General features: G+C 45.0%; 63 protein-coding genes and 1 pseudogene (1 of these 64 running past the window's edge). 48 read left to right on the plus strand and 16 right to left on the minus strand.

The annotated features are described in order from the left end of the window. On the plus strand, nucleotides 1–435 hold the 3' portion of the coding sequence (locus E8L90_RS29055; protein ID WP_137032975.1) for a DUF4153 domain-containing protein. Its footprint begins 1,047 nt before the window's first position; only the last 435 of its 1,482 coding nucleotides appear in the window; its start codon lies off the left edge, out of view; its stop codon occupies nucleotides 433–435. Nucleotides 436–462: 27 nt separating this feature from the next. Here the strand turns inward: E8L90_RS29055 and E8L90_RS29060 are convergent, their stop codons facing one another. Then, nucleotides 463–1,044: a hypothetical protein gene (locus E8L90_RS29060; RefSeq protein ID WP_244297453.1), complete on the minus strand. Its 582-nt coding sequence runs from the start codon at nucleotides 1,042–1,044 to the stop codon at nucleotides 463–465. A 55-nt stretch (nucleotides 1,045–1,099) separates the two neighbouring features. On the opposite strand from E8L90_RS29060, the gene E8L90_RS29065 reads away from it, so the two are divergent. The 5 genes from E8L90_RS29065 to E8L90_RS30505 all read left to right on the plus strand — a co-directional run bounded on the left by E8L90_RS29065 (nucleotide 1,100) and on the right by E8L90_RS30505 (nucleotide 4,266). Next, on the plus strand, nucleotides 1,100–1,894 hold the full coding sequence (locus E8L90_RS29065) for a metallophosphoesterase (RefSeq protein WP_137032979.1): 795 nt from the start codon (nucleotides 1,100–1,102) through the stop codon (nucleotides 1,892–1,894). Nucleotides 1,895–2,014: 120 nt separating this feature from the next. Further along, nucleotides 2,015–2,380, plus strand: a complete 366-nt coding sequence (locus E8L90_RS29070; RefSeq protein WP_137032981.1) for a cupredoxin domain-containing protein — start codon at nucleotides 2,015–2,017, stop codon at nucleotides 2,378–2,380. 393 nt (nucleotides 2,381–2,773) lie between these two features. After that, complete coding sequence (locus E8L90_RS29075) at nucleotides 2,774–3,133, plus strand: hypothetical protein (RefSeq protein WP_137032983.1); 360 nt, start codon at nucleotides 2,774–2,776, stop codon at nucleotides 3,131–3,133. Between the two features lie 42 nt (nucleotides 3,134–3,175). Further along, nucleotides 3,176–3,796, plus strand: a complete 621-nt coding sequence (locus E8L90_RS29080) for a hypothetical protein (protein ID WP_137032985.1) — start codon at nucleotides 3,176–3,178, stop codon at nucleotides 3,794–3,796. Between the two features lie 131 nt (nucleotides 3,797–3,927). Further along, nucleotides 3,928–4,266 (plus strand): hypothetical protein, encoded by a 339-nt coding sequence (locus tag E8L90_RS30505; RefSeq protein ID WP_208759451.1) that lies wholly within the window; start codon nucleotides 3,928–3,930, stop codon nucleotides 4,264–4,266. Here the strand turns inward: E8L90_RS30505 and E8L90_RS29090 are convergent. Continuing rightward, nucleotides 4,233–5,243, minus strand: a complete 1,011-nt coding sequence (locus E8L90_RS29090) for an NAD(P)/FAD-dependent oxidoreductase (RefSeq protein WP_137032989.1) — start codon at nucleotides 5,241–5,243, stop codon at nucleotides 4,233–4,235. The two genes, E8L90_RS30505 and E8L90_RS29090, sit on opposite strands and share 34 nt — an antisense overlap. 349 nt (nucleotides 5,244–5,592) lie before the next feature. Here E8L90_RS29090 and E8L90_RS29095 point away from each other — a divergent pair, with 349 nt between their 5' ends. The 6 genes from E8L90_RS29095 to E8L90_RS29115 all read left to right on the plus strand — a co-directional run bounded on the left by E8L90_RS29095 (nucleotide 5,593) and on the right by E8L90_RS29115 (nucleotide 9,168). Next, the gene (locus E8L90_RS29095; RefSeq protein ID WP_137032991.1) at nucleotides 5,593–6,783 is read left to right on the plus strand and encodes an NAD(P)/FAD-dependent oxidoreductase; all 1,191 of its coding nucleotides are present in this window, start codon (nucleotides 5,593–5,595) and stop codon (nucleotides 6,781–6,783) included. Nucleotides 6,784–6,788: 5 nt separating this feature from the next. Further along, nucleotides 6,789–7,040 carry a hypothetical protein gene (locus E8L90_RS29100; protein WP_017251334.1) on the plus strand — a complete coding sequence of 84 codons (252 nt, stop codon included), beginning with the start codon at nucleotides 6,789–6,791 and terminating at the stop codon, nucleotides 7,038–7,040. A 65-nt stretch (nucleotides 7,041–7,105) separates the two neighbouring features. Then, entirely contained in the window at nucleotides 7,106–7,582 is a 477-nt protein-coding gene (locus E8L90_RS29105; protein WP_137032993.1) for an NUDIX domain-containing protein, read from the plus strand. A gap of 180 nt (nucleotides 7,583–7,762) precedes the next feature. Then, nucleotides 7,763–7,906 carry a YuiA family protein gene (locus tag E8L90_RS30020; protein ID WP_201265903.1) on the plus strand — a complete coding sequence of 48 codons (144 nt, stop codon included), beginning with the start codon at nucleotides 7,763–7,765 and terminating at the stop codon, nucleotides 7,904–7,906. Nucleotides 7,907–8,112: 206 nt separating this feature from the next. Beyond that, nucleotides 8,113–8,373, plus strand: coding sequence for a YuiB family protein (locus E8L90_RS29110; protein WP_015892990.1), 261 nt, complete (start codon nucleotides 8,113–8,115; stop codon nucleotides 8,371–8,373). 159 nt (nucleotides 8,374–8,532) lie between these two features. After that, nucleotides 8,533–9,168 (plus strand): 3D domain-containing protein, encoded by a 636-nt coding sequence (locus E8L90_RS29115; protein ID WP_137032995.1) that lies wholly within the window; start codon nucleotides 8,533–8,535, stop codon nucleotides 9,166–9,168. A gap of 90 nt (nucleotides 9,169–9,258) precedes the next feature. Here E8L90_RS29115 and E8L90_RS29120 read toward each other — a convergent pair whose 3' ends face one another. Together E8L90_RS29120 and E8L90_RS29125 are read right to left on the minus strand one after the other, a co-directional pair. After that, entirely contained in the window at nucleotides 9,259–10,029 is a 771-nt protein-coding gene (locus E8L90_RS29120; RefSeq protein WP_137032997.1) for a cobalamin-binding protein, read from the minus strand. A gap of 12 nt (nucleotides 10,030–10,041) precedes the next feature. Continuing rightward, the gene (locus E8L90_RS29125; protein WP_137032999.1) at nucleotides 10,042–10,518 is read right to left on the minus strand and encodes a divergent PAP2 family protein; all 477 of its coding nucleotides are present in this window, start codon (nucleotides 10,516–10,518) and stop codon (nucleotides 10,042–10,044) included. Between the two features lie 153 nt (nucleotides 10,519–10,671). Here E8L90_RS29125 and E8L90_RS29130 point away from each other — a divergent pair, with 153 nt between their 5' ends. From E8L90_RS29130 to E8L90_RS29145, 4 genes are read left to right on the plus strand one after another with little or no spacing between them, the layout of a single operon-like run. Further along, nucleotides 10,672–11,046 carry a DUF309 domain-containing protein gene (locus E8L90_RS29130; protein ID WP_137033001.1) on the plus strand — a complete coding sequence of 125 codons (375 nt, stop codon included), beginning with the start codon at nucleotides 10,672–10,674 and terminating at the stop codon, nucleotides 11,044–11,046. Between the two features lie 49 nt (nucleotides 11,047–11,095). Then, the gene (locus E8L90_RS29135) at nucleotides 11,096–12,592 is read left to right on the plus strand and encodes a leucyl aminopeptidase (RefSeq protein ID WP_137033003.1); all 1,497 of its coding nucleotides are present in this window, start codon (nucleotides 11,096–11,098) and stop codon (nucleotides 12,590–12,592) included. 45 nt (nucleotides 12,593–12,637) lie between these two features. After that, nucleotides 12,638–13,069 (plus strand): CoA-binding protein, encoded by a 432-nt coding sequence (locus E8L90_RS29140; RefSeq protein WP_137033005.1) that lies wholly within the window; start codon nucleotides 12,638–12,640, stop codon nucleotides 13,067–13,069. A 30-nt stretch (nucleotides 13,070–13,099) separates the two neighbouring features. Further along, on the plus strand, nucleotides 13,100–13,696 hold the full coding sequence (locus E8L90_RS29145; RefSeq protein WP_137033007.1) for a sulfite oxidase-like oxidoreductase: 597 nt from the start codon (nucleotides 13,100–13,102) through the stop codon (nucleotides 13,694–13,696). Between the two features lie 96 nt (nucleotides 13,697–13,792). Here the strand turns inward: E8L90_RS29145 and E8L90_RS29150 are convergent, their stop codons facing one another. Both E8L90_RS29150 and E8L90_RS29155 read right to left on the minus strand, forming a co-directional pair. Continuing rightward, the gene (locus tag E8L90_RS29150) at nucleotides 13,793–14,194 is read right to left on the minus strand and encodes a hypothetical protein (RefSeq protein WP_137033009.1); all 402 of its coding nucleotides are present in this window, start codon (nucleotides 14,192–14,194) and stop codon (nucleotides 13,793–13,795) included. Between the two features lie 93 nt (nucleotides 14,195–14,287). Further along, nucleotides 14,288–14,527: a recombinase family protein gene (locus tag E8L90_RS29155; protein WP_137033011.1), complete on the minus strand. Its 240-nt coding sequence runs from the start codon at nucleotides 14,525–14,527 to the stop codon at nucleotides 14,288–14,290. A 579-nt stretch (nucleotides 14,528–15,106) separates the two neighbouring features. Here E8L90_RS29155 and E8L90_RS31490 point away from each other — a divergent pair. From E8L90_RS31490 to E8L90_RS29165, 3 genes are all read left to right on the plus strand, one after another. Then, a complete protein-coding gene (locus tag E8L90_RS31490; protein WP_482758299.1) occupies nucleotides 15,107–15,283 on the plus strand; it encodes a sigma factor-like helix-turn-helix DNA-binding protein in 177 nt (58 codons plus the stop codon). After that, on the plus strand, nucleotides 15,226–15,441 hold the full coding sequence (locus tag E8L90_RS30025; protein ID WP_162309021.1) for a hypothetical protein: 216 nt from the start codon (nucleotides 15,226–15,228) through the stop codon (nucleotides 15,439–15,441). The genes E8L90_RS31490 and E8L90_RS30025 overlap by 58 nt, the downstream gene beginning before the upstream one ends. Before the next feature lie 128 nt (nucleotides 15,442–15,569). After that, entirely contained in the window at nucleotides 15,570–16,208 is a 639-nt protein-coding gene (locus tag E8L90_RS29165; RefSeq protein ID WP_137033015.1) for a DUF1906 domain-containing protein, read from the plus strand. A gap of 44 nt (nucleotides 16,209–16,252) precedes the next feature. On the opposite strand, the gene E8L90_RS29170 is transcribed toward E8L90_RS29165, so the two are convergent. Both E8L90_RS29170 and E8L90_RS29180 read right to left on the minus strand, forming a co-directional pair. Beyond that, nucleotides 16,253–16,804 carry a hypothetical protein gene (locus tag E8L90_RS29170; RefSeq protein ID WP_137033017.1) on the minus strand — a complete coding sequence of 184 codons (552 nt, stop codon included), beginning with the start codon at nucleotides 16,802–16,804 and terminating at the stop codon, nucleotides 16,253–16,255. Between the two features lie 571 nt (nucleotides 16,805–17,375). Next, nucleotides 17,376–18,068, minus strand: a complete 693-nt coding sequence (locus E8L90_RS29180) for a hypothetical protein (protein WP_137033019.1) — start codon at nucleotides 18,066–18,068, stop codon at nucleotides 17,376–17,378. A gap of 283 nt (nucleotides 18,069–18,351) precedes the next feature. Between E8L90_RS29180 and E8L90_RS29185 the strand changes: the two genes are divergently transcribed. Both E8L90_RS29185 and E8L90_RS29190 read left to right on the plus strand, forming a co-directional pair. Next, nucleotides 18,352–18,672, plus strand: a complete 321-nt coding sequence (locus tag E8L90_RS29185; protein ID WP_137033020.1) for a M23 family metallopeptidase — start codon at nucleotides 18,352–18,354, stop codon at nucleotides 18,670–18,672. A 572-nt stretch (nucleotides 18,673–19,244) separates the two neighbouring features. Then, entirely contained in the window at nucleotides 19,245–20,393 is a 1,149-nt protein-coding gene (locus E8L90_RS29190; RefSeq protein ID WP_162309128.1) for an RCC1 domain-containing protein, read from the plus strand. A 1,206-nt stretch (nucleotides 20,394–21,599) separates the two neighbouring features. Here the strand turns inward: E8L90_RS29190 and E8L90_RS29195 are convergent. After that, the gene (locus E8L90_RS29195; protein ID WP_137033023.1) at nucleotides 21,600–22,337 is read right to left on the minus strand and encodes a hypothetical protein; all 738 of its coding nucleotides are present in this window, start codon (nucleotides 22,335–22,337) and stop codon (nucleotides 21,600–21,602) included. 410 nt (nucleotides 22,338–22,747) lie between these two features. Between E8L90_RS29195 and E8L90_RS29200 the strand changes: the two genes are divergently transcribed. Next, the gene (locus E8L90_RS29200) at nucleotides 22,748–23,761 is read left to right on the plus strand and encodes a hypothetical protein (protein ID WP_137033025.1); all 1,014 of its coding nucleotides are present in this window, start codon (nucleotides 22,748–22,750) and stop codon (nucleotides 23,759–23,761) included. Nucleotides 23,762–24,668: 907 nt separating this feature from the next. After that, on the plus strand, nucleotides 24,669–25,274 hold the full coding sequence (locus tag E8L90_RS29205) for a hypothetical protein (protein WP_137033026.1): 606 nt from the start codon (nucleotides 24,669–24,671) through the stop codon (nucleotides 25,272–25,274). Between the two features lie 192 nt (nucleotides 25,275–25,466). Here the strand turns inward: E8L90_RS29205 and E8L90_RS29210 are convergent, their stop codons facing one another. Continuing rightward, on the minus strand, nucleotides 25,467–26,357 hold the full coding sequence (locus E8L90_RS29210; RefSeq protein ID WP_137033028.1) for a discoidin domain-containing protein: 891 nt from the start codon (nucleotides 26,355–26,357) through the stop codon (nucleotides 25,467–25,469). A gap of 296 nt (nucleotides 26,358–26,653) precedes the next feature. On the opposite strand from E8L90_RS29210, the gene E8L90_RS29215 reads away from it, so the two are divergent. The 3 genes and pseudogenes from E8L90_RS29215 (at nucleotide 26,654) to E8L90_RS31180 (ending at nucleotide 28,390) form a co-directional block, all read left to right on the plus strand. After that, nucleotides 26,654–27,856: an FG-GAP repeat domain-containing protein gene (locus E8L90_RS29215; RefSeq protein WP_244297458.1), complete on the plus strand. Its 1,203-nt coding sequence runs from the start codon at nucleotides 26,654–26,656 to the stop codon at nucleotides 27,854–27,856. Nucleotides 27,857–27,874: 18 nt separating this feature from the next. Beyond that, nucleotides 27,875–27,964: pseudogene (locus E8L90_RS31175) on the plus strand (HYR domain-containing protein); the annotation flags it as partial. 198 nt (nucleotides 27,965–28,162) lie between these two features. After that, nucleotides 28,163–28,390, plus strand: coding sequence for an HYR domain-containing protein (locus tag E8L90_RS31180; protein WP_279633717.1), 228 nt, complete (start codon nucleotides 28,163–28,165; stop codon nucleotides 28,388–28,390). Nucleotides 28,391–28,454: 64 nt separating this feature from the next. Here the strand turns inward: E8L90_RS31180 and E8L90_RS29220 are convergent, their stop codons facing one another. Then, on the minus strand, nucleotides 28,455–30,272 hold the full coding sequence (locus E8L90_RS29220) for an APC family permease (RefSeq protein ID WP_137033030.1): 1,818 nt from the start codon (nucleotides 30,270–30,272) through the stop codon (nucleotides 28,455–28,457). Between the two features lie 188 nt (nucleotides 30,273–30,460). On the opposite strand from E8L90_RS29220, the gene E8L90_RS29225 reads away from it, so the two are divergent. Next, nucleotides 30,461–31,054 (plus strand): YdeI/OmpD-associated family protein, encoded by a 594-nt coding sequence (locus tag E8L90_RS29225; RefSeq protein WP_137033032.1) that lies wholly within the window; start codon nucleotides 30,461–30,463, stop codon nucleotides 31,052–31,054. A gap of 77 nt (nucleotides 31,055–31,131) precedes the next feature. Here the strand turns inward: E8L90_RS29225 and E8L90_RS29230 are convergent, their stop codons facing one another. Continuing rightward, nucleotides 31,132–31,953: a DUF2785 domain-containing protein gene (locus E8L90_RS29230; protein ID WP_137033034.1), complete on the minus strand. Its 822-nt coding sequence runs from the start codon at nucleotides 31,951–31,953 to the stop codon at nucleotides 31,132–31,134. A 215-nt stretch (nucleotides 31,954–32,168) separates the two neighbouring features. Here E8L90_RS29230 and E8L90_RS29235 point away from each other — a divergent pair, with 215 nt between their 5' ends. The 3 genes from E8L90_RS29235 to E8L90_RS29245 all read left to right on the plus strand — a co-directional run bounded on the left by E8L90_RS29235 (nucleotide 32,169) and on the right by E8L90_RS29245 (nucleotide 34,352). Further along, nucleotides 32,169–32,744 carry a sigma-70 family RNA polymerase sigma factor gene (locus tag E8L90_RS29235; RefSeq protein ID WP_137033036.1) on the plus strand — a complete coding sequence of 192 codons (576 nt, stop codon included), beginning with the start codon at nucleotides 32,169–32,171 and terminating at the stop codon, nucleotides 32,742–32,744. Further along, nucleotides 32,734–33,798: a hypothetical protein gene (locus tag E8L90_RS29240; RefSeq protein ID WP_137033037.1), complete on the plus strand. Its 1,065-nt coding sequence runs from the start codon at nucleotides 32,734–32,736 to the stop codon at nucleotides 33,796–33,798. The genes E8L90_RS29235 and E8L90_RS29240 overlap by 11 nt, the downstream gene beginning before the upstream one ends. Before the next feature lie 182 nt (nucleotides 33,799–33,980). Further along, nucleotides 33,981–34,352, plus strand: a complete 372-nt coding sequence (locus tag E8L90_RS29245) for a hypothetical protein (protein WP_137033039.1) — start codon at nucleotides 33,981–33,983, stop codon at nucleotides 34,350–34,352. Between the two features lie 87 nt (nucleotides 34,353–34,439). On the opposite strand, the gene hcp is transcribed toward E8L90_RS29245, so the two are convergent. After that, nucleotides 34,440–35,735 carry a hydroxylamine reductase gene (gene hcp, locus E8L90_RS29250; RefSeq protein WP_137033041.1) on the minus strand — a complete coding sequence of 432 codons (1,296 nt, stop codon included), beginning with the start codon at nucleotides 35,733–35,735 and terminating at the stop codon, nucleotides 34,440–34,442. Nucleotides 35,736–35,879: 144 nt separating this feature from the next. Between hcp and E8L90_RS29255 the strand changes: the two genes are divergently transcribed. Then, nucleotides 35,880–37,379, plus strand: a complete 1,500-nt coding sequence (locus tag E8L90_RS29255) for a nitrate/nitrite transporter (protein WP_137033043.1) — start codon at nucleotides 35,880–35,882, stop codon at nucleotides 37,377–37,379. An 82-nt stretch (nucleotides 37,380–37,461) separates the two neighbouring features. Here E8L90_RS29255 and E8L90_RS29260 read toward each other — a convergent pair whose 3' ends face one another. Then, nucleotides 37,462–38,169 carry a Crp/Fnr family transcriptional regulator gene (locus E8L90_RS29260; RefSeq protein ID WP_137033044.1) on the minus strand — a complete coding sequence of 236 codons (708 nt, stop codon included), beginning with the start codon at nucleotides 38,167–38,169 and terminating at the stop codon, nucleotides 37,462–37,464. A gap of 186 nt (nucleotides 38,170–38,355) precedes the next feature. Here E8L90_RS29260 and E8L90_RS29265 point away from each other — a divergent pair, with 186 nt between their 5' ends. The 10 genes from E8L90_RS29265 (at nucleotide 38,356) to E8L90_RS29310 (ending at nucleotide 45,780) form a co-directional block, all read left to right on the plus strand. Further along, nucleotides 38,356–39,396, plus strand: coding sequence for a hypothetical protein (locus E8L90_RS29265; RefSeq protein ID WP_137033046.1), 1,041 nt, complete (start codon nucleotides 38,356–38,358; stop codon nucleotides 39,394–39,396). Then, nucleotides 39,383–41,557 (plus strand): molybdopterin oxidoreductase family protein, encoded by a 2,175-nt coding sequence (locus E8L90_RS29270; protein ID WP_137033048.1) that lies wholly within the window; start codon nucleotides 39,383–39,385, stop codon nucleotides 41,555–41,557. The genes E8L90_RS29265 and E8L90_RS29270 overlap by 14 nt, the downstream gene beginning before the upstream one ends. Continuing rightward, nucleotides 41,550–42,119 carry a 4Fe-4S dicluster domain-containing protein gene (locus E8L90_RS29275; RefSeq protein WP_137033050.1) on the plus strand — a complete coding sequence of 190 codons (570 nt, stop codon included), beginning with the start codon at nucleotides 41,550–41,552 and terminating at the stop codon, nucleotides 42,117–42,119. The genes E8L90_RS29270 and E8L90_RS29275 overlap by 8 nt, the downstream gene beginning before the upstream one ends. Before the next feature lie 16 nt (nucleotides 42,120–42,135). Next, on the plus strand, nucleotides 42,136–42,669 hold the full coding sequence (locus tag E8L90_RS29280; protein ID WP_137033051.1) for a Rieske (2Fe-2S) protein: 534 nt from the start codon (nucleotides 42,136–42,138) through the stop codon (nucleotides 42,667–42,669). Beyond that, nucleotides 42,653–42,856, plus strand: a complete 204-nt coding sequence (locus tag E8L90_RS29285) for a hypothetical protein (RefSeq protein WP_137033053.1) — start codon at nucleotides 42,653–42,655, stop codon at nucleotides 42,854–42,856. Before E8L90_RS29280 ends, E8L90_RS29285 begins: the two co-directional genes overlap by 17 nt. 28 nt (nucleotides 42,857–42,884) lie before the next feature. Next, nucleotides 42,885–43,202: a hypothetical protein gene (locus E8L90_RS29290; protein WP_137033055.1), complete on the plus strand. Its 318-nt coding sequence runs from the start codon at nucleotides 42,885–42,887 to the stop codon at nucleotides 43,200–43,202. A gap of 27 nt (nucleotides 43,203–43,229) precedes the next feature. Beyond that, nucleotides 43,230–43,772 carry a hemerythrin domain-containing protein gene (locus E8L90_RS29295; protein WP_137033057.1) on the plus strand — a complete coding sequence of 181 codons (543 nt, stop codon included), beginning with the start codon at nucleotides 43,230–43,232 and terminating at the stop codon, nucleotides 43,770–43,772. Between the two features lie 164 nt (nucleotides 43,773–43,936). After that, complete coding sequence (locus tag E8L90_RS29300; RefSeq protein ID WP_064201426.1) at nucleotides 43,937–44,221, plus strand: DUF4183 domain-containing protein; 285 nt, start codon at nucleotides 43,937–43,939, stop codon at nucleotides 44,219–44,221. A gap of 106 nt (nucleotides 44,222–44,327) precedes the next feature. Continuing rightward, nucleotides 44,328–44,729 carry a DUF4183 domain-containing protein gene (locus E8L90_RS31185; protein WP_137033059.1) on the plus strand — a complete coding sequence of 134 codons (402 nt, stop codon included), beginning with the start codon at nucleotides 44,328–44,330 and terminating at the stop codon, nucleotides 44,727–44,729. Between the two features lie 151 nt (nucleotides 44,730–44,880). After that, complete coding sequence (locus E8L90_RS29310; protein ID WP_137033061.1) at nucleotides 44,881–45,780, plus strand: SDR family oxidoreductase; 900 nt, start codon at nucleotides 44,881–44,883, stop codon at nucleotides 45,778–45,780. A 7-nt stretch (nucleotides 45,781–45,787) separates the two neighbouring features. On the opposite strand, the gene E8L90_RS29315 is transcribed toward E8L90_RS29310, so the two are convergent. Both E8L90_RS29315 and E8L90_RS29320 read right to left on the minus strand, forming a co-directional pair. Further along, a complete protein-coding gene (locus E8L90_RS29315) occupies nucleotides 45,788–46,387 on the minus strand; it encodes an undecaprenyl-diphosphatase (protein WP_137033063.1) in 600 nt (199 codons plus the stop codon). A 142-nt stretch (nucleotides 46,388–46,529) separates the two neighbouring features. After that, entirely contained in the window at nucleotides 46,530–47,195 is a 666-nt protein-coding gene (locus tag E8L90_RS29320; protein WP_137033065.1) for a hypothetical protein, read from the minus strand. A gap of 568 nt (nucleotides 47,196–47,763) precedes the next feature. Here E8L90_RS29320 and E8L90_RS29325 point away from each other — a divergent pair. The 7 genes from E8L90_RS29325 (at nucleotide 47,764) to E8L90_RS29355 (ending at nucleotide 55,610) form a co-directional block, all read left to right on the plus strand. Continuing rightward, entirely contained in the window at nucleotides 47,764–49,095 is a 1,332-nt protein-coding gene (locus E8L90_RS29325) for an ABC transporter substrate-binding protein (protein ID WP_137033067.1), read from the plus strand. Between the two features lie 29 nt (nucleotides 49,096–49,124). After that, entirely contained in the window at nucleotides 49,125–50,072 is a 948-nt protein-coding gene (locus E8L90_RS29330) for a carbohydrate ABC transporter permease (RefSeq protein ID WP_137033069.1), read from the plus strand. Nucleotides 50,073–50,089: 17 nt separating this feature from the next. Continuing rightward, on the plus strand, nucleotides 50,090–50,917 hold the full coding sequence (locus tag E8L90_RS29335; RefSeq protein ID WP_137033070.1) for a carbohydrate ABC transporter permease: 828 nt from the start codon (nucleotides 50,090–50,092) through the stop codon (nucleotides 50,915–50,917). Nucleotides 50,918–50,940: 23 nt separating this feature from the next. After that, nucleotides 50,941–51,903, plus strand: a complete 963-nt coding sequence (locus tag E8L90_RS29340) for a GNAT family N-acetyltransferase (protein WP_137033072.1) — start codon at nucleotides 50,941–50,943, stop codon at nucleotides 51,901–51,903. Between the two features lie 30 nt (nucleotides 51,904–51,933). Continuing rightward, nucleotides 51,934–53,547, plus strand: coding sequence for a glycoside hydrolase family 3 protein (locus E8L90_RS29345; protein ID WP_137033074.1), 1,614 nt, complete (start codon nucleotides 51,934–51,936; stop codon nucleotides 53,545–53,547). A 38-nt stretch (nucleotides 53,548–53,585) separates the two neighbouring features. Then, nucleotides 53,586–54,500, plus strand: coding sequence for an N-acetylmuramic acid 6-phosphate etherase (murQ, locus tag E8L90_RS29350; protein ID WP_137033076.1), 915 nt, complete (start codon nucleotides 53,586–53,588; stop codon nucleotides 54,498–54,500). Between the two features lie 174 nt (nucleotides 54,501–54,674). Then, the gene (locus E8L90_RS29355; RefSeq protein WP_137033078.1) at nucleotides 54,675–55,610 is read left to right on the plus strand and encodes a cation diffusion facilitator family transporter; all 936 of its coding nucleotides are present in this window, start codon (nucleotides 54,675–54,677) and stop codon (nucleotides 55,608–55,610) included. Nucleotides 55,611–55,713: the final 103 nt, after the last annotated feature.

Genomic DNA, 55,713 nt, shown 5'->3' on the forward strand with positions numbered 1-55,713 from the left:
TATTTTCGCCTCTCACTATATGAGGATGCTTACGGGTATACGCATACGCGGCTGTTAGCTCACGTTTTCATGATATTTCTGTTTGTGCTGTTTATCATTGCTCTCTTGAAAATTTGGCGCGACGGTTTCTCCTTGATCAAATATTACGCGATTGTGACACTCGTGAGTTACGTCATTCTGAATTACATCAATATGGATGTCATTATTGCCAAAAACAATGTACAGCGCTATCACGCGACTGGACACATTGACATCGCGTATTTGAGCGAGCTGTCTTATGATGCCATACCAGTGGTTATGGAGCATATTAAGGATAAAAAGGTAGAAGAGAGGTATATGGAAATGCTGCAGGAGCAAAGAGAGATTTTGTATGAGGACAGTAGCTGGCAGTCCTTTAATCTCTCGGAGTATCGGGCAAAAGCTTATCTTCCATGAAAATAGAGAGGACGGAGACGAGGTGATCTATCGTCTCCGTTTTGTTTGGTACCAAAAGAAATAGAACAAGATTCCCACAGAGATCATGACCACGATCCCTGTAAATAGATAATCGTTCCATACTAGATTGGCGGAACGGATAGGTATGGCACCAGCACCTAACGCTTGCAGGTCCTCTCCGGCATCTGACTTGATGGCTGTACGTGTACAGATGTTGGTTTCTAGCTCATTTAGCTCCCAATAAGAGGCATAGACAAGATATTCTTGACCCGGTTGAAAAGGAATGCCGCATGCACCACCAAGACCGCTGGTGACGATCTGAACTTGTGTCTGATCTACTCCTTTCCACGTGGATTGCACCTCGAAAATAACATCAAAGCCTCCCCGCTCTGGTCTATCCCAAAAGGGAAGCCAACGAAGCCAGTCTGTTCGCTCATGTACCTGGAGCACCTTGCCTGTAAATACAGCAGCAGACTGATCCTTTGCTGTTAAAGGGTCAGGAGGTCTGACACAACTACAGGCCGACGCAGGAAAAGGCTGGATGAAAAAGGTGAAAAGAAGCACGAGCGAGAAAAGGGTAAGAATACCTTGAACGTTTCTAAAAATCATCACTGATCCACTCCTCTAAACCATAAGACGAAGAAAAGAGAGGAATGTTCCGAAAATGATGACAACGATTGTTTTGTGTATCCTGTTGGGAATTATCTTTCTCGCCTACCATACGACTTATGTCCAAATATCGACAGTGAAGCTGGCGATTCCTTCTATCCCCCCACTTACATTGGTTCATCTTTCCGATCCTCATGGACGAACACGGTTTTGGAATGGAGAGCTGCACAAACTGGTGAATGCCCATGATCCAGATATTGTGATAGTGACGGGGGATTTGACACAGCACAGCGGGCAGTTGGCGCGTGTGTTAAATGAGCTAGCAAAAGTAAAGAGCAAGGATGGAATCTTCTTTGTTCCTGGCAATTACGAGAGAGAAGGGGGGAGATTTCACAAAAAGGTCTACTCCGATGCTGTTTACCGTTCCCAAAAAGAGGCATGGCAGCAGGTGATGACGGTGCTGGAAAACGAGGGGGCGGTGAAAGAAAAAGACGGCAGTCGCATTTGGATATACGGCTTCGATAATTCGATTTACGGCAATGAACAGCGTCCGGGACAAGAGATCCAGCAGGCGAATCTGACGATATTTTTGGCCCACTCTCCCAATATTATCTCGTTGATTCACAACGAGGGTTTGAAAGCTGACCTTCTTTTGACCGGACACACCCACGGGGGACAAATTCGCTTGTTCAATCGGACTCTTGGTGCCTACAAGCATTTTCATGTCGGGCAAAAAGTGGATCAATTCGTTGGCGTATTTGGCATCAGTCGCGGACTAGGTACTTCCAGGCTGCCAATCCGGCTGAATTGTTTTCCAGAGATAACGGTATATGCGATCAATCCATCATGAACGCTCATGTTCAACAATCATTCGCCAATTCGTCACTGTTCGTTCACAAGATTCCAGATTTTGGATTGATTCCATCGAGTAAGATGGAAGTGTAGAAAAAGAAGAAAGAAGGGGTCAAAAGTGAACAAAAAGTGGAGTCTATTGATTTCTTCAGTTGCATTGTCTGCAATGTTGATGACAGCATGCGGTGGAGACAAGGAAGCTGCGGCTCCTGCAGCAACTACTGGCACACAAGTGAATATAGAAGCTAGTAACTGGAAATTCAATCAAGAAACTTATGAAGTAAAAGCTGGCGAAGAGTTCACGCTCAACTTCAAGTCGACAGAAGGCTTTCACGGTATTGGGATCCAAGGGCTGGATGTAGACCTGCAAAAAGATGGCAGCAAAACGATGAAAATCGATGCAGCTGGTGAGTACACCGTCTTTTGCAACGTGATCTGTGGACCGGATCATGGCAAAATGGTAGCAAAACTAGTCGTGAAATAATTCGATTCTCTTATTGGCATAAAACAACAAACAAGCACTTTGGCCTGTCTAGCGGGTCAAGGTGTTTTTTCATTTCACAGGTGGGGACATACTACATGGGTAGCCACTCATCGAGTAAGGGAGGGAACCACATGTCCAAGCACAACAACAAAGACAAACGCCCAACGGAAGCATCCGCCGGCTCACGCAGCACTCCCCCGAAAACAGGAGAGAACACTGGACATAATTTGCGAAAAGAAGATCGGTCGTAGCATACAGGTAAGAAGCTACCAGGCAAAAGTCCTCCCATGAAGGGAGGGCTTTCTTGCTCGTTATATACATGTTTTCGCGATTTTTGCACATGGTAAGGAGGAAAAGTTTTCAAGTCGGTGATGCGATCCAAAAAGGAGATGAGTGACACTGGATAAGAAACACTACTATGTGACCTTGCAAGCAGGAACGACCGTGGCAGAAATCCGCGACGAAAAAGGCTCCGCCACGTACGATTTTGAGATCGAAGCGACCGATGTTCAAGTGGGCATGATGCGAGACTTGTTCAATAACTGTGTCCACGGTGATTTCATGATGTGGATGCATGGGCATACGCTATGGTCTGACATGCCGGATCGGGACAACGACGAATACGATGACAACCTGCGGGCCATCTACCAACTTATTTATCAGTATGGCACCGAAAAAACGAAAAGAGATCTGGAGCAAATGGGCCTCGTAAAGCTCTTGGGGCTGGATAGAGAAGAGTTGCGTCCTTTTTAACGGATCAATCATAGACGTTTTCTACCAGAAGGAGTGAATCTTATGAAGATGTGGAAGCAAGGAATGATGACAACAGCGTTGGTAATGGGGCTCGTTATGCCAGGTATTGCGTTGGCGCAAGATGGATCTGCAACAGTTGCTCAGATGAGCAAGCCGACTCACAGCCATGATGAGCATGGGGAGAAGCACATGAAGGTGCGACAAAGCTCAAACAGAGGCGTTCATCAAAAAATGTACATGCTCTTGCTAGCGGAAAAATATGCACCAGATAGTGTGGGGAAATGGCAGGCAGCGTTTAAAGAAAGCGATCGGTTAATGAGCGAGTTCGAAGCGCTGAGTGACGACCCGAAGTGGCAGGCGAAGCGTGAAGAACGAAAGCAACTGATCAACAAGCTGAATGAACAAGTCAAAAAGGGCGAAATAACCAACGAACAGATGGAAAAGCAGTTCAAGGAATGGAAAGACAAAAACATGGGGCCAAAAGAAGAGCGTGACGCCCGAAGATCTCGGATTGAGCAAATGAAAAAAACACACGAAGCCTTTGACTCTGCGATTGAATCTGGTGATACAGCCAGGATTAAGGAGTCACTCCAACAAATGCTGGAACAAATGCAAGCAAATAATTCTCGCATGGCGGAAAAGCTGGCCATGAAGAAAAAATAGCGTTTCGAACGAAAAAGGACGTGACCGACTTACTGGTACGCGTCCTTTTCCATATCGGTTACAAGCATAACGGGAGTCCATTCATCCAGAAAGACCATCTCTTCGGTTTGGCAGGAGGAACACCAGCCTGTATGGACGCATTGGTGGCGGGTACGATCTATGTAACCATTGTCCATTTTGGCATCGTCGATCTCCCGGTACGGGCTGTAGCTCCCATAAAAGTCATACAGACGGCCTGCATCCTGCAGAGCTTGACCGCACGTTGCACACGTTTGGTGGAGGGGTGTAAAGCCATTGCAAACTGGGCAGAGATGATTCAAAGCGTAATCGCCTCCTCGTTGTTGCTTCTACTGTGCACGCCAACAAAAGCGGTTATGCAAAGGAATAAAAAATCCCTGTCGCAGCCATCGGAGGCAACAACAGGGACGAAACATTTTTACGATTTGAAGTTGTCCATGCTTGAAGAATGACCAGGCTGCAATTTGGCATCTGGATTAAAGTAGGAAACCGCGTTGTTTACAGCGGTAGGGGCTTCACCAAATCCGACAGCGATCAGCTTGACCTTACCAGGATAGGTTGCGATATCGCCTGCTGCGAAAATGCCTGGAATGTTTGATTCCATGCGGGTATCGACCACGATGGAGCCTTTTTCGAGCTCCAGCCCCCAGTTCTTGATCGGACCGAGAGAGGAGATGAAGCCGAAGTTGACAATGACTGCGTCGACTTCCAGATCGACTTCTTCTTTTGTCGTGCAATGGGCCAGCGTGAGTTTTCCGATGCGCTCCTCGCCGTGCAAAGCTGCTATTTCGTAAGGTGTCGTGACGTTTACTTTGGAGGACATCAGCATTTCTACGCTGTGTTCATGTGCGCGGAACTTGTCTCTGCGATGGATGAGGTGTACTTCCTTTGCGATAGGTTCTAGCATGAGGGACCAGTCTAGAGCGGAATCACCGCCGCCAATAACAGCTACACGCTGTCCCTTGAAGGAGTTCAGATCGGTAACAAAATAGTGCAGATTGGATTTTTCATATTTGACGGCATCTGGGTGTTCCAGCCTGCGAGGTTCGAACGCTCCTACCCCAGCAGTAATGATGACGGATTTGGAGTAGTGAGTGCCTTTGTCCGTTGTGATTTCAAACACATCGTCTGCTTTTTTTACGACATTTTCCACTTTCTCTTCCAGGCAAACGGTTTGCTGAAAACGGGAAATCTGATCTTTCAGATTATTGATCAAATCTTGTGCTAAAACCTTTGGAAATCCGGCTACATCATATATGTACTTCTCCGGATAAAGAGCGGCTAACTGCCCGCCTAGCTGGGGCATGCTCTCAATGATTTTTACACTGGCCTGCCTCATCCCGCCGTAAAAAGCGGTAAATAACCCGGCAGGGCCTCCACCAATGATCGTAATGTCGTAGATTTGCTCGTCCTTTTGCAGAAAATTCAATCCAAAGCACCTCCGAATTAATCGTAAGCGAACTCCTCAACCATTATAACCCATACAAGTGGAAAAACAGGAGAGAAAGTTCGAAAGAGGATAGGCAAAAAAACCTTGCAAATCCAATCGGTAGCCGATAAGATGAGGATGACTGTAAAGAAATTGTCACATTTTCCTACGTCTGACTTTGTGCATTTTTTCACAGAGTGGTTCGAATGGCAGCACAGGGCAATAATTCCGATACTACACGGATCATGAATTGGGGCATCTTAATTTGTACCAGACCACGTGAAAAATCGCACAATCTTCCTTAAGTTACCATAAACAATGACATCATACATGATTGGAAGGGATACTAATGGGTACACCCAAAATCCTGATTCTTGGCGCTGGATACGGTGGTTTGCTCACAACGTTGCAGCTACAGAAAAAGCTCAACTACAATGAGGCAGAAATCACCTTGGTCAACAAGCACAACTATCACTACATCACGACTTGGCTGCATGAGCCGGCTGCAGGTACAGCACCAGCGGATCATGCCCGCGTCAGTCTGGATGGCATTTTGAACAAGGACAAAGTCAACTTTGTCAAAGGAACGGTGCAAGCCATTCAGCCAGAGGAGCAGACCGTCACGCTCGAAAATGGCGAGGTGCTGTCGTATGACTATCTCGTCGTCGGATTGGGCAGCGAACCAGAAACGTTCGGAATTGAGGGACTCAAGGAGCATGCGTTTAGCATTCGCAGTATCAATGCAGTCCGGAATATTCGCGAGCATATTGAATACATGTTCTCTAAGTTTAAAAATGAGCCGGATCGTACGGATTACCTCACGTTTGTTGTGGGTGGAGCTGGCTTTACAGGCATTGAGTTTTGCGGAGAGCTCGGCGATCGTTTGCCAGAGCTGTGCCGAGAATTTGATGTCGATCCAGAACTGGTGAAAATCTACTGCATTGAGGCAGCACCAACTGCATTGCCTGGCTTTGACCCAGAGCTGATCCAATACGCAATGGATGTATTGGAGAGAAAAGGCATCGAGTTCAAAATTGGAACACCGATCAAGCAGTGCACCCCGGATGGCGTGCTGTTGGCTACCGGAGAAGAAATCAAATCGAAGACGGTGGTTTGGGCAGCAGGTGTCCGCGGAAATAACATCGTGGAAAAAGCAGGCTTCGAAGTTATGCGCGGTCGAGTCAAGGTAGACGAATACTTGCGTGCCCCTGGTCATGAAAATGTTTTTGTCGTAGGGGATTGTGCCTTGATCTTCAACGAAGAAGGACGTCCGTATCCGCCAACTGCGCAAATCGCGGTACAGGAAGGCGAGACGCTGGGTGCAAATCTTGCGGCCTTGGTCCGTGGCGATCTTCCGCAAAAATTCATCCCGCATCTGCAAGGGACATTGGCCTCTCTTGGAAAAGGCGAGGGCATCGGGCAAGTTGGTTCGAAAAAGCTGTTCGGCAGCACAGCGGCGATGATGAAAAAAGCGAGTGACCTGCGCTATCTGTACAAAATTGGCGGCGTCGGTCTCGCATTGAAGAAAGTAAAGCTGTAAAAACGATGCGTCACGCAAGCATTCAAGTCCGGGGGCTTATGGTCCGCGAAGAGATGGATCGGTACAACGCCTTGATGGAAGTGGGAGCTTTTCTGGAGGAACAGGGGCGACACGACTTGGCATGGCATGTACAGCGTGAAGTAGATATTCTCATCCTGCCTGCCATCGATCGGCTCAAGGAAAAGGGCCGCGAGAGGGATCGGGAAAATCTGCGATACATGATCGATAATGGGCTCCTGGATGATGAGGATGATTGATAGGTACCCCCGGCGAAGAAAAGCCGGGGGTTTCGTTTAGCTAGGACGTGGAAGGAGCGAGCTGGATGCGCGAGGGGAAGGTTTGGCTAGGCGCCTGCGGGATTGTTATTCGCGGGCAAGAAGCACTGGTTGTCAAAAAAACGTATAGCGGACTAAAAGGTCAATGGTCATTTCCTGCGGGATTCGTGCAGGAGGGCGAGACTGTAGATGAAGCAGCAGTACGTGAGGTGCTGGAAGAAACGGGTGTCGAGGCAGTCGTGCGACAAGTAGCCGGAATCCGTTCAGGCGTCATTCGGGAGTCCATTAGCGACAATATGGTCGTTTTTTGGATGGATTACATAGGGGGAGAACCGCGCCCGCAGGAAGGGGAAATAGCGGAGGCGAAATTTATGCCGATACAGGAGCTGCTTCATGACCCGCTGTCTTCTACTTATTTGAAAATCATATTGCCGGACTATATCAAGCGAGAGCAAGGAATGACAGGTCAAGCGTTTGCTATCGATCCCATTTTTCAATACACTTCCTATAAAATCTTTAAGTAATCCTGCGAATAAGCTAGATAAACTGCAATGTTCCCGCTTACATTGCGGTTTTTTATGGTTTTTTCGCGATGAACTGCATTGTGAACCAAGGGGGGATTCTGATATAGTTAGATACATCAAAATAATCAGAAAATACATGCAATTAATTCTTGCGCATGTATGCCGAAAGGGGAGCTCAACATGAGACAAAAACAAGAACAGTGCCCGTACTGCCATGGCCAAGGGTATTTCCAATTGCTCCTGGGGGGCTCGGAGAATTGCCCTAACTGTGACGGAGCTGGTACACAGGAAGCTCAGAAGGAAGCTGTTTCTTCTCATCCATAATGATTGAGGAACCTCGCATAGAAAACCGTCGAAGCGAATGCATCGGCGGTTTTTTCTGTCAGGCATGCAACACATACGCTTGGCTTCTCTTATTGACCGATCCCTCGCCTTTTTGCTACACTAATACCGAAAATAGCCCGTCTTTCCTGTATTTGCATAAGTAAGTGGCAAAAGGTGGAGAAGGTGGCAGGAGGTCTTTTTCGTCGATGAACTTGATGCAATTTATGGTATCCATTGTTTTGTTCTCCGTGCTTGGGTTTGGCATTGGGTTTATTTTAAACATGATTTTGAAAACAACCTGGTTTCCAGTTGTGATCGGCGTTGGTGTAGTCGTAGGTGCACTTGTTTATCAACAAATCGTTCCGGGAATTTGGGATTCGCTTATTCTGGGCTGCGGCATGGCAGGTACAGTGGCGAGTGGCTGGACCATTCACACGCTTCGCAAAAAAGGATATCGGATGTTTTAACAACAAGATCAAGCAGGCCTTTGTTTCGGGCCTGTTTTTCTTTTGGCATTTGATTGAAAAACGTGCAACTGACAGAATATTTCTGTAATCAACCAAAATTTGTGTATACTTTCCTCCTCGTCGGGACATGACTAGAAACGAGAGGAGGTTTACCAAGAAATGAATGGAAAGCAGTTCGTAAGTATCGTCGCGCTGTTCATCCTGGTCTTGACGGCCTTCGCAAGCGATGGATACAGCTATAATGTTGTGGGAGACTACGGTGTCTCCTCCACTTTTGGAATCAAGGAAACAAAAGAGGGGCAACGTGTCGTCAAAAAAAGGACGGTATCTGCCAGTTCTCTTACTCAAGTGATTGATAAAGCGGATGTATTTCACGATCAATATCCAAAAGTACGTGTAGTCGCGACCGGCTACTATGCCGGATACGAGTCGACAGGCAAAAATCCATCTCACCCGTCCTATGGTATTACCTATTCAGGTGTCAAAGTACGTAGAGACGACTATTCCACGATTGCAGCCGATCTGCGCGTTTTCCCGCTGGGGACCATTTTGTACATCCCCGGTTATGGATATGGCGTCGTAGCTGACAAGGGTGGAGCGATTCGCGGCCATAAGATTGACCTGTATTTCGAGACTAAGCAGGACGTATTCTCGCAATGGGGGAAAAAATCGGTGGACGTGTACATCGTAAAAAAAGGTGAAGGCAAAGTAACGGAAGCTTTTCTCAATAACTTGAATGAAAAAGGAATCGCAGCCATGGCGGAACCCGTCAGCGGCCAACAACAAACTGAATAGCAACCAACGAAAACGAATGGATGCCGCATCGGTGGCATGAAAGAAAAAAAGAAAAAACGTTCAAGGCACAGGCTTTGAACGTTTTTTGTGTCATTTTGTATGAATCAAATCAACCAGCTTCTCCAGTCCTTCTAAAATGCGAGGAGAAGGGCGGCAATATAGGCCTTCTTCCAACAAGTGGACCTGATTGTTTCGAATCGCGGTCATGTTCGTCCATTCCGGGCGGCTTGTGATCATGTCAGCCTTGATTCGCTTCCATTCAATTCCGCACCAGACGACGCAAATATGATCCGGATTGCGTTCCATGACCATTTCCCGCGTAGCCTTGACGTTCGCGACAGGATAATCTGCAAAAATATTGATGGCACCCGCTATGTCACTGACATCGGTCAACCAGTTTTCCTGACCAGGTGTGTAGATGGGATTCGGCCACCATTCCCAGTAGAGCTTCGGGCGTTGAGCGTACGTCGCGGTTTTTTGTCGGATGCTTTCAATGGTTTCGTCAAATTGGATCGCAAGCTGCTCGGCTTGCCTCTGTGTTTCTGTCGCCTCACCGACGAGTCGGATATCATGAGCGATTTCCCCGATCCGGGAAGGGTTCAGGACGATATGAGGAATTTCTCTGTCGCGCAGAGCTTCTATATTATTCTCCATGCCAGGAACAGAGAGCGACGCTACGACGAGATCCGGTTGGAGTGCAGCGACCCGGTCCATATCGATTGTCAAATCGGGTCCAACCCGGGGGAGATGCTGCCACTCCAGCGGCCAGTCAGAGTGATCATCCAAACCGACGACATGCTCATGTAGGCCTAAATAATACAGGATTTCGGTATTGCTGGGGCAGATGGAAACAATGCGCATGGGAGCCCTCCTTTAAAAAAACGGATGGAGCAATAACGCAATCATGATGCCTAACCAACCGCCGATCAATACTTCGATTGGTTGATGACCGAGTAGTTCTTTCAGTTTTTTCGCTTTTTCCTGGTTAGGGCGTACTTTTAGCGATTTCATTCCTTCTAACAGGTGGTTGAATTCATCGACCAGCTTATTTAAGACAACCGCTTGCATACCGGCATGGCGGCGGACACCTGCGGCATCAAACATCACGATCACACCGAGAATGGCGGAAATAGCGAACATGTTACTGCCAAAGCCCTCACGCAGTCCCACAGCTGTGGATAGTGCTGTCACAGCAGAAGAGTGAGAGCTGGGCATACCGCCAGTACTCATGAGCAGTGACCATTGCCACGTTTTCGTTGCAAAAAAATGAAGGGGAATTTTGATAAATTGGGCGATCCCTATGGCTAGCAGTGCTGCCCATAAGGGGAAGTTTTCAAAAAAATCCGCCACGGAAAATCCATTCCTTTCTACTGTGCGCTTATCTCTAAGATTATTGTAACAGAAGGGCGTTGTCTTAATCCGTGAAGTTTTTGTTTGGATGTAAAGTCACTGCCAATCTGTGTTACCATAAAGATGGAAGGTTCGAAACGGAGGCATGCATCCATGGGGTATCCCGAGCAGTATTTACAGTTCATTGAAAAATTCAATGATGGAGAATACTACGAATGCCACGATCTGTTGGAAGACATCTGGATGGAAGACAAGTCAGACAAGTTTTTGCAAGGATTGCTGCAATTGTCAGTCGGACTGTACCACCAAGAGTACGGCAATATAAAAGGTGCTCGCTGGATGTTAAGCAATGCACGAAAGTATTTGACTCGTTACCAGCCAGTTCATTGGGGGTTGGACGTAGCAAGAGTTCTTCGTTACATAGATGAATGCGAGAAATTGTTGCCGGAAAAGGATGTCATTTCTTACACAGAGGCAAAAGCCATGACGTTTCCACCCTTGCGCTTATATGTCGACACATCGTTCTAAACAAATGTGCCCATATAGTATCCTACCACACAGAAAGAGGGAAGAGTATATGAAAGTAGCAGTAGAAAATCGCATACAGCTTGTCAATATCACATGTGATGAACTAATTGTCCCGCTATGGAAGGGTGAGGAGATTTCGCAAGTATACCCGGAATTGGACGAAGCTTTTGGAGGTAGTCTGAGTGGCTTGCAGCAGGACAAGGAAATTACGGGTGAGGCAAAGGAAATTACGGTTGTTCACGGCATGAACAGCGTAGCTGCAAAAAAACTGTTGATCGTCGGGATGGGTGAACCAGGGAAATTTGATTTCGTCGCAGCCCGAAATGCATGGGGACGTGCAGCGAAGACGGTTGTGGGAAAAGGCAACGGCAAAACAGTGGTTATTGATTTGCCAACAACAGAGCATCTGAGTGCTGACCGTCTGGCGCAGGCAGTGACGGAAGCATTTGGACTCGCTGAATACAACTACGAGGGCTACCGTCAAAAGGCAAAGCGTGAGTTTGACCCAATTGCGACGGTGCAGATTTTGGCAGCAGATGCCGATGCTTCATTGGTACAGACAGGTGTTGCACGTGGTTCGGCGCTCGTATCCGGGACGAATCTGGCGCGCACCCTCGTCAATGAACCAGCTAACTACTTGACTCCACGCGCTTTGAAGGATGCGATGGTCGAGGTAGCAGAGCGCTATGGCATGGCTGTGGAAGTCATGGAAAAAGCGAAGCTGGAAGAGCTGGGGATGGGCGGAGTGCTCTCTGTTGCACAAGGCAGCGAGCTCGAGCCTTATGTCGTGGCAGTCAAATATCAAGGAAGAGACACGTGGGACGATGTCATCGGCTTGATCGGTAAAGGCGTGACATTTGATACAGGTGGAATCTCCATCAAGCCAGTAGCAGGCATGGAAGACATGAAGTCGGACATGGGTGGAGCGGCTTCGATGATCGGCGCATTGGAGGCACTGGGACAGATTAAACCAAAAGTAAACGTCCTGGCTGTCGTCGGTACCGTGGAAAACATGCCATCCGGATCAGCATTCCGTCCAGGCGATGTCATCACGACTATGAGCGGCAAAACAGTAGAGATCATTACGACAGACGCAGAAGGTCGTCTCGTACTGGCTGATTGCATCACCTATGCAAAAGAGCAAGGAGTGTCTTGCCTGGTGGATGCCGCTACCTTGACGGGTGGTATCGTGGTTGCACTCGGTCATTTCTGCTCTGGCGCCATGACCAACGACAAAGCACTGTTGGATGAGCTGATGAACGCAGCAGACGTGGCGGGTGAGCGTTTGTGGCAGCTTCCTACCTTCGATGAATACCGCAGCCTCAACAAGAGCCGCTTTGCCGATTTGAAAAACTCGGGTGGACGTTATGGACATGGCATTATCGGCGGTGTTTTCCTGCAAGAATTCGTTGGCGACACGCCGTGGGTACATCTGGACATCGCGGGTACGGCGTACACAGCAAGTGCTGGCGATATGCAACCAGCTGGCGGTACAGGAGCAATGACGCGCACGATTGTTGAGTTTGTTTCTAGCCGTAGTGAATAAGAGGTAGTTCCAGTTCTCATTTCAATATAAAAAGGAGTGTTTTACATGGCACAAAATCCAAGTAACGAAGCACGTCGTCAACTGCTGGAGGATGCAAAAACGATCGCAGTAGTGGGTCTATCCAACAAGCCAGACCGCACCAGCTATATGGTATCGCAAGCTATGCAGAACGTCGGCTACACAATCATCCCGGTCAATCCTATCATCGCGGGTGAAACGGTTTTGGGCGAAAAAGTGCTTGCTAGCCTGTCTGAGATCGATCAGCCAGTCGACATCGTCAATGTGTTCCGTCGCAGCGAAGACATGGTGCCTGTTGCAGAGGATGCATTGAAGATGCAGAACAAGCCAAAAGTGTTCTGGATGCAACAAGGCATTGCCAACGAAGACGCGGCTAAATTGGTTGCAGATCAAGGCATCGACGTTGTGCAGGACATGTGCATCAAGGTAGATCACGCCCTTTTGCGGGTTGGAAAATAAGAGACTGGCAATCGAGGGAGTGGAAACAACATGTTTATCAACCCAGCGGCTGATACCAAGCGCGATCGCATTCCACCGAATCAAAAACAGACGACAGGCTTTCCTGTCCTGCACTATGGAGAGGTTCCCGAATATACAGATCTGTCTACGGAGTGGAGCTTTCGCCTTTTCGGTCTCGTCGAGGAAGAAGTAACGCTGACCTACGAACAAATGATGGCTCTGCCAAGAGGCGGCACGACTAACGATATTCACTGCGTGACAGGCTGGAGCAAGCTGGACAATGAATGGGAAGGCATTCCCGTAGAGGAAGTACTGAAGCGGGTAAAGGTGAAGCCGGAAGCAAAGTACGTCATGCTGCACGCTGAGCACGGATGGACTGTGAACATTCCGCTTGTTGACTTCGTGAAAAACGGCAATCTGTTCGCTACGAAACATAACGGCGAGGATTTGACCCCTGAACACGGCTGGCCGCTGCGCTTTGTCATTCCGCATCTCTACTTCTGGAAAAGCGCCAAGTGGGTGCGTGGGATTGAGTTTATGGAGAAAGACAAGCAAGGGTTTTGGGAGAAGAACGGGTATAATATGTATGGCGATCCTTGGAAAGAGCAGAGGTTTGCTTGGGATTGATTGGGGAATAAAAAGAGGCGGGAAACCGCCTCTTAATTTGTTTCAATGAAATAATTTTGCATGCCACTCTTCTACCGGACCACCAACAGCTTCACTTTATGTATCTACTACGATTCTGGAGAATACAGTTTGCATAATTACTTTCTTGTGATCAAGTTCAAGATGTGGCCAGCTTTCCTTTATGCTCTTTGCAAATGTCATAACATCTTTTTTTGACAACTTAGGTATCGTTTTAACCATAGATGATTCTGACATGAGTTGAGCCCTGATAGTCTCTTCGCGTTCATTTTCTTCATGCATGCGGAGTTTGAGGTCATCTACGCTAATTACATCCTTAGCAAAAGCCATCTGCCATTTCTTTTTCCGTTTTTGTATTTCACTCAATTCACGTTCTAATTGTACGTGATCAGGAACAGTAAAGGTAATATGATGATCGTTTGCGACTTCGATTTCTTTTTGCCATGAACCATCAATAATGAAATCCATTTGTTCAAGCATGAGCTTTTCGACAGTGTCTTCAGCGATTATGGGTATTTCGCATATTCCTTGAGCAAATCGAGCACTACATCTGTAATAACGGTAATTTTTAAGCTATTGCTTTTTCTCCCCACCTTGGAGGGGGCTTCCGCATCGGGCGCATTTTAAAATGCCGGTAAACGGAAAGCAAACATTAGTCTTCTCACGGGATATCAACCGTTTCTTAGAAAGAATAGCTGCTGCTTCGAAATCTTCTTCTGAAACAAGGGCTTCATGATCACCATCTATCAAGTTATCCATCCATCTCTTTTTTCCTATATAAACCGGATTGTAAAGGATGTATCTTACTGTGATCCTTTTGTTTTATACAAAACAAAGATACGTTTGACTATTGCGGCTTCTGGTTCGTAAACAACTAGCTTGCCATCCTCCTTTGCGAAAGTTTTTCTCCATCCCCATCGACACTTGTTCCCCAAGGTTTTCACGGGCGCTGAAGAGGAAGCACAAACGCAGATTCTAAAAGCGATTGAATCGGTACTTCCATAGAGCGTAGGTTTGTCTCAATAGGGATAATGCATTTATTTACAAAAGTTTACACAACGGGCGCTTTCAGTAATCGAGTTGTAATATTTGGTAAAATGGATATGAGCAATTGGGGGTTGAGGCGTGCCAGTGTGAATCTGGGACGTTTATTTTTTGTTTGAAAAGCGAACGTATGATCTTGTTTTTGGGTTTTGTGGTTGTGAAACTCAACTAATCTAGAAAGTAGGTGAGCGTTTGACGAAAGAGGAATGCAGAACAATTTTGCGACGCATTGCCTGGAACTTGAACTATAGAGAAAGAAAGAGGCTGCGTAACGAATGCCCGATTCTGGACGACTTTGGCAGGCAGCAGGGCACGGTAAATCACGACGGAAGCCTTTATGTTGAAGAGTTGTTACGGCAACTATCCAATGAAAAGGAAAGGCACGTTATCCGCAAGATCGTCCTAGAAGGTTTCACAGCAAAAGATGTCGGAGAAAACTTACAAATGGGGGAAAGAGGAGTGAATCAATGCAAAATTCGGAGCCTGAAGAAACTACAACAATACTTGATCAAGCATTCAGTTTAATGGTCGATCGAGCAAAAAGTGGAGATAACGAAGCATTAATAAGGATTTTGGAAGAAATGCAATCTGAAATTGACTCCCTAGCTGGTTTTCTTAAGCTACCAAAAGAAGAGGGAATTCAGGAGATTACGACACGGTTTATTGAGAAAATCAGGGGATGAAAAATTCTTTACAATTTTTTTAGCAAGGCTGTTCCGTTTTACCCCTGTTTTTTTCCTAGATAGGTGAAAGCGACAATGACCGGTCAAAAACTGTTGCTTATCTATTACACTCAAAGGAGAAATGAAGCATGGCGAAAGGCATTGATTACGCAGGTAAGAATAACTCAACGAAAAGTAATTTGAGAGCTATTAAGGATGAGGGGTACAAATTTATCGGACGTTATTATGGTGAGTCGGATTGGAAGCGGTTGACCAGAGAAGAGGCAAGGCTCATTTCTAATGCTGGATTAAATATTGTAGCTGTTTATCAGAATGGTGGACGAGATATCGATGAGTTTACGTTTAGCAACGGGAAAAAGGCTTGCAGAAGTGCCATTCGACAAGCAGAGGAAGCTGGTCAGCCATATGATACGCCGATCTATTTTGCAGTAGACATGCAGATTGAGAGTAACCGTGAATTCGAAGCGATTGATGATTACTTTAGAGGCATAGTAAAGGAGATGAAAAATTACAAGCAAGATAATAATGGTGATGGTTTTAAAATTGGGGTATATGGAAGTTACTATGTAGTGAAGTACATTGATGAAAAGGTAAGCGGAGTCACCTATTTATGGCAGTGTAAAGCATGGAGTGGTGGTGAAGATTATAAGAATCGTGACTTGTACCAATATAGTATTGATAAGCCTTTAAAACTAAAAAACGGAAACACCATCTCCGTAGATTTCTGCGAATCAACTGGAAGTGCGGGTGGATTCCAAGTAGATTAAAAATTATCCCAACGGATTTCCTCTCGAATCCGTTGGGATATTCTCTATTTTATGAGTGGTTTTAAAAATGTAGCAACTTCCTCGGCAGATTTTGTAAATTCATTTTTCTTCCCATTTACCTTTTCACTAATCATAATAAAGGTAGTGTCCTGCTGGAAATATAGTCCGGATGAAGCCCCTTCGATATTATCTTTATGGTTAGAGAAGGATATCCATTTGGCCGGAATATCGTTGTTTATTTTTGTCTCTTTCTCTTCGATAATAACACCCCCCAATAAAACTTCTCCTGGTGACTCTTGAACATTCAGGTAGGTGTCTTCGTTTTCATTGGAGAAAAGTAAACTGAAATACAATACCTGATCACCTGTAACGATTTTCTCTAGCTTTTGTCCTTTTCTTACGAAAGAGGGCACAAAGACTTTATCCACCCCTACTTTTTCCGCAGCTTCAAAAATCTCTTTTTTCTGCTGATCTGTTAATGTTAATGCCTCAAATCCTTCAGGGATAGCCTGTTTCGATGCAGTTTGACTTTCTTGTGTACATCCTGAGATGAAGACGACGCAACTGAGTAGAAAAACAAGGAAATACCTTACCATGTACATTCCTCCAATCTTGAATTTGATTAATGAATGCAGTTATCTATTTTATTTTTGTTACAAATAGTTATATTGGAAAACTTTGGGCGAAGTAATTATACAACTAAAGTTCTGATTATATTGACGAAATTTGTCGTTTGGCTTTTGGATTTATGGGTTTGTTGTTGACTAAAACAATTAAGCCTTTGAAAGTGTTATTTGGAACTCAATTTTATTTGCCTATTCCTTGAGCGCAAGGTATTACGGATTATAGGAAATTACTATGCGATGAAACCGACGCCTCGGAGCATTGACGTAATATGCGCTTGTAGCTATGCCTAGTTAAGTGGATCGATCAGAACGGCAGGAGAATTAAGTTTGTGACTGATGAAGATAGCCAATGGATATCGATGGATCATGTAACGGCTGTAAAAGCTTAGTGAGGAGGAAGCCCTAAAAACGCCATGCCAGAATGCATTCAAGAAATAGCAAACCCGTCTCTTTTTTAAGTAGACGGGTTCTTTACTGTGAAATGGTTTTTTGTATCAGGAATCTGCGAGTACACAAAACGTACACTTTATTTTACATAGGTTTACTTTGTATCGACCGGTTTCATATCGATCATTTCTAAAATTTCATCATAAGTCATTTTATTAATCACATTGTAGTCAAGTGCCCTAAGAATAAATTCACGACGTAATTCCTCTTGTTCATTTTTAGGCTCAGGAAGACTTTCACCAATATCCAAAGTGTCGAAACGAGGATTAAAGGTTTCCATATTGTCGTCTGCATTAAGTTCTACCCAAACCTCTTTCGATGAGCCGTCATTTAGTGTGAGAAGGTAACATGCTTTTACGAGATAACCGTCATCATCGGGATTTCTTTCAGCCATAATATTCTTTACATGTACTTCCTTTGCGGGAAGGATGCCTTTTTTCTGCATATCCAAGTATGTTGCGAGCTCTTTATGGGTTGTAGATAATTCTTTCTTTACTCGTTCTTTTTCTTCTGGGTGTAAATTCCAAGTGAGATAAAAATAAGTATTCAATAAATCCTCTTCATTCTTTTGTGTAAATAAATGATGCCATTCAATCGCTAGTATTTCCGTCATTCGACTTAAGGTAGTGTCGTGGTTCTCTAATCGATCAAGAATTTCTAGCTTTTTATTATAGTCTACAGATTGAGGCTGGGGACTTGCTGGCATGGATGACGCATTGTTACTAGTAGTACAGCCAGCTATTGAAACGACAGAAAGCACCAAGAATACTTTTAACTTTTTGTACATGTGAATTCCCACCTTTTACCATAATAATATCTAAATTGATTGACGATTATTTGAATGATTAATATAATCTTAATAGTAATAATATCCGTATATTGAAAGTTATGGAAGTACAAAGAGGTTAAAGGTAGGTATTCTTAGTCTAGCTCTCGCAATATCAGCAGTTGTCAGTACGGGAAATGGAACAGCTTACGCATCAGGCATAAATCCATATGACGATTTTAATTGGGATTGGGTTACTACTGATACTAAACTAAGTAGGGGATATTCTGAGGATCATAAAGGAATGGATATTGCAGTAAATAAAGAGCCTGTATATAGTCCTCAAAAAGGAACAGTTTTAAGTGCAGGTTTTTGGTTAAGTGCAGGTAATTATGTGGCAATTGAAACAAAAGATAGAGATCCTGACACAGATAAAAAGCTTGTAATTAGGTTTCTCCATCTAAAATCCAAATCTGTTTCTACAGGTGAATCTGTAAGTAGAGGAGAAGAAATTGCGGTATCTGGTAATACAGGTACAGCAACTACTGGACCTCATTTGGAAGATCAAACAGTACCAAATTTTAAAAAGGCTTTTAATATCTCAGATGAAAAAGAAAAAAATTAAAGCAAGAAGCTAGGGAATAGCCGCAGAAATTAGATAACCCAATGCCAAATGTAATAACAATATTATTAAGAAACAACCCGTCCCTGTTTTGAGGAGACGGGTTTACATGATTAATAACAATTAATGGTTACACAAGAGTATGTACGGTGATCCTTGGAAAGAGCAGAGGTTTGCTTGGGATTGATCGGGGAAAGGAGGCGGAGATTATCCGCCTCTTTTTTGTTTTCATGGGCTTACACTTGGTGACACAAGTTTACACTTCCGGCGTTTTCAGCGAGCAAAGAAATATTCGGTAAAATAGAATTAGAAAATCAATAACTAGGGCAGCAGCAGGAGTTTATACCACTGAAAGTCCAGACCTGAAAGCGAGGGATGTAGTGCATTACACAGCAGATTCACTGAGAGGAGGATGGAATTCTAAGAACTTTGCAAGCGCGACATAACTGTGCTGTTTTAAAAACTTATACAAGGAGCATCAAAACAAATACAAATTATCATTAAATGGAAGTCTTTAGCATATTCGGATGATAGTAAACAAAAAAATATTAAATCATAACTTAAAGGAGATAATCATGAAAAAGATGAAAAAATTATCAGTAAGTCTTCTAGTTTCCGCTTTGCTGTTGATGCCTGTTGGACAAGCATTTGCATGTGAAGATCACGAAAAGATTGAGTTGGTAAGTGCTGGTAGTTATCACTCACTTGCTCTTAAATCAGATGGAACAGTATGGGCTTGGGGGCATAATTTATTCGGACAATTAGGGGATGGCTCTACTAAAGAGAGTACAGTCCCAAAACAAGTGTCTGGACTAGGTAATGTTATAAAGATTGATGCAGGTTCTGGATCACATTCATTGGCATTAAAGAATGATGGAACAGTATGGGCTTGGGGGGCTAATGGACAGTGGCAAGTTGGTAGCCCAAGTGGGAGTGCGGTAACTACACCTACTCAAATGGTAGGACTTGATGAAGTGAAAGATATTACGGCGGGATCGCAATTTAACTTGGTGTTGAAAGAAAATGGAAGTGTATGGGCTTGGGGGAAGAATGAACTAGGGCTAGGCGACGAAGCTTTAACTAAGGCTTCCAAGATTCCTGTTAAGGTAGCAAATCTAGATGATGTGAAAAAAGTCAAAGCAGGGAGTTCCCATTCTCTTGCGTTAAAAAATGATGGAACTGTATGGGCATGGGGAGACAATCAATACGGCCAATCTGGTCTGGGGAAAAATACTTATAATTCAAAGGTACCTGTGCAAATCGAAGGAATGACGGATATTATTGATATTTCAACAGGTTACAATTATTCCTTGGCCTTGAAAAGTGATGGGACAGTATGGGCTTGGGGAGAGAATTCATATGAACAATTAGGTATTAATAAAAAGACCACCCAATATACTCCAGTACAAGTTATGAATCTTGAAAATGTAACAGAAGTTGAAGCTGGTAGATATTACTCTTTTGCCAAAAAAGAGGATGGAACAGTATGGGCGTGGGGTAGCAATGGACATGGAGGATTTGGTAATGGAGAGATAACTAATTACTCCTTACCGGTTGAAATTACTAATTTAAAGGGTTATAAAACTTTATCGTCTGGAAATATTCATTCTTTGGGTGTAAGTGCGGAAGGAGCTGCTTTCGGATGGGGAGGCAATTCTTTCGGACAAATTGGAGATGGAACTAAAAATATCCAAAAACAACTAATTAAAGTTTTAGGTCAATAAATCTATCTAAAGGTTACCAAACATCGATCCCCTTCAGAGTGGTTCGGGGAATTCTTTCAGTATAAATAGTGTCTTAAAAAGTGCGAGGCACCTGCCTGTTTTACAGGAGGTGCCTCTTCGTGTTATTTGGTATATTCCATAACTTGTGATTGTCAAACGGGTGGGATATACAACATTTGCTCTTACGACGAAATTCATAAGGGCAAAGTAGAAGATGCTAGGAGCGATTTAAGAGGGGCTCAAGCTTGGTGTTGCTTTGGTAACGTGGGAAATGATACTTCCTTTAATTGCTGAAGGGGCAGCAGGTGCTGTTCTTACTTACAAAATTTATGATTCCAGTACATCGGGAAGAGAAGATTTAGAAACTACATCTAAAATACTAAAGTATGATATTACTCCATACTAATTAATGTTAAGCGATCCGCAGTTAAGTAGTTTTTCTGCGGATCGTTCTTAGATTATAATTATTTTTGGAAGGATATAGGCTCATACTTAAAAAGAAAGGATGGTTAGTCAATATGGTAGCCATCATATTTGTCGTATGCACCTTGTTGTTTTTATTGCCCGTATCATTGTTAATTTTCAAAAAAAATAAGAACCAAAAAGAAATAGTTGCTTATATTGTATTGGCTCTAATAATGTTACACCAAGCCATCGATTCGTTTGGGAAAATGAACCAATGATATCATTGAAACGAAACCATAAATATGAAGTGTAAAATCCTTGCTGAAAAAAGGGTTTACTTATATGGCTAGAAAATAACCCGTCCCTGTTTTGAGGAGACGGGTTTAAGTGTTTAATAATCACTTAATGGTTACGCAAGCATATGTACGGTGATCCTTGGAAAGAGCAGAGGTTTGCTTGGGATTGATTGGAATAAAAAAGAGGCGGGAAACCGCCTTAATTCGTTTCAAATGAAATAAATTTGCATGGTACCCTTCGCCCAGGACCGCCAACAGCTTCACCATATGTATCGAGTACGCTTCTGGAGAATACAGTTTGCATGATTACTTTCTCGTGCTCAAGTTCAATGATGTCCTCGGTGGCGAGTGATAACGATCCAGGAGTGAGAGAAGCAACTCACTACGCAGCGAACGCTTTGCTTGACGCATTAGGTATCCCCAAATAATAGTGAAGCCCTCCTTCAGAGCAAACTGAGGAGGGCAGCACCCATTAATACCTTCAGATTAATTACTTATTGAGAACTTACCTTTTAAAAAAGTCTTTAACCTTTTCAACAGCATCTTGTGCTTCTCTTCCAATTCGATCTGAGATACTTTCTTTCCTGTCCTTCTTATCTTTTGAGTCTCTTATTTCTTTAGCAGTTGGCATAGAAGCATAAGGTTCGAAGGGAGCAATGAATTTATCTTCAACTGCTTGTGCAATAGCTTCTTTGGTTCCCTTTGTTTTGGAAATGTTGTCGTAATGATCATAAATGTTTTTTGCGGTTTCTGCTGCGACCCCTACTACAGCACCAACGCCTGCGCCTTTAATAGCTGATCCTTTGGGATCAAAGGGTGCAATGCGTGGAGCAGCTGTTGGACCATTTTTATTAACAGCAGCCTTCTGAACTTCTACCCTATTCTGATACTCTTTATAGCCACGCCATACTCCAGAAGCGCCTCCAGGTATAGCAGCACTTCCTGCGGTAGATAGTAAGTTAGAGCTTTTATTATCCGTTTTATTCTCTACTGGAGTAGCAGTAGGCTTTGACGTTACCGGCACCATACTTGCTGCTGTTCTTGCCGCAGCACTAATTTCAACTTTATCTTGAATAGTATTTTGCACGGATGTCTTCGATGCATTTGTATTATTTTCTTGGGTACTACTAGATGTTCTGGATGTTTTATTTGCTTCTGCTTGAGTTTTCGCATTTGAAGCTAGAAGTCGTTCATGTCTTTCCTCTCTTCTAGTTTCATTACGCTCGCTACGTGATATACCCACTTAAAACCCTCCAAATGCTTACAAATTTTACTTGTTAATATTATATTACGATATATTTTTAATAAAGATAAATAAATCGACATATTTTGATAGTTTTTGACAAATTATCCCTTCGTCTTTCGGCTTTAGTTGATAAAGGCAGCCATACGAGATTCGACAAAATTTTTAAAAGGAGTGAAAATTTTAATGTTGTTTACAATTTGCGAATCTAATATTTGAACATCTAGCGTGAACGTTACCTAATAGAGAGTGGTGTCTAACAGTCTGGAGAGGAAGAACGCGCAAAATACATTGAAAAATCTGTGAAGGGTGTTTTTGTCTTTTAACTGCAAAAAAATGAAGTTCATTGTCACGAAATCCCTCCAGCTGGATCAAATAAGTGATCTGAAAATAGAAGGGAAGTCAACGAAATGAAAAAACAAACGTTTTTAGCCGTTAGTATAATGACATTGCTGTTGTCAGCAGTAGTTCCATTTGCGAGCATGCCAGCACCAGCTTATGCAGACACGCAGACGCAATTGGCCCCGGAACCAATGAAGAAACTTGCACAATTGGACAAAAATGTCGTAGAGGCTGCCAAACAAGCCATGCAGAAGGAGGCGGGCAGTCTGCCGATCGAGTTGGATGAGATTACAGGGATGAACGCCGATTGTTGGGCGATCTCAGCCAAAGACAACAGAGGCGAGGTTCTGGTTACCAAAAAAGAGGGAACGGTCGTATCTGTACATGTTAACTTCAAGTTCAGCGAAGTGGCTACAGATTTGCAAAATACTGTCATGAGCACGTTGAAAAGCATGGATGGCACACAGGCTTTTACATTTGATAAGGTAGATCGAAACAGCTCGGATGTAGAAAACAGTTGGGTGTTTAGGGGGGAGAATGTAACGGCATCCATCGACGCGACAACAGGGAAGCTCAGCTTTGTTTCGATAAAATATACAAGCCAAAAAATGAACCCCAAGGAAGTCGATGCAGCGCAAAAGGCAATGAAGACACTATCAAACGGAAAAGTAACAGCATTGCACCCTGAGGTCTCGCTCCTGAAGAATTCGGACTATCACTTGGATCAGGTGTGGAGCTTCATGGATCGTGACCGTACACATAGTGTCTTCATCGGGGCGAAAACAGGGAAAGTGGTTTCAGCTATCATGTACAATGAATTTAGAGATAGCAACTATGTTTCGGACGGAGATATTCCAAAAGTGTTTGCCAAACCGTTCTATACGAAAGAAAAAGCGATTTCTGCCGCTAATCCAATGGTGAAGAAAATCTTTAATATGGATTTAACAGGATACAATGTTTCAACGAAATACAACGAGTATACCTTTACGAAAAAGGGAAAACCGACCGTTATAGCATCGATCAATAAAAAAGGGGTTTTTTATGATTTTACCGTCACTCCGGAAAACGGCATGATCAACTAGATCGTTGACCCCAACAGGATGTGGAGGTTCGGTCGATGCTTGTCTACACACGGGCAGTTGGGCTTTTTTCTACGGTTTAGGGAAACCAGAAACAAGAGTGCAACAGTTCTTGGGGCGGCACGGGAAGGATCAGCAGTGGCTATGTGCTGCTGCACCAATCAATCCCCCCTCCCTCGGTTGGAAGGAAGGTATTGAGGACACTTCGGGTGCTTGATCCGAATGGAAAAGAGAATGAATTCTGGACAATGTAAAACGCCCCGTTAAATGGAGCTTTTGTAATTGGTACCTTGGGATTGGCAAGGTGACCCTTGGAAAGAGCAGAGGTTTGCTTGGAATTGATTAGAAATGAAGAGGCAGACATTTCCGCCTCTTCATGCGTTTTAAATAGGCGAACGGACGTGCATAGTTGTTACCGAGGATCATAGTAGTAAAGAGCCCGCTAGGCTTAGTGTCTTAGCGGGTTGTTCTTGTTTTTACGGTGAGATCACAAGAGAATTGTTTTTTTTGTTTGGCAAGAAAAAAGGGGGCGTTGGAGAATTTCGAATCTGGAAAGAGGTAGGAGAATACCCGATTTTACATGTTGTTATTTCCATTAACTGTAACATAGAGTAAATTAGTCTTATTAGGACCTTTTTCTGTAACCAATGTAGCCTACTCGGAATGAACGAGGGGTGATGCATTCATTGATACCTATATCACTGCTTCAGTATCAGATGAGAATCTACTAGGTGCTGTTACCGAAGCTATAGAAGACTATGAAGGTATTTCTGGAGCTAATAGTAACTATGATACATCCAATGTGTCTTCTTCCAATTACAATTTGAGGGTTACTGCAGGTCAATATGATCCTACGACATTAGTCGAAAATAATTGATCCTGAAAGTACGAGGAGAAAGCAGGTGGAGTCATGAAAAAATTGATTGCTGTTTCTGTTGCTACAATTGCTTTGTTGATAGGAGGCGCATTTTCCTATAAAGAATTAAACACTACTGAAAAAGATTATCGAGTTGTTATAAATCAGGCCGATTTTATTTTGTTTGAAAATATCGAAGAGGTTGAAAAGTACTCGGGCTATATAGTGCAAGCTGAATTTACTGGAAAGAGATCGTTAAAAGGATGGAATCTTGGCGAAGGTGATGTAAAAACTGCTTCAGAGTCCGAAGTAAAAATACAGAAGGTTCACAAGGGAAGTCTTAAAGAAGGAGATACAATCTCTGTATATGAGCCTGCTTATTTCGAGGGAGATGTTTTTGATACAGTGGAAGGCTATAATCTCATGAATGAAGAAGGTACCTACGTATTATTCTTGAGAGATACAGGTGATAAAGCGGGATATGCAATTATTGGAATGTATCAGGGTAAATATGATATTAGTGCAGGTATGCAGAATACAAAGGCTAAAAAAGCACAACCAACTGATACGTACCGTAGTTTAGAGGAAAGTGAATATTTTGGTAAAAATGTTGAGCAGTTTAATAAATTGAAGAAAGAAGTTCTAGAGAAGTATAATTAGCTATTAGTTAAATGGTTGCCTCCGAATTATTCGGGGGCTTTTTTACGGTTGTTACTATGTGGATAAGCTACAGACGAATTCATAAAGATCATTACCTACAGATATGTTGGCGTTCCCCCTACACACTAGCAGGCGTCAGCGTCTTCAAAAATTTGAGGCACCTTCCTGTTAGATAGGAGGTGCCTCGTCGTGTTATTTGGTATATTCCATCACTTCGAACGATTGAATCTTACTGAATGCTACGTAATCTTTTCTAGAAGTAAATGGTCCCTTGTTAAAGTCCTTATCGAACATATATGTTTCTTTGCCATGTCCGTCTGCACGGCCATTGTACCAGACGATGAAGTCTTGTACTTCAGATGCAGATAGTTCAAATTCTTTCTCGAGTCCACTGATCATTTTAATAACAAGAAGAGCATCGTCACCAGTTGGATTTGGTTGTGGTTCTGGTTGTGGTTCTGGTTGTGGTTCCGGTTCCGGTTCCGGTTCCGGCTCAGGCTCAGGATTGGGAGTGGAATTGACTTTCTCCATCATTTCCATTTCGCCAATAGTCACAAACTTTCGAGAACCGTTGTTCGCGGTAATATTAATACGGTATTTGTTAAACGAAGTCTGGTTCGAGAAAGTAAATTCTTTTATTTTACCCATTGCCCAATCGGTTACACCAGTTTGAGTATCAAGAACTACCCAATTTGTTCCATCCCAGCCTTCAAACGTCCATGTTTTCGGTTGCTCCTTAACACCATCAATATTATTCTTTCGCGGTTTAAGTGTATATTTTTCGATTTTTACAGGATTATTGAATTCATAGGCTACCCAGCCTGTTAAAGCACCTTCAGCACTGCACCAACCGTACATTGCATCGGAATCATCGAAAGCATGAAAAGGTTGATGATTGTTCACACTCCAAATACTACTAGCAGTAACAGTTCCACTAGGAGCAGTATTGCTTGTCATAGTAGGGATCAAATCCCCAGAATAATGATCTTCTTCTGCAAGCACAATTCCCTGACCAGAAAATAAAACAGAAAACATAAGTGCAAAGCTTAGAAACGGTTTGGTGATTTTTTTTGCAAAAATCATTATGGTCCTCCTTTAATTTCTAAAAATGGATAATTACCCTTAGGAATATATTACATTCTGATGTTTTGGGCAAAACAGTAAAAGGAATAAATTCAAGTATAAGGAACAATCGGTTAAAAAAATCAATATATGCTCAAAAAACAACAAACCCGTCCCTGTTTTGAGGAGACGGGTTTGCCTAAACAGCAATATCAAGATCAAAGGCATTTGCATAGTATGCACCACGTGCATTTTTTATCCTTTATTGTTGATAAGGAATGGCTGACTGTATTTCTACAAGAAAGGGTGAATCCAATTTGGCTTGCCCATTTTTTCAGCCCGCAGTCGAATATGATACGGGAGGGACATCTCCATCCAGCATTACATCTGCTGACTTTAATGGAGACGGTTTAATAGACCTAGCCGTAGTGAATATTGGGTCCAACGATGTTTCTATTCTTATCAACAACGGTTCCGGCGTGTTTTCCGTATCGCAAACGATAACCTTCAATACTTTGTTCCCTGGGTCTTTATTAGGGCAAATTGCAGCAGCAGATTTTAATGGAGATGGCCACATTGATTTGGCTGTAACGGATCAAACTCCCAATGACCGCGTTTTTATCCTTTTGAATAACGGGGATGGCACCTTTGCTGCACCTGTAGCTTATAGTACAGGTGTGTTTCCTGCTGTTTCGCAATCTTTTGCTATTGCTACAGGGGACTTTGATGGTGTAAACGGTGTGGACTTAGCTATAGCAAATGTAGGCCAAATTACAGGAACTAGCTTCATTACTGTCTTGTTGAATAATGGATCAGGTGTATTTACCATGGCGCCAGGAAGTCCTTTTGCCACTACCCCTGGTTTGGCCCCTTTTGATATTGTAGCGGCCGACTTTAATGGGGATGGCAAGCTTGATCTGGCCACTGCCAATCGGGACACGAATGATATAACGATATTTAACGGGAATGGGGACGGTACGTTCCAAACTCCTGGAGTGAGTTTCTCTGTACTTCCAGGGGGATCATCCCCCCTTAGCCTTGTAGCAGCTGACTTAAATGGTGATGGGTCTATCGATATTGCTGTCGCTAATATTGCTACGAGTAATGTAACCGTCTTTCTAAACAATGGATTCGGTTCTTTTACAGAAGCAGCAGGGAGTCCCTTTCCCTTGGGCACTGATGCCTTTCCTTTTGATATAACAGCGGCGGACTTTAATTGTGATGGAGCCATTGATTTGGCTACCCCAAATGCAGGTTCTGATAACGTTTCTGTACTTATAAACAACGGGTCAGGAGGGTTCTCGACTCCCTTTCAATTCCCTACAGGAGCAGGTCCTTTCAGCATTACAGTAGCTGATTTTAACGGAGACGGAAGAGTTGACATCGCTACTGCAAACGAGGATTCGGGCAATGTTTCTGTTTTGCTAAATGGCTGCGTGCAGCCACCAACCTGCCCGCCTGACATGGTAGTACCCTGCCCGATCGTAAACTATCCAACACCTGTTGCCACCTGCCCCTGAGTCACAGTTACCTGTTCTCCGCCTTCTGGCTCCCTTTTTCCAGTGGGGGATACTGTTGTCACCTGTACAGCACAAGATATATTTGGGAATACGGAAGTATGTTCATTTACCATCACGGTTATTGACGAGCCTCCAACCATCACTTGCCCTGAGGATATCACAGTCCCTGTTTTACCAGGGCGAACTTCCGCTACGGTTACCTATGAAGTCACTGCCACTGATACTTGTGGGGTAACCTCGATTACCTGTCATGGGATGACACGGTCCTTTTCTCCCCCTGCCCCCATTGCAGTTGCAACTTTTACCATGGACTTTCCTGTAGGAATGACAATGCTCACCTGCACAGCCAGGGATCAGTCAGGAAATACGGCCTCATGCAGCTTTGTGGTTACCGTCACCTTTGGAGCCCCCAATAGTATTCAACCGGAAATCATTCGCGTAAAAAAAGTGTATGATTGGGTTGTCCTTCAATCTAATTTTAGGCTCATACTGGATTTGAATCAGAGTCGTGATGATCAAGGTAATCAAAAATGATGGAACCCGTCACCTTACAAAGGGACGGGTTTTCTTCGTTGTGTATGGCTTAATGGATACTGCTTCATTTCTTTAACCGATATGGAACCGTAGCAATTTTTACATCTTGGCGGGCGAATAAATACGCGCGGATCAATAGACTCGTCTGGTTATGAAGTAAGTTATGCCACCAGCGCTTGGTAATAAACTGTGGAATCATGACAGTAACGTGGTCCGTTTCTGCCTTTTTCCACTCAACCGTATCAATAAACTTAAACAAAGGTCTGATGATACTGCGATAATGTGAACGCAGGACAATCAAACGTACTCCGGGATTCCAGAGATCCCATTTTTCCTCCATTTTTTTCATGTCCTCATCACTGAATCCGACGTAGACCGCGACAATGTCGTCTGATAAGGATTGTGCATAACTAATGGTGTTTTTCACAACCTGCGAAATCCCAGCCACAGGAATAACGATGACACTCCCTTTTGGTTCGGGTTTGTCTGTTTCCATATCAAGTCGTAACTCATCTGCCAAATCTCTATAATGCTGATTGATCTTCCTAAAGATGAAGATGACGATAGGCAGGAACACAAAAATCGGCCATACTTGTGAGATTTTTGTAAGTAAAAAGATGAGGCAAATGGTAAGGGTCGTTAGCATTCCTACCGTATTGATAACAAAAGGGAGTAGCCACCCGGGGGGTTTTAGGGAAATCCAGCGTTTCATCATTCCGGCTTGTGACAAGGTAAACGGTATAAAAACCCCAAGGGCATATAAAGGGATTAAGTTTTCCGTTTCTCCTTTAAACGCAATCACTAATAGGGCGGAAAGAATAGCCAAGAAAATAATCCCGTTTGAAAACCCAAGACGATCTCCCCGAACCATGAACATATTTGGCATAAATCTGTCCTTGGCAAACATAAAGGCGAGTAAAGGAAAGGCTGCAAAAGCAGTATTAGCGGCCAGGAATAAAATAAGTGCTGTAACAGCTTGGATCGAGTAATACATGATTCCTCGTCCAAAAACAGCAGAGGCGATTTGAGATACCACAGTCTCCTTTGGATTTGGTGAAATACCATATAAATAAGCCAACAGGCTAATGCCACTGAACATAACACCGAGGATGAGTCCCATCATCATAAGAGTCAATGCTGCATTTTTCGGTGCGGGGTCCTTGAAGTTTGGAATCGCATTGGATACGGCTTCTACCCCTGTTAATGCCGAACACCCTGAACTAAACGCTCTCAAGAGCAGGAATAAAGTTATACCCGGAACAACTGCCCCATATTCGGGGGGATGAGCTTGAACATTTCCAGCCAACCATTGAAACCCGCCGCCAATAATCAATACGAGAATAGCGGCAACAAACAAATAGACAGGGTACATTAAAATCGTTGCCGATTCTGTTATTCCACGTAAATTTAATACCGTTACGGTTGCAATCATGAACAAGGCAAGAAGAACGCGATGTTCATGTAGTACTGGAAATGCTGAGGTAATAGCGTCTGTAGAAGCAGACGTACTCACAGCAACTGTTAAAATGTAATCCACGAGCAAAGAGCCACCTGCAACTAGTCCAGTAGTGGTTCCCAAATTTTCCTTTGCGACAATGTATGCTCCACCACCAGTTGTATAAGCAAAGATGGTTTGGCGGTAAGACAAAATGAGGATGGTTAAAAGCCCAACAACCGCAATGGATATGGGGATAGAGTACCACATCGCTACTGCACCCAAAGTAATTAGCACGAGAAGAATCTGTTCTGTTCCGTAAGCGACAGAAGAAAGAGCATCTGATGAAAGAACCGCCAAAGCTTTCACTTTATTTAACTTTTCTTCGGCAAGTTCACTTGATTTCATAGGTCTACCGAGTAAAAATCGCTTGAATTCTGAGATCATGTGTATTCCCCTATCTGACATTTCCCGTTAGTTTTCCCTCTATCACAATAAAATTACTCCATTCATGAAGGTCAAAAAGAAAACCGTTTTTTGTCGGAACCTGAATAAATGATGATAGAATAATACAAATACCATAATGTCAAAACTAAAAATGGACATGACACCAACTAGATGAGGGGTGTTCCTTGATGACAACAAGTAAAACGAATCCTAAGGTTGATGAATTTTTAAGCAAGGCGAAAAAGTGGAAGGCAGAATACGAAAAGCTGAGAAGTATTGTTCTTGATTGTGAGTTGACCGAAGATTTTAAGTGGATGCATCCTTGTTACACGTTTGAGAAAAAAAACATCGTTTTAATACATGGATTTAAAGAATATTGTGCGCTTCTGTTTCAAAAAGGTGCCTTGTTAAAGGATCCTCACGGGATTCTCATTCAACAAACGGAGAATGTACAGGCTGCGCGGCAGATCCGGTTCACCAATGTAGAAGAAATCATGGAAATCCAATCCATTCTAAAGGCCTATATTCAGGAAGCCATTGAAGTTGAAAAAGCCGGTTTGGAAGTGGACTTTAAAAAGCATGAAGAATACATCATTCCAGAAGAATTGCAAAATAAATGGAATGAAATCCCTGCCTTGAAAACTGCTTTTGAAGCATTGACTCCGGGACGGCAAAGAGCCTACCTTCTTCATTTTTCAGCACCCAAACAAGCCAAAACACGAGAGGCAAGGATTGAAAAATGTATGCAACAAATTCTCGATGGAAAGGGATTAAATGATTAAGATATTTGATGAAGAAATGGCGAAAAAGAGGCGGGAGAACCGCCTCTTTTTTGATTTTGTTTGCGTTTCATTAGATATCAGGAATAGTATACTTTTTCTATTTTAAATAATGTCTGCTCGATGGTTGGGCAGAGATCGGCATCTCCTTTGTAAAATTTCAAGCGGAAGTACAAGCTCTTCAAAAAATTCTTTATATTGATTTTTTGTTTAAAGGCAGGCAGAAATTCGGAACTCTTATCCACATCACCAAAACTTTGAATCCATTGCTCTACATGACTCTGGCTGAGCATTTTTCTATTCAGAATGCTAACAATGGCTGTTACCATTCTCTCATCTTCCCCATCGGAGTAAATTCGATCGGTTATGGTCACCTTTTCGTAAATCAAATCGAGGATGGTTATGAGGTCACTTTTATCCAACTCGGAACATTGAGCTAAATCGTCTAATGCATCCGCTGCATGGGCTATGGCATGAGCCCAGCCTTTTTCTTCATCATATCCTCGGTAATCTCGCTCTTCTCGTACGGTGAAAAATACTTTCTCTTTTATCTCATGGATGTTCTCGCTGGAGAGAAAGGGTGATTCTCTATGTCGCATGAGGAGTAGTGGTATGACTAGCATAGAGAAAGAGCGGGTAAAGACAGAGTCTGCATTTGTTTCACCAAGCTTAAAAAGCAAATGGTTTTTATCTAGAATGATTGGTATCAGTTGTTCTAGTTCGTTTGTGGTTAGCGAATTACCAGGAATCCAATGTGATAAGGTTGTATAGATGAGGTCATCACGTAATGTGGAATCCAAAGAACCAATTTCGTTTATCATTTCTAATACGAATGGAAATGTATCGGATGGTGCTTGGTAGCCATTTTCTTTTATGAATAGTAGCTTTTCTTTTACAGTCATTTTACACGCCCCCACACTTTATTTTTCGAACTGACTTTGTGGATTTACTTAGTCATTTTTTATTTCGACATAAATAAGTGATCAACCTCCAAAACATGGGAAGTTCTGACTGTGGTGGGGTGAGAGGTAGCAAAAAAAATACGAAGAGAACCGAACCTTTTTTCGATCGAGAGACAATATAGGGTGTAAGCTGCTTACTCAGGAGGGCCCTCTGAATGGAAAATGAAGAGATGTACCAATTACTTATACAAATGAAAGAGGGTGATGAACAGGCATTTCATACGATGTATGATGCCACCTTTCAGGACGTCTACCGGACTGTCTCCTTTCTGATAGATCATAAGCAGGATCGGGAAGATGTCATGAATGAAATCTATATGCAAATGTGGACCTCACTTGGTAATTACGATACGAACCGTCCTTTCCAGTTTTGGCTGCATGGCCTGGTAATCCGTCAAGTGCAGAGATTTCGGGTCAAGAGCTGGAGGAGATTCCGCATTTTTGAACGCATCCGTGCCTTCTCCCACGAAGAGTCTTATTGGGATGAACATACTGCGTTGATGGATGCTACAAACCAAGTGATATCCCAGTCCATACGAAAACTGACCGACAAACAGCGGACAGTGATTATCTTTCGCTTTTATCACGACTATACTCTTGAGGAAATTGCGACCTTGCTCGATATTCCGCTGGGTACAGTCAAGTCCAGATATCATGCTGGCCTCCAGGCACTTCGAAGAAACTTAGGGAATCTGCCCCTGGAAAGGATGGTAAAGATCAATGACTATTGAACACAAAATCCGAGAACATCTGCACGAAGAGGCAGAAACGATGGAGTGCCCGCCGGCCATTTCCAAACGAATCGAACAATCCTATTCTCACTATTTGCAACGAAAAAGGAGCGAAATAACCATGAAAAAACGATTAATTGGTGGAATTGTTGCTGCTGCGATTTTGATCCCAACCGCAGCATTTGCGGCCCCTACTGTAATTGACATGCTTACTCGAGCACCAATGACTTCTGAACAAGTCAAGCTGGATGAGGCTGGGAAAGCAACACTTGAGAAGCTGTATAGCGCATTTCCCGAAACAAGATCGTTTGAGATTATCGAGGCTAGCTACCTTGGAGACCCCAATGATTCAACCAAAAAGGTCCAACTAAGCATCGTCCTGCAGGAAAAGGGAGGAACCGGCAAAAAGTTAACCCTCCATACAAACGGTATTACGGATGTGATTCAAGACCTGACTCAAGAGAATTGGGAGCCTAAGGAGAAGCCACTCATTACTTTACCCGATCAGGAAATCAAGGGGAAGGTAGATCAGCTCATTGATAAATTGTATGGCAACATCAAAGATTACGAAGTTGCCATAGAGCAAATGGAGAATCCAAATGAAAAAACATTTATCTTGAATTACACCAAGAAGGGATCAGAGGGAGAGGGTTACCAAGTATTTGTTCAGGGGAATAGAATTAGTCTTGCTCCGGTAGATTTTGAACCATCAAACAATAAAGTAGAAGGATTTTTCTCTTTTAATGGTAAGCCTGATTATACCGCTGATACCATTTTAAACGATGAAAAACTGCTAGCTTTACTAAAAATGAGCGCGACGGAGTTAAAAGAAGAACTAGCCAAAGGGAAAACGGTTGTCGAGATTGCAGCATCTAAAAATGTCTCAAGACAACAAGTGATCGATGTGATTGGAAGAACAATGGCTGAAGGACAACTTCAAGACGGAAAAAATAAAGTAACGATCAGCGATGAATTACTGAAACAAATGATAAAAGACGGTGAACAAAAAATCATACCCATAATTGAACACAAAACGGAAACAGAATGGAAGTAATAGAGAAGAGGCGGGGAACCGTCTCTTTTTTCTTACCCGTTGTGGGCACCAGCGCAAGCTCGACTATCATGAAAAATAAAGTTGTGCTTCCGCCTACGGGAAGATTCATCATGGCTACGTATACTGTAGCGTATCATACCATTTGACTTCACTCTCAAGCCAATCGAAAGGAGAGGTCGACCGTGGCAATTGGACAGACGACTCGGGTCAGTTTGCCGTACCCCTCAACATGGGATGTTTTCGCTAGCTTTGGTGGAAGACCCACCACGTTAGGCACTTTAGTAATTTCCGCTGTCTCGAATGGCAGGGTCAGTGGAACCGTTAATTTCCGAGGTACCCCGATTCCCATACAAGGAAGCTGGGATGAGAGGAGTAGGCAAATCACGATTGAATCACCTTATGCCAATTTTGTTGGTACCTTTGCTTACAAAGACGAGTTAACGTTAGGATTGCGCCATTATGTATTACGAGGAAACGTTCGAATGAAGCCCCCATCTATACGAGCAGGAGAAGTGGGAACATGGACGGCGGTCACGAATATACCGCGTGTCTGATTCAGATCTTGCTTCCATTACGAGAATGAGGCACCTTCCTGTTAGAATAAGGTGCCTCCTTTTGTGATTACGGCCACAGGTGATAGCTTATTGAGTGATTCCGAGCATTTGCTTCATATCTTCTTGAGCATCACCAATCAACTGAATATGGAACAAGTCTTGTAGTACTTGCAGAACACCGGGTTGAATGAACTCAGGCAATTTTGGGCCGATCCGTATATCTTGTATCCCTAGGCTAAACAGACCGAGCAGGATGGCAACCGCTTTTTGTTCAAACCAGGAAAGAACGATACTTACCGGCAGCTCGTTTACTTCACACTCGAAGGCATCGGCTAATGCAGCTGCAATCGTAATAGTAGAAACGGAGTTATTGCACTGTCCCAAATCGATATATCTTGGGATGTCGGTACCTGGCACGGTACCGAAATCTACATCGTTAAAACGGAATTTTCCGCAGGAGGTCGTAAGAATGACTGCTTCTGGCGGTAAGGACGTAGCCAACTCACGGTAATACTCGCCACCCTTGCCAGGAGCGTCACAACCAGCGATGACGAAGAAGCGTTTGATCTTTCCTTCCTTGACTGCCTGGATAATTTCAGGAGCGATGCCGAGAACCGTTTTATGATGATACCCGGTCGTCAATGTCAGTTCGGATTCGATAGAAGCCTCAGGAAGAGACAATGCTTTTTCAATGAGCGGCGCAAAATCGTTCTCTACAACTTTCGTCACATTTTCCAAACCGGTTATATCATACGAAAAGAAACGATCGGCGTAGCTGCCTCGAATAGGCATGACACAGTTTGTTGTAGCCAGGATAGCGCCGGGAAATTTCTCGAACAATTGACGTTGATCGTACCATGCTTTCCCGATGTTCCCTTTCAAATGAGGATATTTTTTTAACTCGGGATAGCCATGTGCAGGCAGCATTTCGGAATGCGTATATACATTGATTCCTTGTCCTTCTGTCTGTTTTAACAGCTCTTCGAGAGCAAACAGATTGTGCCCCGTAACAACGATGCATTTTCCTTCTATTTTATTTTGCGAGACTGTGATTGGCTCTGGGACTCCGAAATGATCCGTATGAGCCCGATCCAAAAGCTCCATGACTTTTAGCGCAGCTTTGCCTACTTTCATGGCCATTTGCAAATGTTCATCCAAGTTAAAATTCACATTCGTCAATGTAAAATAAAGAGCTTCCTGTGTAATCCCATCCACTTCAGGATCGATATAGCCCAGTTGTCGAGCATGTGTGGCATAAGCCGCAATTCCTTTTAAAGCAAAAATAATGGTATCCTGAATACTCGCAAGATCTTCATTCTTTCCGCAAACGCCGATGACCTTACAACCACCTGATGGAGTCTGTTCACATTGATAACAAAACATGTATAATCACTCCTTCGATTCAAGATTTCGCTTTGATTATAAGCGGGTTATCTGGAAGGAGCTGTGATTAAAATCACAACGAAACCAAACTTTGCCTCTTATCATAGGGGATGAAGAAGATTTCCCAAGTTGAGGGGTGTTGTTATGGTACGAAAATGGCAGTTGCCGCTACAGACGTTAAGTCTAACGGTCGGTTTCATGGTATGGGTCATTCTGTCGTCGCTCATGCCTTTTATCAAAGAAACCGTACACATGAGTGCAAGTGAAGTGGCGTGGGTGACAGCGATTCCTGTTCTTCTTGGATCGTTGCTAAGAATCCCAGTTGGATATTGGAGTAACCGATTTGGCGCGAGACTATTATTTAGCATCAGCTTTCTCTTGCTGCTGGCTCCTGTTTTCTATATTAGCCAGGCGACCACTTATACCGATTTGTTAATCGGCGGGTTATTTATAGGGATAGGCGGAGCGGTGTTTTCTGTTGGTGTCACATCTCTACCTAAATACTATCCGAAAGAGAAGCATGGTTCTGTAAACGGAATCTACGGTATGGGGAATATTGGTACAGCGATCACGACGTTTTCAGCGCCAGTTCTGGCTAAATCGTTTGGATGGGCAACGACTGTACAGATGTTTATGCTATTGCTTGTGGGATTCGCAGTGCTTACCTTCTTGATGGGGGATAAAAATGAACCTAAGGTAGTCACTCCTCTTGGTCAGCAGATAAAGAGTGTCTACAAAAACGAAAAGCTGTGGTTAATCAGTTTGTTCTACTTTATTACGTTTGGTTGCTTCGTCGCTTTCACCGTGTATCTCCCGAATTTTTTAGTGACCCATTTCCAACTGGATAAAGTAGATGCAGGTATGAGAACAGCAGGGTTCATTCTTTTGGCGACACTGGCAAGACCATTGGGGGGCTGGCTAGGCGATAAGTGGAACCCCTTCAAGGCATTGATGATTGTGTTTGCCGGGCTCGCTTTGTCTGGTATTGTCTTATCGTTTTCGCCATCGATTTTGATGTATACAGTAGGGTGCTTGTTGGTAGCGGCATGTGCCGGAATCGGTAACGGTGCTGTGTTCAAATTGGTGCCGATGTATTTCTCGCGACAAGCGGGGATTGTAAATGGGATCGTATCTGCTATGGGGGGATTAGGAGGATTTTTCCCGCCATTGATCCTAACGCTGCTGTTTAATCTGACCGGGCATTACGCGATCGGTTTCATGGCGTTATCGCAGTTTGCACTGGTAAGCTTGGTCTTGGTGATGTGGATGTTTTACCAAGAGAAGCTGCAGCTCGCCGCCACCATTATGGAAAAGACGGGAGAGGCGATACTGATTACCGATACACGAGGAGTCATTAAAAGTGCGAACCACGCTTTTACGAAAGTGACCGGTTATGAGATGAATGAGGTGATTGGCAAGTCTCCTAATATTTTGAAATCAGGCAGACAGAATGCCGACTTCTATCAAAAGATGTGGGACTCAATCAAGAAGAATGGCTATTGGCAAGGAGAGATCTGGAATCGACGGAAGAATGGGGATCAGTATCTCCAATGGTTAACGATCAGCGCGATTAAAGACGATGCAGGAGACGTCGAGTACTATGCGGGCATGTTCAGCGAGCTTGCGGAGCAAAGACATGGATAAAGAAGCTTGAATCACTCATAAAAAAAGTCTTGGACGGACAAGTCCAGGACTTTTTTTATGTAGAAAAGTATGTAGAGTTTGCTCACATTTGGCAAATATCAGGAGGGCAGTCATCACAATAAATCGCTTCTTTTAAATAGGCAAGGTCCTTAATCAAGATAAGCCCCTGGGGAAGTAGATCGATAGTGTCCTGTTTTTTCAGATCGGAAAGCATTCGGTTGACACTTTCTCGTGTCAGGCCAATGAATTGTGCCAAATCACGATTGGTAAGGGAAAGGTCGATGAGGATTCCTTCGGGGTGTGGCTTGCCGTACGTGTTACTCATGCGGATTAGCGTTGAATACAAGGCGCCCATTTTGCCATTGAGTAGCAAATCACGAAATTTAGACTGCATCCGCCTGTTCATCAATCCCATCCAACGCAGGAAGTCTACGCAAAATTGACCGTTTTTGATGAGCATTTTTTCTAACCCTTGTCGCGGGATGATCCATATCTCACCCTCCATCAACATGGTGCCTGTAGAGGTGTACATCAATTCCTGTTCGAAAAGCCCGGAGACGCCGACTAGCTCTCCTGCACCAAATACTTGTAGTGTCAGTTCTTTTCCATCGTTCGTGTTTTTTGTGAGCTTAATCTGGCCCGACGAAATTAAGAATAGCTGATCGGCTCTTTCACCATCCAAAAACAGAACGGCTCCAGGAACAAAATTTTTCCGAACAGAAAATGTTTCAAGGCTATTCACAAAATCGGAAGAAATCTGCTCTACAAATGTTGTGCCATTTCCGGTCATGTGGTTCCCCCTTACAACAAGGATACAAAGGTAACTCATTATATCATTCGAAATCGATGGTTTGGGAAGAGGAAATCGTCCTGATTTTGGCAGTGGTGTGAGGTAAATCACAACCTAGGTTACGAGCCGTTGCTACAATGGACTCGAGCGAAAGGAAAAAATGAGCAGCAGCAGGGAGGGTGTTGTATGAACTATCTATTTGCTTCCAAGGTGGCGAAGCGTGCTTTTATCATCATCGCTTGCTTGTTCGTCCTAAGTTACGTGGGAACACGTTTTTTCACGCATATTGATTTGGCGCTTTACGGCTATATGGTAGGGACTCTTGTCTTTATTGGAGGTTTCCTTTATCGATTTTCTGCGTGGGCAGATCGCCCGCCAACGAATGTCATTTTGAAAAAGGGGCTACGACTTCTCTTTCGTAAAAGCACGGCGAATACAACGGTGGATCATCTGGCCATCTATCGCTTTATTTGGAATCGGGGATGGTATCGCTGGACACAGCACATCTTGCTGGGATGGGGATGCATCCTGGCCGCGTTTGTCACCTTTCCGTTAGTGTTTGGCTGGATGTACTTCACGATGACGGACAATGGCTACTATCAGGTCGTGTTCATGGGTGTGGATGTTCTGACCGTACAAGCGGATGGCTGGGTTGCCTTTCTCTTTTATAACGCGTTGAACATTACTGCTTTTATGGTCATCGGTGGAGCAGTCATGGCATTGTATCGCAGATTAAAGAACATGCAGGCACGGGCTGAACAATCCTTTGTCTACGACTTTTTGCCTTTATACCTGCTGCTGTTTATCAGCGTGACAGGCTTGATGTTAACCGCAAGCAATATGTTCTTAGGGGGCTTTGGGCACCCGGTCATATCCGTCACTCATCAATTTGCAGTGATTGTAACATTGATTTATCTACCTTTTGGAAAACTGGCTCACATACCATTCCGTCCCATGAGTGTGTTTGCACGCAATTATCGCGAACACTATGGCGAACAGGAAATGAAAAAGTGCAAAGTATGCAGCAATGAGTTTGTTTCTGCCGAACAGTCGGCAGATGTAATCAACGTGCTGGGTAAAAACGAAATGGCTTTTCAAATGGAAGAAGGATTCCACTTGGCTGAACTTTGCTTGCCGTGCCGCAGAAAATACCGGATGTTCCGCTTCACAGGAGTTCCTACGCACGAGATCAATGCCAAGGAGGCAAATCAACATGCCAAAGGATAAATTTTTAAAAGTAATTGAAAACAAGATACATCCTAACGAAAAATTGGTTAGCACGCACTGCTGCTACTGCGGTATGCAATGCGGGATGAACCTGCGTGTAGATACAACGACGAACAAGATTATCGGAGTGGAGCCACGGTACGATTTCCCTGTCAATCTGGGTAAGATGTGCCCAAAAGGGGTGACGGCTTATCAGCAGGTGAATCATCCGGATCGGATACAGCTGCCGTTAATTCGAACAGATGCATCACTAAAAGGCACGGCGGAAGGCTTTCGAGAAGCGTCATGGGAAGAAGCGCTTGACTTGATCGTTTCCAAGTTCAAGGAATTGCAACACAACTATGGCAAAGATACCTTGTCTGTTTACTCTGGCGTTTCCATGACGAACGAAAAATGCTATCTCACGGGTAAGTTTGCGCGGGTTGCCTTGCAAACTCGCTATATCGACTACAATGGCCGCTTCTGTATGTCCTCCGCAGCGGCAGGATTGAATCGAAGCTTGGGGATTGACCGCGGTTCTACCATTCCCTGGACGGACATTCACCAAACAGACTGCTTGTTTTTGGCCGGATCAAACGCGGCCGAGTGTCACCCAACCAGCATGTTCCGTATTTGGGAAGTGCAAAATCGAGGCGGCTATCTGATCGTAGCCGATCCAAGGGAAACACCTTTGGCACGTCGAGCTGATATCCACCTGGATCTGCGGCCTGGGACAGATTTGGCGCTCGCAAACGGAATCGTTCATCTCCTGATCAAGAATGGGCACATAGATGAAGACTTTATTCGAAATCATACGAATGGTTTTGAAGAAACAAAAGAAGTGGTTGCTACCTTCACACCGGAGTATGTCAGCGAAATAACAGGGGTTTCGGTGGAGAAGATTGTGCGGACTGCCGACATTTTCGGGAGGGCACCCGATGCGATCGTGATGTTTTGCCGTGGTGTGGAACAGCAGTCGAAAGGGACAGACAACGTATCCGCCTATACCAACATGTCTCTCGTCACAGGCAAGATTGGCCGACCAAAATCAGGTGTGGCAACCCTCACTGGTCAAGGAAACGGTCAGGGGGGGCGGGAACACGGGCAAAAAGCCGATCAATTGCCTGGCTACCGCAAGCTCGACAATCCTGAACATGTGCGTGAAATCGCATGTGCTTGGGGTATCTCCGCGGAAGAAATGCCGCAGAAAGGTGTTTCTGCCTATGAGATGTTCCAGCTGATGAAGGATAAAACGATTCGCAGCTTATACTTACTCTGCTCCAATCCGGTTGTAAGTGCGCCAAATCTAAACCATGTTCGGGAGTCCCTGAAAAGTCTGGATTTTATGGTTTGCTGCGACTTTTACTTGTCCGAATCAGCGGAATACGCCGATGTCGTTCTTCCCGTTACGACTTGGGCAGAGGACGATGGAACGACTACCAATCTCGAAGGTCGCATCATTCGTCACCGTCAGGCACAGGATTGGTTTGCCGAATCCAAGCCTGACTGGTGGATTCAAATAGAAATCGCCAAAAGAATGGGGCGCGGACAATTCTTTACTCACTTGAAGTCTCCACAGGATATTTTCAATGAAATACGTCAGGTCTCCAAAGGCGGAGTAGCTGACTACTACGGGGTCACCTACGAGAAAATTGACCAAAACAATGGTGTTTTCTGGCCGTGCCGCGAGGAGGGCGACGAGGGACAGCCCCATTTATTCCTGGATAAAAAGTTTTATCACCCGGATGGCAAAGCCAAAATATGTGCGCTGCCGTACCGTCCGCCAGCCGAGGAGCCGGATGAAGAATATCCTTTGCGGTTAACGACGGGGCGAGTTGTGTTCCACTATTTGTCCGGGAACCAGACAAGACGAATCCCGTTTTTGACGGACATGTATCCTGATCCGCTGCTAGAGGTTCACCCAAAAACAGCGACACGCTATGGTATTGAACACGATGAGCTGGTCACTCTGAAAACGAGAAGAGGCGAGGCGCAGTACCGCGTGAAAGTGATCGAGGCGATTCGAGAGGATACGGTGTTTGTTCCGTACCATTGGGGAAAAGCGCAGTCTATCAATCTGCTGACCAACCCGGCGTTGGACCCTTACAGCAAAATGCCTGAGTTTAAAGCGTGCGCCGCGAAAATCATCAAGCACAAACATGGAGGAGTTCGCCATGGGTAAACAAGTCTTATACATCGAAATGGACAATTGCATTGGTTGTCGAAGCTGCTTGGCGGCGTGCACACAGTGTGGAGGTCACGACAACCGAAATCGAAACTACGTACTGGATGTGGACCCGTTTATCAGCAGACAAACGATTCCTCTCATGTGCTTACATTGTGTGAATCCTGCTTGTGCCCGCAGCTGTCCTGCTCAGGCGATTCAAATCGCAGATACTGGGGCCGTATTGTCAGCCCTGGTAGAAAAATGCATCGGTTGTCAAAATTGTACGATTGCCTGCCCCTATGGGATTCCTAAATTTGATGAAGAGCAGAATCTCATGTACAAGTGCGATCTATGCTACGACCGTACGAAAGAGGGAATCCCGCCGATGTGCGCTTCGGTTTGCCCGACAAACACCTTGCAGTGGATTGAGGAAGCAGAGCTGGAAGAAAAACGGGCACAGATTCCTTTGGCCAATGGCAAATGGACTGCCAGCCACGATCCGGATGTGCTGGAAGGCGAAACCAATGTGAAAATTAGCCTGCCTGGCATTCTGCAGGGCAAACAGAAGCTATTCTAGAGGGGAGATATACCTTATGGAGAACGAGAAAACCCGCCCAATTCCGTTGAAGGATGACAATTATACACATAATATCAATCGTTCCAATGAGCGTAGTCTGGATCGACGGAGTTTTATGAAAACAATGGTAGGAGCAGCCGGTCTTTTCGCGGCATCTACTCTGCCATGGGGGGCATTAGCTGCCAAGGAGCTGATGGGTTCATCCAGCAAGACGTTTCCCGCACAAAAAATCGCGAATCTCAGCGATATCAAACCCGGAGATGCGATTGAGTTTAACTATCCAGGAGAGCATGACAGCGCGTTGTTCGTGTATGTGAAGGAAAAAGAGTACAAGGCGTATCAAAATGCATGCACCCACCTGCGTTGTCCGGTATTTTGGGACCGGGATGAGAAAGAGCTGCTATGTCCTTGCCATCATGGGAAATTTGATATCGCCACAGGTAAGCCGCTCGCTGGTCCCCCGAGAAGACCGCTTCCGGAAATTGTGCTGCAAGAGAAAGATGGAGCTGTATACGCTGTAGGGGTGAAGAGATATGAAGAGCAGCTATAGAGGTGTCATCCTATTAGCATTGATCTTGTTCGCCAGCATTGTGTGCACCCAGTACACAGTCAATATGTATTTTGCACAGCGATATATGGAGGTGCTATTACTCAGCGGTGCAACAGTGGTGTTGTTCCCACTGGCATGGATGGTATTTAGAAAAGACCAGCGAGATCGAAGAGAACAAGGGAAATAATCCGGGGAAGGAAGTGTGATCAGTTGCCATGAATCCAAATAAGAGAACGATTGCCGAGCTTCACCAAGAGCTGCCTTCCTTGGTGGATAAGAAAATGGGGATACTCATTCAAGATTTGGCAGATGATGCCGAACCACACAGTCCCGCTCTCTTGGAAAGGCCACTGGCAAAATGGGAGATCACGGAGGATGAGGAGCATCTACGACTCTATTTTAATCCTTGCCAGTTTATTGCGATTCCCATCCAGAATGGACCGGTTGTTTTTTCGCAAGAGGATGACTGTATTCGAATGGTTGCTAGGGACGATCGGGGACAGCTAGCGTATCATATTTCTTTTGGTAACTAACTTCCACTAGTAGATGGAGGGATTGGAATGGGACCATCGCCTATAGGATGTATGGGGATGATGCAGGAGTTTGAAGGGAGAAGGAAGCTGTGTCCGGCTCTGGAAAAATTGAAAGACGAGCACTTATCATTGGCTGAGCAGATGAATGAGCTCGTACATCTAGCAACTAACCTGAAATCTACAGCCGATCCTACTAAAAGAAAGAAGGGCTTAACGGAGCTTCATGAGCTGGCGTCCTCGTTTCGGGCGGAACTGGAGAAACACTCCAGACGTGAGGAGGAAGACCTGTATCCCCTGATGGCTAACTATATCGAACGGGAAATGGGACCGATTGCTGCCATGGAGGAAGAGCATGATCTTATTCATGAAAGCCTGATGTCGTTCATGCGAATTGTAGAAAAGGAACAGTCTGAACCAGTTGAAATAGAAGCGGTCCACTCTCACTTGCTGAAGTCAATAGAAATCCTCATGGAACATTTCTATAAAGAAGAGAGTGTGCTGTTCCCGATGGCAGAATACGTATTGAGTGACGCAGAAAAAGAGCAGTTGCGAGTACTGTTTCAAGCTTAGAAATCATGTAGCCCTCCTACTGGTAAAAGTGGGAGGGTGATTTTGTTTTCCAATTATATTCTTTTAAGGGGAAATGTGCTTGTTTCTACTGTCATTTGTCGGTTTCAATCAGATGAAACCAATCATTTACTAGTAGGGATTAATTAGAGGAGGAGGTGTTCAATGTGCCGATTGTTAAACCGTATTTAACCTCATTGAGATTTACGTCCACCATGGGTGCTGGAACTGGTACTGGTGCAGCGTTTGCCATTGCGGCAACTGCATTTACCACTGACGCTGGCGCTGCTGCGACAGCATTTCCTGGTACGTTTGCTTTTTACAATCTCTACGTCAACGGTGTGCTTCAGGCAGGTAATACTTCCACAATCACAACGACAGCGATCACGATTCCAGATGGAAATGCCGAAAACGGTGGTACACCCGTAGTTGTAGAATTTGTCGTTAACTAAGACGAATAGGATGGTGGCCCCAGGTGGATGGAATGTGCCTGGGGTTCACTATATGTGTAAATCGGAGTGAACCGTCGAAGCACTTCGAGAAAGGACGAGTGATTTCATGAGGCGCTATGTCACACAGTCATACACCGTGAGGAGACAGTGTCTGCAAATCGTCCAGCCATTAGGTTGTCCCGGGATTTTTCCAGTAAAGCCCTCCCCCACGTGTCCTCCCTGTCCCCCATGTCCATGTACGCCTGGTATCATACGAACAGAAACCTATCAGTATACAGCAATATCAGATGGAGTCAAAAATGTGTATACCAACCGTGATGCTGTCATGCCATTCAGTACTTCCGGGATTCTGGATCCGAATGAAGTTTCGGTTGTGAATCTATTCATCAATGGAATGCTACAACCTCCCAATTTGTATGTGGTCCAGCCGGGAGTTTTGATTTTGAGTGACATTCCTGTACAAGGGGTTCCTCTTATTCTTCAGTTCATCAAAATGATTGTCTCATAAATGTTAGCTTCCATCTCGGGAAAAGGTCATGTCATACATACATGCCATTTTCCTTCCATGTTGTGCCCTTGATGGCGTACACGGCGCACATCAAGAAGGGTAGGCGAATATCATGGCGATATCGATTGAAACCGTACAGGAGGTATTTTCCATGTATCCGAGATACCCATACTACAGTTACAAAACTACTTGTGAAGAAACTCCCCTTACGTTTCCGCCTCAGCATCAGGATCGACAACCGGGGATGGAATACTTGATGGTCCCGCGACCGATTTTCGATAATCCTGACTATATCGGAAGCGGGAAGCTTCGGGGAAAGGTAGCGATTATAACGGGTGGAGATAGCGGGATCGGCCGTGCCGTAGCGGTTGCTTTTGCGAAGGAGGGGGCAGCTGTAGCGATTCCTTATTTGGATGAGCACATCGACGCCGAGGAGACCAAGCAAGTCGTTGAGTATTACGGAGGGCAATGTTTGCTGCTGCCGGGAGACTTGCGCGACGAGGCTTGGTGTCGGGAGGTAGTACGCCAGACGGTTGCCTGTTTTGGCAAAGTGGATGTGCTTGTTTTGAATCAAGGCGTACAGTTTCCACAAGAAAGCATCCTCCAGATAAGTCGCGAGCAACTGGAAGACACGTTTCGCACCAACCTGTTCCCCTTATTTTACATCACACAAGAGGCGTTGCCGCATTTGCAGCCTGGCAGTTCCATCATTAGTACGGCATCGGTTACTGCCTATGCCGGTCATCCGCAATTGGTTGATTATTCAGCAACTAAAGGGGCCATCGTCTCCTTTACCCGCTCCTTGTCCCTTCAATTGGTCAAGCAAGGCATCCGGGTGAATGCAGTTGCTCCTGGACCAATCTGGACACCGCTGCAAGTATCCAGCTATTCGGCAGAATACATCACAACTTTGGGTGTCGACACGCCGATGCGTCGCGCAGGACAGCCGTTTGAGCTGGCTCCGACCTATGTCTACCTGGCCTCGGATGATTCGGGATATGTCACGGGCCAGGTATTGCATGTCAATGGTGGAATGATGACAGAGACGTAGCGGTGAATCAAAAATCTCTCGTCTTCGATTTGGTAGGCAAGATCGCTTGCTCTCCTTTTTCATAGAAAGCAAGTAGCGTATGGACAAAACTCAATCTCGGCACGATTATATAGACGGCCAAGGCAGACCCAATGCTGATCAGGGCACCTACAATGACATCTGCTGGATAATGTACGCCTACCAAAATGCGAGAAAGCCCGACGCAAGCAGCAAGTAGCATCCAGAGTGGTCCTGTCGTCTTTCTAAAAAGCCAGTAGGTCATGCAAAAGGAAAAAAATAGGATCGTATGGTCGCTGGGAAACGAATTGTCGACTGCTTTTTGTACCAATTGATTGACATTCGCAAGCTCTGCGAATGGCTGATTATTCGCATGAAGGCTTCCAGCTACTTTCCCGAATAGCTCAGCGATGACAAACGTAAACGTCGCACAAACGACCATGATGCGATTTTCATGTTTTCTCGTAAACCAATACACCAAAGCGCTTAACGCCAGAATAAACACCGTATATTCCGCTACGCAAAAAGCCACGGGATTGAGAGCCGGATACTCTTTCCCCAAGTCATTAATCAAGCGAAAATAGTGAATGTTGATTTCCATGCCATTCATTTTGGAGATCCCCCTTTACATGTAACAGGAGAATCTTAATCGATATGAGAGAAATGGGAAATTGATTTACCTTACGAAATATTACAGGGTTGTAAGGTTGGTTCGGTAGCATCAAAAAAGAGACGGCAGAACCGTCTCTTTTTCATTGGTCAAAAGTTTTTTGTTTTTTGTTTTTACCCGCTGCTTTGGGATAAATGTCTTTTTTGACAGCCTTTAATTTTCCGGCACGATCCATGGTCACGTTGATGGTATGTTCCGGGGAAGTGTAAATGACAAGAACCTGTGTCTTGTTTTCCTGAACACTAGAGGAGTTGATCTGTGAGAACTTGTATTTTTCTGCTTGCTTTCCAAACAGAAGCTTGAGGTGCTCCTTGCCTTTTTTGATCACTTCCTCATCGCCTAAAACTTCTTTCGAAGAGGAGAGGCCGTTTTGAATATCGACGCTGATCAGCTCTCCCGTACTTGCGTTTACATGGACAACTCCGAAGTCTGGGGTAGTACCGTCCGGTGTGCTCGACAAGATCACTTCAAGGCGTTCGATAGGACTAGAAGTCGTGGCGACATTCTCTTTTACGATGGAGGTGATGTGATAGTTCTTCAGGTCAGGGATGGCCTCTTTGACGTGATTCAGAGTCGCTTTTGCTTTTTTATTCAGATTATTTATGGAAAGCTCTTCTAACTTGGTCGCAGTTACAGTTGCTTTCTCTTTGTGGGAAGAGGCTGCTGCGGCTTCGTTTGACAGAATAAGTGTGAGTGGCAAAAGGAGTGACGCTATCAGGGTGAATGCGAGTGCCTTACGCTTGGTCATTTTGATCATCCCCATTATTTGTCAGTTGGGTGTACATGAATTAATACGAAAAGAGATTCGTATAAGTAACAGTAAAAATTGTGAAAAATTTGTAACAGGACGAACAAAGGGAGAAAGTGTCGAAAAATAGTTTTGAAACTTTATTTCAAATATGACAATTCATCTTGATATTTTATTTCAAGCGTCTATAATACAAAATATGTAATCACTTACCAACGTCACACCGGAATGTAAGCGCTTAATAATTCTGCGGACTAAAGGGGTGATATCGAGTTGAATGGCGATTTGCCCGGATGAGGTGATTCGTCTACATCCTCTCCTTGCGGGGAACGATCAAAATGTTGGATACAGAAGCAGTGGAGCAGGCGATTGGTGAGCCGTTCCGCGCCATTCTGATTCCCACTTCCTCCTTAGACTACACAAACTCCTGCCTTTATCCTTTTATCCTATCAGTCAGTAAAGAGTCCAACACCTTCAAAGTATCCACATGTGACTGGAAGCACGTGAGCCGTTCGGAAATATCGTTAGCTATGCAAGTTTTCACTTATTGCAATTGGGGAGGTTTTCCATGAAAAAGAGAAGGTTTCTCTCAGTACTCGGGCTGATTGGCTTAGCCGCGGCATTGCTTATTTCGGGATGTAGCAGCCAGTCCTCCACACAGCAGGGGGACAAAGTCGAATTGTATATGGGCTACAACTCTGATCCACCCACGAAGAAAAAGATGGAAGAAATTATCTCAAAATTCGAACAATCTCATCCACACATCAAAATCAAGACGATGACGGCTCCTTATGATGACTTTTATCAAAAGCTGACCACTCAGATCGCGGCAGGGAATGCGCCTGATCTTTGGCAGAGCGACGGGACAAAAGTATTTGGTTACGCCCAACGCGGCGCGATTCTCGACATCACCGACTACGTCACGAAAGAAATCAACAAAGAAGAGCTCAACGGTTTGGAGTTCAACAAAGACTCAGATGGGAAGTATTGGGGCGTGCCGCAGGGCATCCAAGTTGGAGCGCTTTTCTACAACAAGGATTTGTTCGACAAAGCGGGCGTGTCATACCCTACGGCTGACTGGACCTGGGATGATTTGAAGGCGGCTTCCGTCAAGCTGACCCTCGATGCCAACGGGAAAAATGCAGACGATCCTTCCTTTGACAAAAAATCAGTGAAGCAGTACGGCTTCGCGTTTTTTGGTAGCTCACGCGGTGCGTTTAACATCTTGAAAGCGTATGGTGGCGGGGTATTGGACCCGACGTTGAAAAAATCGATTATCAACAGCACAGAGAACAAAAAAGCGGTCGAGTGGATGGTCGACGGCATGCAGCGCAAGCTATTCCCGAATCCGGCTGATCTAAAGGCGTTCCAAAGCAACTTCAAAGCGTTTTTGAGCGGGGCTGTGGCAATGCAGATTGATATTTACGCAGCAACAACCTCGATGAATGGTGCAGGGTTGAATTACGATGTCGCTCCTATGCCAAAAGGACCGGACGGCAAACGCTTCGCACCCGTAATCGCCAACTCATGGGTCATCAACAAAAAAGCAGAGGAAGAGAAGGTCAAGGCCGCTAAGGAATGGATTACCTACTGGACGACTTCGGATGAAGCGCAAAAAGAGTGGACAGAAGTAGGCGAAGCCATTCCGGTGAAAAAATCAGTGGCGAATTCCGAAATGTTCCTAAATCCAGCCACGAAGCCGGAAAACAAAAAAGTGTTCCTCGACACCTTGGAGTTCGCAGGCACGATTGATACCAACGCTGTCTTTACCGAGTGGGTGAAGGTGTTTACGGATAATCTGGCAGAGCTGTTCATGGATAAATACGGAACGGATGAATTCATCACGAAAACAGACGAAGGCATTCAAAAAGTTCTGGATGACTTTTTCAAGAAGCAGTAGTCATCAATCAGTGAGGATGTGTGCCAACCATGCTAGAGCTGCAAACCAAGCAACAGGCGAAGCCTGCTGTGAAAAAGAGAAAATGGTTGGATAGCGAGGGGAGATGGGGACTGCTCCTGGTCTCCCCTTATCTCATCCACTTTCTCGTATTCGTCGTGGGAACGTCGGTCGCGTCATTGTACTTCAGCTTTTCGGACTACGATATTTTAAATCCGCCTAAATGGACGGGCTTGGACAACTATGAAAAGCTGTTTGAAGACCCGCTGTTTTATCGCTCGTTATGGAATACGTTCTATTTTACGCTTCTGTACGTTCCGGCCAAAACGTTTTTGGCGTTGCTGTTAGCGGTAGCCCTCAATCAAAAGCTGAAGGGGCTGAAATTTTTCAGGATGGTTCACTTTTTGCCAGTCATCTCCTCCTGGACGGTGATCGCGTATGTAGCGGATGCGGTATTTAACCAGCGGATCGGTTTTGCCAATGCTTTTCTGACCAAACTGGGCATCGCCCCGCAAAACTGGCTGATTGATGAATTCTGGGTCATCCCGGTCTTGGTTCTCATTGCGATTTGGAAGTCAGTCGGCTACATGATGATTATTTTTCTCGCTGGACTGCAAGGAATTTCTTCTGACATGTACGAGGCAGCCTCGATAGATGGTGCCAACGCTTGGCAAAAGTTTTGGCGAGTAACAGTCCCGATGATTTCTGGCACGACGTTTCTGGTCATCATCTTGAATACGATTTACTCCTTCCAAAACTTCGAGCAGATTTTTGTCATGACGGGTGGCTCTACGGAGGCAGGCTCGACAGGTGGAGCGAATAACGCCAGCCTTGTCCTGATGCTATTCATGTTCCGTCAAGCATTCAGCTTTTTCAAAATGGGCTACGCCTCTGCTATCGCGTGGGTGTTGTTCCTCATCCTGCTTGCCATTACGCTCATCCAATTCAAGCTGCAAAAGAAATGGGTTCATTATGATTAAGAGGCAAGGAGGTAGCCATGCAAAAGCGTTTTCCACTCAATAAAATCGTCGGATACCTGTTTGTCATAGCGAGTGCGTTGATTATGCTGGTACCGTTTTTGACGACTGTGTTTAACTCGCTGAAAACTTACAAGCAGTACATGCAATTTCCGCCAGAATGGCTGCCCAATCCAACACAGTGGAGCAACTATGCAACCGTGTGGGAACAGGCGAATTTTAGCAGCTATACGATCAACAGTCTGATTGTCGCGATTCTTTCTGTTATCGGGGCTTTATTGTCCAGCTCGATGATTGCCTTTGCCTTTGCCAGGCTGCGTTTTCCTTTCCGCGACACGCTGTTCATGATCGTGCTGGGAACGATGATGATCCCGGGGATTGTCACGATCGTCCCGCAGTTTATTATCTTTAAAAATTTGGGACTGCTCGACACGTTGGCTCCGCTTTGGATTTTGGAGTGGCTCGGACAGCCGTTTGCCATTTTTTTAATGAGGCAAGCATTTTTAAATATCCCGAAGGATTACGAAGAGGCGGCAAAGCTGGATGGCTGCAATCCGTTCCAGATTTACTGGCGAGTGTTTTTGCCGATGTGCAAGCCTTCCTTGGCAACTCTGGCGGTCTTTACGTTTATGGGGAAGTGGAATGAGATTTTAGCGCCAGTCATTTATCTCATTTCGGACGAAAACTTCACGCTGCCGATCGGGATATTGTCTTTGAGTGGTCAGTACAAGACAGAGGATCAACTGCTGGTGGCTGGGGCCTTGATCAGCTTGATTCCGATTTTGATCGTGTTCTTGTTTGCCGAGAAATATTTTGTGGAAGGCTCCAAAACTTCTGGATTGAAATAGGGCGTAAGGGAGGCTGACATCCTATGCAATACGTACCTTGGGACGATCAATATGCGGATGCTTTGTGCGAGCTGTGGAATCAGGAGTTGGGTGATCGCTTTCCGATGCGGCCAGCGCTCATGCGGCAAAACAGCTTCGAGGATCAGAATGTAGTCAAAGCCGGGTCGTGGATTGCGCTAGATGCTGTGACGCAGCGTCCCGTCGGTTTTGTCGTGGCCAAATGCTGGCAGGAGGGGCTCGATATTCAGTTGGGAATAGGCATCGGCTGGATACAGGTCTTGCTCGTGGCTACCGCACATCGCGGGCAAGGGGTCGGGCGTGAATTGCTGGCAAGAGCGGAAAAGGCGTTGCGAGAGCAAGGGGTGGAAAAGATCTTGCTCGGGCGCGATCCGTATCATTATTTCCCGGGCGTACCCGATGAATCTGCGGATGTAAAAACGTGGTTTGAGCGACAAGGGTATCACTCGGAGGATCGATTGGAGAACGATCTGTTAGGCCAATATCACGAACCAGCAGAGCTGGAATTGCCAGAGGTACCAGATGGCCGCTTTCGCTTGTTGACGAGGGCGGACGAGAATGCCTTCTTGGCCTTCTTGCATCGATGCTTCCCCGGACGCTGGGAGTATGAAGCCATACACTATTTTCAGCGGGGAGGAACCGGACGCGAATTCGTTGTGGTGGAGCTGCACGGTGAGATCGTCGGTTTTTGCCGGATCAATGATGCCGATTCTCCATTTATTTCCCAAAACGTCTACTGGGCACCTTTGTTTGCAGATGAGCTGGGCGGCATCGGTCCGTTGGGCGTGGATGCGGAGTACAGAGGACGGGGCCTGGGACTGGCGATTGTGGAGGCAGGCATTGTGGCTTTACGAAATCGCGGTATATCAAACATTGTCATCGATTGGACGACGCTGGTCGATTTCTATGCGAGGCTCGGGTATCGCAGCTGGAAGCAGTATGCGAAGTACGGCAAAGCATTCTCTTAAAAAGAGTGGGTCAGTAGGGAGGAGGATTCTATGCAAGCCGAACATATGACGGTGGAACAGAAGGTCGGGCAACTGCTAATGATCGGTTACCCTACGCTGGATATTCCCGAAGAAATGGAAGTGTGGATCAAACAAAAACAGATTGGCAACGTGATTCTTTTTAGCCGCAATATCGGGACACCGGAGGAGACTTATCAACGCGTACAAAAGCTCCAGAGCTGGGCGTATGAGTCTGGGCATCCCTATCCGCTGTTGATCGGGACTGATCAGGAAAATGGCGTGGTTTCCCGTCTGCAAAAAGGGGCGACGCGCTTTCCCGGAGCGATGGCTTTGGGTGCCACAGGTAATCTCGATCAAGCCAAGCGCATCTACCAGGCAACAGGTGAGGAGCTACGTGCAGCAGGGATTTCAGTCAATTTCGCTCCGACGGTCGATGTGAACAACAATGCGGACAATCCGGTCATTGGGGTGCGGTCTTTTGGAGAAGCGCCAGAGCAGGTGGCTCGGTTTGGTGAGGCCGCCATTCAAGGCTTGCTTGCCAGTGGTGTCATTCCCGCTATCAAGCACTTCCCGGGTCATGGTGATACGAGCATCGATTCTCATGAAGCCGTTCCTGTGCTCGAACATGATCGGACGCGACTGGATCAGGTTGAGTTGGTCCCATTCCAGCGCAGTATAGCGGCAGGAGTCCCCATGGTGATGGTTGGACATATCAGTTTGCCGAGTATGGATAAGTCGGGTTCTCCTGCTACGTATTCCAAGGAGATCGTGACGGGAATATTGCGTGAGTCCCTCGGCTTTGATGGGGTGGCAATAACGGATTGTATGGAGATGGCTGCCATTGCGGATACCATCGGGGTTGCGGAGGCGGCGGTGCGTTGTGTGCAGGCTGGGATTGATCTTGTTCTGGTTTCCCATACACATGAAGTTCAGCAAAAAACGTATGAACGACTCGTTGCGGCCATTCATTCGGGGGAGCTGTCAGATGAGCGGGTCAACGAAGCAGTCAATCGCGTGCTGCAATTAAAGAAACGATTTCTTTACTGGGAACATAGCTTGCGAGCAAATGGCCCTTCCTTTAACCGTGTCCAACATGCAGACATGGCGAGAAGTGCGCTCGCCCAAGCTATAACCTTGGTGAAAAATGAACATCAGCTGCTTCCTTTACAAAGAGGCACACAACCACTCGGTGTAATTTTTCCGGGGATTGCTAACCTCACGTTGGCAGAGGATGGGCAAGCAGCTTCTGGTGATTTGGCCGCACCATTGAGAAAATATCGTGAAGTTGAATACCATATGATGACGACGCTCAACCCGACAGAGGATGAAGTAGAGATAGTGGCGAATGTGATGTCAGCCACGGAGCAAATCGTCGTTTTTACGTACAATGCCCATATCTTGAAAGGCCAATCGCTATTGGTGAATCGGCTCGTTCAACAGGGGAAAAAGGTCGTGGCTATCGCCCTGCGAAACCCGTATGATCTCTTGGTCATGCCAGAGGTCGATGCGTATCTCGCTGTTTACGACCATTCGTACGATGCCATAGAGCTTGTGGCAGATATTTTGTTCGGGGAACGAAAGGCCGCTGGACATCTTCCAGTCAGTCTGATTCCATCGGAGAAAAAGCAGCAAGGTAAGGGGTAGAAAGAGAAGATGAGTGTAGATGGGTGGGAGGTAACTGAATGAAATTTCACCTGCGTGACTTAACGACAGAAACAAGAAACCGGAATACGGAAGAGCTGGATAAATTCTCTACGATGGAAATTGTCCAGATTATGAATGAAGAGGATAAAACAGTTGCGTTTGCCGTTGAAAAGGAGCTGGCTTCGATTGCAGCGGCCGTTGACTTGATCGCAGAATGTATGGAGAACGGAGGAAGACTCTTTTATTTTGGAGCAGGAACGAGTGGAAGATTGGGCTTGCTCGATGCTGCTGAATGCCCCCCAACCTTTGGGACGGACCCCGCATTGGTGCAGGGAGTCATAGCAGGGGGAGAAAAAGCGATCGTCAGGGCAGTTGAAGGAGCCGAAGACGTGGAGCAAAACGGCAGGGAAGATGTGATTTCCTATGGCGTAAAGGCAGGGGATGCCGTGGTGGGAATTGCTGCCAGTGGTCGGACACCCTATGTCATCGGAGCATTGGCGGAAGCAAGAAGGCAGCAGGCAAAAATCATATCGTTGTCCTGCAACCAGGTGGCACAGATCAGCCACGGTGTGGATGTAGCGATTAATGTGGTAGTAGGACCAGAGGTAGTAACCGGATCGACTCGCTTAAAAGCAGCGACGGCGCAGAAGATGGTTCTCAATATGATTACGACAGGATGCATGGTACGGTTGGGGAAAGTGTACAAAAATTTGATGGTCAATGTGCAGGTAACCAATGAGAAACTGAAGGAACGGGCAAAACAAATCGTGGCAGAAGCGACCAACGTCTCCACCGATGAGGCAGACGTACTGTTGCATAAGGCAGACGGTGACGCAAAGCTGGCAATCGTGATGCAAAAGACAGGGCTGCGAGCAGAGGACGCAAGCCGCTTGCTCACCCAGTACAAGGGCAATATCCGGCGAATTTTGGAAAGGAACCACAATCAGGAATGAGCAGCCTAATCCTTTTGGATGAGGCTTTTTTTGTGTTGGGACGACCTGACTGGTAATGAAAATCACTTGTATGATCCATAAAATGTTCATTTGAATATTGGCGAAAAAGAGGATATGATTACATTCATTCTTATATTGTAATTTCTATAATTTGAATGGACAGAGGTGATAGGTATGAAAAAGGGTGATTTTCACCATCTTGATCATGTGAAAGAACAGCAAACATCGAAGAAAACACTGTGGATTACGCTCCTATTGACGTTGTTTTTTACGATCGTGGAGGTTGTGGGGGGCTTGATGTCCAATTCACTCGCGCTCCTGTCCGACTCCGCCCATATGATTTCTGACGTTATTGCGTTAGGGTTGAGTATGACCGCTATTTATATGGCGACACGTAAGCCGACGAAGAAGTACACGTTCGGATTTCTCCGTTTTGAAATTATTGCTTCGTTCTTGAATGGCTTGGCTCTTGCCGTGATTTCGATCGGGATTGTGATTGAAGGGATCAAACGGATGATCAATCCGCAAGACGTTGATTTGCAGTTGATGCTGACGATTGCATCCATCGGTTTGGTTGTAAACATTGTGCTGACCATCGTACTTTCCCGCAGTATGAAGGAAGAAGACAACCTCAATGTAAAAAGCGCGTTATGGCACTTTATTGGGGATTTGCTCAGCTCCGTCGGTGTAATTACGTCGGCGATTCTCATTTACATGACAGGCTACTACTTGTTCGACCCGTTGATCAGCTTAGTGATTGGGGGAATTATTTTTACAGGTGGTGCCAAAATTATTCGTGAGTCGTTACTCGTGCTGATGGAATCCGTTCCAGAGCAGTTTGATCTCGATCAAATCCGGCAGGACCTCAGTGAGGTAGAGGGTGTGGAGGATGTTCATGAGCTGCACCTGTGGGCGGTATCCACTGAGCATTACTCCCTGACAGCGCATGTGTTTGTTCGCGAAGGCATCCAGCCGTATTGTGTCATTCTGGCGATTAATCACATTTTGCAAACGAAATACGGAATTGACCATTCGACGATTCAGATCGAGCACCCGACGATTCTGGATCACGGGGAATATGGCAAGCAGTTTTTGCTTGAGCAAGCATAAATGACCATGAGAAAAAGGCTAATCTCCAAGGAAGCTCAGGAGATTCGCCTTTTTTATTTCCTTCCCCTCAATGAAACTGAACACATAGGGTGAACGTCTAAAT

It is taken from the genome of Brevibacillus antibioticus, from assembly GCF_005217615.1.
Taxonomy (GTDB): domain Bacteria; phylum Bacillota; class Bacilli; order Brevibacillales; family Brevibacillaceae; genus Brevibacillus; species Brevibacillus antibioticus.

Coding starts and splice junctions, on each gene's coding strand:
- E8L90_RS29060 (WP_244297453.1), bottom strand. CDS start 1,044: ATGATTTTTAGAAACGTTCAAGGTATTCTTACCCTTTTCTCGCTCGTG.
- E8L90_RS29065 (WP_137032979.1), top strand. CDS start 1,100: ATGATGACAACGATTGTTTTGTGTATCCTGTTGGGAATTATCTTTCTC.
- E8L90_RS29080 (WP_137032985.1), top strand. CDS start 3,176: ATGAAGATGTGGAAGCAAGGAATGATGACAACAGCGTTGGTAATGGGG.
- E8L90_RS30505 (WP_208759451.1), top strand. CDS start 3,928: ATGGACGCATTGGTGGCGGGTACGATCTATGTAACCATTGTCCATTTT.
- E8L90_RS29095 (WP_137032991.1), top strand. CDS start 5,593: ATGGGTACACCCAAAATCCTGATTCTTGGCGCTGGATACGGTGGTTTG.
- E8L90_RS29100 (WP_017251334.1), top strand. CDS start 6,789: ATGCGTCACGCAAGCATTCAAGTCCGGGGGCTTATGGTCCGCGAAGAG.
- E8L90_RS29105 (WP_137032993.1), top strand. CDS start 7,106: ATGCGCGAGGGGAAGGTTTGGCTAGGCGCCTGCGGGATTGTTATTCGC.
- E8L90_RS30020 (WP_201265903.1), top strand. CDS start 7,763: ATGAGACAAAAACAAGAACAGTGCCCGTACTGCCATGGCCAAGGGTAT.
- E8L90_RS29110 (WP_015892990.1), top strand. CDS start 8,113: ATGAACTTGATGCAATTTATGGTATCCATTGTTTTGTTCTCCGTGCTT.
- E8L90_RS29115 (WP_137032995.1), top strand. CDS start 8,533: ATGAATGGAAAGCAGTTCGTAAGTATCGTCGCGCTGTTCATCCTGGTC.
- E8L90_RS29120 (WP_137032997.1), bottom strand. CDS start 10,029: ATGCGCATTGTTTCCATCTGCCCCAGCAATACCGAAATCCTGTATTAT.
- E8L90_RS29130 (WP_137033001.1), top strand. CDS start 10,672: ATGGGGTATCCCGAGCAGTATTTACAGTTCATTGAAAAATTCAATGAT.
- E8L90_RS29135 (WP_137033003.1), top strand. CDS start 11,096: ATGAAAGTAGCAGTAGAAAATCGCATACAGCTTGTCAATATCACATGT.
- E8L90_RS29140 (WP_137033005.1), top strand. CDS start 12,638: ATGGCACAAAATCCAAGTAACGAAGCACGTCGTCAACTGCTGGAGGAT.
- E8L90_RS29145 (WP_137033007.1), top strand. CDS start 13,100: ATGTTTATCAACCCAGCGGCTGATACCAAGCGCGATCGCATTCCACCG.
- E8L90_RS29150 (WP_137033009.1), bottom strand. CDS start 14,194: ATGCTTGAACAAATGGATTTCATTATTGATGGTTCATGGCAAAAAGAA.
- E8L90_RS30025 (WP_162309021.1), top strand. CDS start 15,226: ATGCAAAATTCGGAGCCTGAAGAAACTACAACAATACTTGATCAAGCA.
- E8L90_RS29165 (WP_137033015.1), top strand. CDS start 15,570: ATGGCGAAAGGCATTGATTACGCAGGTAAGAATAACTCAACGAAAAGT.
- E8L90_RS29170 (WP_137033017.1), bottom strand. CDS start 16,804: ATGGTAAGGTATTTCCTTGTTTTTCTACTCAGTTGCGTCGTCTTCATC.
- E8L90_RS29180 (WP_137033019.1), bottom strand. CDS start 18,068: ATGTACAAAAAGTTAAAAGTATTCTTGGTGCTTTCTGTCGTTTCAATA.
- E8L90_RS29185 (WP_137033020.1), top strand. CDS start 18,352: ATGGATATTGCAGTAAATAAAGAGCCTGTATATAGTCCTCAAAAAGGA.
- E8L90_RS29190 (WP_162309128.1), top strand. CDS start 19,245: ATGAAAAAGATGAAAAAATTATCAGTAAGTCTTCTAGTTTCCGCTTTG.
- E8L90_RS29200 (WP_137033025.1), top strand. CDS start 22,748: ATGAAAAAACAAACGTTTTTAGCCGTTAGTATAATGACATTGCTGTTG.
- E8L90_RS29205 (WP_137033026.1), top strand. CDS start 24,669: ATGAAAAAATTGATTGCTGTTTCTGTTGCTACAATTGCTTTGTTGATA.
- E8L90_RS29210 (WP_137033028.1), bottom strand. CDS start 26,357: ATGATTTTTGCAAAAAAAATCACCAAACCGTTTCTAAGCTTTGCACTT.
- E8L90_RS31180 (WP_279633717.1), top strand. CDS start 28,163: ATGGACTTTCCTGTAGGAATGACAATGCTCACCTGCACAGCCAGGGAT.
- E8L90_RS29220 (WP_137033030.1), bottom strand. CDS start 30,272: ATGATCTCAGAATTCAAGCGATTTTTACTCGGTAGACCTATGAAATCA.
- E8L90_RS29225 (WP_137033032.1), top strand. CDS start 30,461: ATGACAACAAGTAAAACGAATCCTAAGGTTGATGAATTTTTAAGCAAG.
- E8L90_RS29230 (WP_137033034.1), bottom strand. CDS start 31,953: ATGACTGTAAAAGAAAAGCTACTATTCATAAAAGAAAATGGCTACCAA.
- E8L90_RS29235 (WP_137033036.1), top strand. CDS start 32,169: ATGGAAAATGAAGAGATGTACCAATTACTTATACAAATGAAAGAGGGT.
- E8L90_RS29240 (WP_137033037.1), top strand. CDS start 32,734: ATGACTATTGAACACAAAATCCGAGAACATCTGCACGAAGAGGCAGAA.
- hcp (WP_137033041.1), bottom strand. CDS start 35,735: ATGTTTTGTTATCAATGTGAACAGACTCCATCAGGTGGTTGTAAGGTC.
- E8L90_RS29255 (WP_137033043.1), top strand. CDS start 35,880: ATGGTACGAAAATGGCAGTTGCCGCTACAGACGTTAAGTCTAACGGTC.
- E8L90_RS29260 (WP_137033044.1), bottom strand. CDS start 38,169: ATGACCGGAAATGGCACAACATTTGTAGAGCAGATTTCTTCCGATTTT.
- E8L90_RS29265 (WP_137033046.1), top strand. CDS start 38,356: ATGAACTATCTATTTGCTTCCAAGGTGGCGAAGCGTGCTTTTATCATC.
- E8L90_RS29270 (WP_137033048.1), top strand. CDS start 39,383: ATGCCAAAGGATAAATTTTTAAAAGTAATTGAAAACAAGATACATCCT.
- E8L90_RS29275 (WP_137033050.1), top strand. CDS start 41,550: ATGGGTAAACAAGTCTTATACATCGAAATGGACAATTGCATTGGTTGT.
- E8L90_RS29280 (WP_137033051.1), top strand. CDS start 42,136: ATGGAGAACGAGAAAACCCGCCCAATTCCGTTGAAGGATGACAATTAT.
- E8L90_RS29285 (WP_137033053.1), top strand. CDS start 42,653: ATGAAGAGCAGCTATAGAGGTGTCATCCTATTAGCATTGATCTTGTTC.
- E8L90_RS29290 (WP_137033055.1), top strand. CDS start 42,885: ATGAATCCAAATAAGAGAACGATTGCCGAGCTTCACCAAGAGCTGCCT.
- E8L90_RS29295 (WP_137033057.1), top strand. CDS start 43,230: ATGGGACCATCGCCTATAGGATGTATGGGGATGATGCAGGAGTTTGAA.
- E8L90_RS31185 (WP_137033059.1), top strand. CDS start 44,328: ATGAGGCGCTATGTCACACAGTCATACACCGTGAGGAGACAGTGTCTG.
- E8L90_RS29310 (WP_137033061.1), top strand. CDS start 44,881: ATGTATCCGAGATACCCATACTACAGTTACAAAACTACTTGTGAAGAA.
- E8L90_RS29315 (WP_137033063.1), bottom strand. CDS start 46,387: ATGAATGGCATGGAAATCAACATTCACTATTTTCGCTTGATTAATGAC.
- E8L90_RS29320 (WP_137033065.1), bottom strand. CDS start 47,195: ATGACCAAGCGTAAGGCACTCGCATTCACCCTGATAGCGTCACTCCTT.
- E8L90_RS29325 (WP_137033067.1), top strand. CDS start 47,764: ATGAAAAAGAGAAGGTTTCTCTCAGTACTCGGGCTGATTGGCTTAGCC.
- E8L90_RS29330 (WP_137033069.1), top strand. CDS start 49,125: ATGCTAGAGCTGCAAACCAAGCAACAGGCGAAGCCTGCTGTGAAAAAG.
- E8L90_RS29335 (WP_137033070.1), top strand. CDS start 50,090: ATGCAAAAGCGTTTTCCACTCAATAAAATCGTCGGATACCTGTTTGTC.
- E8L90_RS29340 (WP_137033072.1), top strand. CDS start 50,941: ATGCAATACGTACCTTGGGACGATCAATATGCGGATGCTTTGTGCGAG.
- E8L90_RS29345 (WP_137033074.1), top strand. CDS start 51,934: ATGCAAGCCGAACATATGACGGTGGAACAGAAGGTCGGGCAACTGCTA.
- murQ (WP_137033076.1), top strand. CDS start 53,586: ATGAAATTTCACCTGCGTGACTTAACGACAGAAACAAGAAACCGGAAT.
- E8L90_RS29355 (WP_137033078.1), top strand. CDS start 54,675: ATGAAAAAGGGTGATTTTCACCATCTTGATCATGTGAAAGAACAGCAA.